The organism is Streptomyces sp. NPDC002643 (genome assembly GCF_053592555.1).
The window spans coordinates 188300-232131 of sequence record NZ_JBSFVY010000016.1 but is presented as its reverse complement, the minus strand read 5'-3'; the positions used below and the strand labels follow the sequence as shown (position 1 = coordinate 232131).

Genomic DNA, 43832 nt, shown 5'->3' with positions numbered 1-43832 from the left:
CGTACAGCCGGCTCAGCAAAGTTCACGCCATCCAACCCCCGAGCAGTACGTCCGCCTGCGACGGACTGACACACCGGCCCGGCCCCGACCCACCCCCACACCCCCACACACCCCCACCCCCCACGCACCCCCCGCCTGCCCGACAATGGCCAAGTGAGCAGCCCACCAGACCCCACCCCCCTCACCCCCCGGCTGCCCTCCCCCCTCCAGGAAGCGAACGACCCCCGCTTCGCCCGCCACGGCGTCCGCCTCCTCCTCAAGCGCGACGACCTCATCCACCCCCGCCTCATCGGCAACAAGTGGCGCAAACTCGTCCCCAACCTCCACGCGGCGGCCGGCCGCCCCCTGGTCACCTTCGGTGGCGCCTACTCCAACCACCTGAGAGCCACAGCCGCCGCAGGCCACCTCCTCGGCCTCCCCACCATCGGCATAGTCCGAGGCCAAGAACTGGCCACCCGCCCCCTCAACCCGTCCCTCACCCGCTGCGCAGCCGACGGCATGCGCCTCCACTTCATCGACAGATCGACATACCGCCAAAAATCAGACCCTCCCACCCTCGCCACCATCCTGAAAGCCGCGGATGCCGAGACCGCCCACGTTGTCCCCGAAGGCGGCAGCAACCCCCTCGCCGTACAGAGCTGCCAAGCCCTGGGCAAGGAACTCCACGACCAGGCCGACATCGTCGCCATCGCCTGCGGCACCGGCGGCACCCTCGCCGGCCTGGCAGCGGGCCTCGCCCCCGACCAGCGCGCCCTGGGCATCCCGGTCCTCAAAGGCGGCTTCCTCGAAGAGGAGATACGCCACCTACAACAACGCGCCTTCGGCGCCCCCACGGACAACTGGCACCTGGACCACCGCTTCCACTGCGGCGGCTACGCCCGCACCACCCCCGAACTGCACGCCTTCGCAACCGACTTCGAGGCCCGCCACGCCGTCCCCGTGGAACGCCTCTATGTCGCCAAGCTGCTCCATGGACTGCTCACCCTCACCGAGGAAGGCGCGTTCACCCCAGGCACCACAGTCGCCGCGGTCATCACAGGAAGCCCGTTCTCGGAGTAACCCGCATCCCTCAGAACAACCCACATCCCTGAGAACAACCCGCACCCCTGACACCCAACGCACTCCCGAGCACAACACCCACCCCCCCTTACGACGAAACCTCCCGATAGGCCGCCGCCTCCTCCAGATCCAGCCGCCGCAGCAGCGTCCGCAGCATCTCGTCGTCCATGTACTGCCCGTCCCGCAACCGCACGAACACCTCGCGCTCGGCGCCGATCATCTCCCTGGACAACCGGCTGTAGGTGTCGTCGACGCTCTCCCCGGTCACGGGGTTCACCGCCCCGTGCCGCTCCCACACGGCGTTCCGCCTCCGCTCCAGAACGGCCCGCAGCCGATCGACCAGCGGCGGCGGCAGCGCGTTGCGCTGGTCCTCCAGCAGCTCTTCGAGCCGCGCCTCGGCGGCCCGGGACGCCTGCGCCTGGGCATTCGCCTCGGCGAGGGTCTCGGCCTGCTGATCCCGCCCCGGAAGCCTCAGCACACGGATGAGCGGCGGCAGGGTCAACCCCTGGATCGGATCGTCCTCCCGCTCCCGAATCCGCGTGGACATCATCCGCGGCAGGAACGTAGCCGGATACACCCACACGAACCGCGACACGACCACCACGAGGAACACCGCGACCGCGTACCAGGTGGCCTGGCCCGCACCCCCTCGTACTCGCCGAGCCCCTCCAGCACCACCTGCGACTGCAGCCCGATGAGCGCGAAAACGGCGGACTCCAGCAGGAAGTCGACCATCTTCCAGACGGCCTCCTCCTGGAGGCGGGTCGCGAAGTCGACCTGCCAGTTGCGGTAGCCGAGATACAGCCCGACGACGACCACGGCGAGCACTCCGGAGGCGTGCACCCACTCGGCGAGGCCGTACGCGACGAACGGGATCAGCAGCGAGAGCGTGTTCTGGAGCAGCGCCTCCTTCAGATGGGTCCGCAGCCAGTGGATCGGCATCAGCAGCAGCCCCACCGCGATTCCGCCCACCGCCACCACCAGGAACTCCGCGATCCCGCCGGGCCACGGCGGTCGCCGCGACGGCGTCCGGCGGCGCCACGACGGCGCCACGACGGCGCCGAGGACGAGCGCGGCGGTCAGCGGCAGCCCGGGCACGATCATGTACGCGGCCCAGCCGACGGCGAGCGTCGCGAAGAGCACGTATCCGACCGACAGCAGTGCCACGGGCCGGAGTTGGGCGCGCAGATCGAGGTAGGAGCTGTCGGTGGCGGCGGTGCAGAGCAGCGGCGGCAGGATCGGCGGCAGCACGATCTCGGGGTCGAGCTCGTACGCCGGGACCCCGGGCAGATACGACACCACCAGCCCCACGGTGACCAGCAGCAGCGGAGCGGGACCGGCGTCCGCCGGGGTTTGGCTGCGCCCCATCAGTCAGTGGATGAGGCTGCGGTGGCGGCGTACCCGGCATGTCCGGTCCGCCGCCATCCGCCAGAAGCGGTGTCGCGACCTGGCCATCTTGGTCTCCGCTCTCCGCTTGCGGAGGACCGCCGACTCTCACGAGTCGAACGTTTCTGCTTCACAGCCCGCAGCCACCCCGAACAAACGGTGAAGGACGGTGTACCGCCCAGTGGGCTTACGCAAGCTCCGCAGACCTGACTTCCCGCCGACCCGGCGGTAGGTGCAACCAAACGCGGCGCGTAGACTGCACACAGTCACCGTAGCAGGGATCGAATGCCCCAAATACCTCGGACCGCTCCCACACCGCACGGGAACCATGTCGGCATGCGATTCGTCGAGGTAGGCGGGTGACAAGTTCGGCAGTCCGAGCCCGTACGCGAATGACAAGGTTCGGCGGTCCGGCGCCTGGGTACGTCAATCCGGCGCGTGCTCTTCCTATTTGAGGCCCGCAGACCTCTAGCCACCGAGCGTATTCATAGGCTTACTATGAGTGACAGCAGGGGGTTGGGTCCCCGGGACCTTGAGGACACGGCACTTGGGAGCGCGATAGCGTCACCGCTGAACCACGTAGCGCGTTACCCCGAGGGGCGACCCTCGGCCCCTGAAACAGCTTGTACCACCTTGGAGGTGAGGGTGTCCCAGATCGCAGGCGAGCCCGGGACCCAGGACTTCGTGGAAGTCCGGCTGCCGGCCGCGGGTGCCTACCTGTCGGTGCTGCGTACGGCGACAGCCGGCCTCGCGGCCCGTTTGGACTTCACCCTCGACGAGATCGAGGATTTGCGCATCGCGGTCGACGAGGCGTGCGCGATCCTGCTCCAGCAGGCCGTGCCCGGCTCGGTGCTCAGCTGTGTCTTCCGCCTTGTCGACGATTCGCTGGAGGTCACGGTCTCCGCCCCAACCACGGACGGCCACGCCCCCTCGCGCGACACCTTCGCCTGGACCGTGCTGTCGGCCCTGGCGGGCAAGGTCTCCTCCGCGGTCGCCGACGACAAAACCGTTTCGATCAGCCTCTACAAACAGCGCGGCGCGGGACCCGGGCCGGCGTGAGGAACGGGGACGGGCCGGTGCGGGACGAAGAACGCGGCACACGGGAACTTCCCGCGAAGGATGTCGGCGAGCCGAGCGGACATCTGGCGGACGGCGTCGACGGCATCCCCGAGCAGGCCCGGCCGCACCCGGAGGACGAGTCCTCGGCGGCGGTCGGAGCGGCTCGGTGGGCGGTGCCGGCCGACGACGCGGAGTGCGAGGCGCCCTCCGGCGGGCAACGAGATCCGGAGGGTGCCGTACGGAGCACCACGTCCTCACGAGGGCGAACTGGGGCCTCCCCCGCTCGACCCGAGTCGAGAGCTGGGGGAACGGTGACGGCGGGCGGGACTATGAGCGAGCACGAGCGACACGACGAGCTGAACGCGCTGAGCGTGCGCGGCACCCAGCACGACCTTCAGGACCGCAGCGGGGCGCGTGCCCTGTTCGTCCGGCTGCGCTCCCTGAAGGAGGGCAGCGCGGAGTACGCGGAGCTGCGCAATCAGCTGGTCAGGATGCATCTGCCGCTCGTCGAGCACCTCGCGCGCCGCTTCCGCAACCGCGGTGAGCCCCTCGACGACCTCACCCAGGTCGCCACGATCGGTCTGATCAAGTCGGTCGACCGCTTCGACCCGGACCGCGGGGTGGAGTTCTCCACGTACGCGACCCCGACGGTCGTCGGCGAGATCAAGCGTCACTTCCGCGACAAGGGCTGGGCGGTACGTGTCCCACGCCGCCTCCAGGAGCTTCGTCTCGCCCTGACCACGGCCACGGCGGAGCTGTCCCAGCAGCACGGCCGCTCCCCCACGGTCCATGAGCTGGCCGAGAAGCTGGCCATCTCGGAGGAAGAGGTCCTGGAGGGCCTGGAGTCCGCCAACGCCTACTCCACCCTGTCCCTGGACGTCCCGGACACCGACGACGAGTCCCCCGCGGTCGCCGACACCCTCGGCGCGGAGGACGAGGCCCTGGAGGGCGTCGAGTACCGCGAGTCCCTGAAGCCGCTCCTGGAGGACCTCCCCCCGCGCGAGAAGCGAATCCTGCTGCTCCGCTTCTTCGGCAACATGACCCAGTCGCAGATCGCCCAGGAGGTGGGCATCTCCCAGATGCACGTGTCACGCCTCTTGGCGAGGACCCTGGCCCAGCTCCGGGAGAAGCTCTTGGTGGAGGAGTAGGACGCACGACGGCGATTTGACGTGCCCGCTGTTCAGTGCTGTGGGCAATCGTTCCGCAGGGCAATGGGGGTACCGCCTGCGGTGGGGCCCCTCCCGCTCGAACGAAGCTGAGAGTGGGGGAGAAGCCGAGCGTGGGGGAGGGTGGGCACAGCCTGCAGCGCCGGGCGCCCACTCAACCCAGTCCAAGTACAGCTACCGCTGAGTCTCGTCCGCTCGCCCCGGCCCCGTGATCCCCAGGGCCTGGGTCGTAGCGGGATTGATCAGCAACACCAGCGCGGCCACGGCCACCACCCCCAGCGCGATCCCCGCCGGAATCGCCACACTGTCGGCCCGCAGCAGGTTGTACGCCACCGGCAGCGCCATGATCTGCGTGATCACGGCCGGCCCCCGGCTCCAACTCCGCCGCGCCAACAACCCCCGCGCGGCGATCAGCGGCAGCAGGGCGAGCGCGATCAGCGTGACGCCCCCGGTGACCCCGCTCGTCCTGTCGTCGGAGTCCCCGGTGAGCCCCAGCACGAGCATGGCCCCGCCCGCGACGACCAGGGCGACCCCTTCCAGCATGGCCAGCGCCGCCGCGGCGGTCAGCCGCCCGGGACGGGACCCGACGGCGTCGGAGGTGTCGGAGGTGCCCGGCGTGGAATTCTGCTCAGCGCTCACCCCTGAAGGGTAGCGAGCCACCCCCGCGCCCCCGACGTGCTCAGCGTCACTACACCATGTCCGCCCGGATTCGCACCTCGGTGTGGGCCGAGTACCACCCAGTAGGTACCCTGCAGTCCATGCGTGCACTTCTCGTGGTCAACCCGGCGGCAACCACCACAAGCGCACGTACGCGTGACGTGCTGATCCACGCGCTCGCGAGTGAGATGAAGCTGGAGGCGGTGACCACCGAGTACCGGGGCCACGCCAGGGACCTCGCCCGGCAGGCCGCGGAGGGCAAGGACGGCGACGACATCGACCTGGTCGTCGCACTCGGCGGCGACGGCACCGTCAACGAGGTCGTCAACGGCCTGCTGCACCACGGCCCCGACCCCGACCGCCTGCCCCGTCTCGCCGTGGTCCCCGGCGGCTCCACCAATGTCTTCGCCCGCGCCCTGGGACTGCCCAACCATCCGGTGGAGGCCACCGGCGTCCTCCTCGACGCCTTGCGCGAGAACCGCGAGCGCACGATCGGTCTGGGCAAGGCCTCGGGCACCCCGGGTACGGAGGACGAGTCGGTGCCGTCGCGCTGGTTCACGTTCTGCGCCGGCCTCGGATTCGACGCGGGTGTGATCGGCAGAGTGGAACAACATCGGGAACGCGGCCGGAAATCCACACACTCCCTTTACCTGCGTCAGGCATTCCGCCAGTTCCTGGAGGAGCCGCACCGCAGACAGGGCACGATCACTTTGGAGCGGGACGGCGAGGAGCCGATTTCCGATCTTGTGCTGTCCATAGTCTGCAACACGTCCCCGTGGACGTTTCTCGGCAATCGCCCGGTGTACGCGTCGCCTAAGGCCTCGTTCGATAAAGGTCTCGATGTACTCGGTCTCAGCCGGATGTCGACCCCCGCGCTTGCCCGTTATGCCACACAATTGCTCACTTCGTCCCCCGAGCGGGGACCCCATGGCAAGCACGCGACGACCCTGCACGATCTGAGTGACTTCACCTTGCATTCGAAGGCGCCCCTCCCCCTTCAGATGGACGGCGACCACCTCGGACTGCGTACGAGCGTGACGTTCACAGGCGTACGCCGTGCACTGCGTGTGATTGTGTGAGCGGAACGGGCAAAAGTCCTTCCACTCGAACGTTTAGGCAAGGGTCCACCCCATGGAAGTACGGCTGTGACACAGTCGACACCGAGGAATCAAAAAAAACTTTCCGGAAGGGGTTGTATCCGCCGCTGAGGTTTGCGAGTCTCTACGTGGCGCTCGGGACAGCCCGCAACACCGGCTCAAGCAAGCGCCAGAACCCCTCCTCAATCCACAGGACCACACCAGTCCGTCTGGTGATCGGCCCTTCACTTGTTGAGGGATTCGTGAAAGCGTTCACATTCACAAGCAACGTGCATGTAATACCAAGGAGAGGTAGCAGCCATGGACTGGCGTCACAACGCCGTTTGCCGCGAGGAAGACCCCGAGCTCTTCTTCCCCATCGGCAACACCGGTCCTGCGCTGCTGCAGATCGAGGAAGCCAAGGCTGTCTGCCGTCGCTGCCCGGTTATCGAGCAGTGTCTGCAGTGGGCGCTTGAGTCCGGTCAGGACTCCGGCGTCTGGGGTGGTCTCAGCGAGGACGAGCGCCGCGCCATGAAGCGCCGCGCCGCCCGCAACCGGGCCCGTCAGGCATCCGCCTGACATCCCACCCAGCAATAGCCTGAGCTTGGCGGCGCGCACAGCGAGTGCGCTTCTCCCGCCCCCGAGCCGCAGCGCGCAGTGCCCCCGGTGCGCTTAATCAGCCACGAGCCCGAGCCCCGGACCACACGATGGTCCGGGGCTCGGTGCTGTTTCCCGTACGACAGCGGTGATGCCGACGTGGGTGCACCGGCGCAGTACAGGGCTAGTTCTGGGCGCGGACCGGGATGTCGAGGATCACCTGGGTGCCGCGTTCCGGGGCCGGGACCATGTCGAAGCTGCCGCCCAACTCGCCCTCCACCAGCGTCCGTACGATCTGCAGGCCGAGGTTGCCCGAGCGATGCGGGTCGAAGCCCTCGGGCAGGCCGACCCCGTCGTCCTGGACCGTGACGAGGAGACGGGACTCCCGGGTGGTGCCACCGCGTACGGCGGAGACCTCGACGGTGCCGGTGTCGCCCTCGCGGAAGCCGTGTTCGAGGGCGTTCTGCAGAATCTCGGTGAGGACCATGGACAGCGGGGTCGCCACCTCCGCGTCGAGGATGCCGAAGCGTCCGCTGCGCCGGCCGGTGACCTTGCCCGGGGAGATCTCGGCGACCATGGCGAGCACCCGGTCGGCGATCTCGTCGAACTCCACCCGCTCGTCCAGATTCTGGGAGAGCGTCTCGTGCACGATCGCAATCGATCCGACGCGCCGTACGGCCTCCTCCAGCGCCTCCCGGCCACGCTCCGACTCGATACGCCGGGCCTGGAGCCGCAGCAGCGCGGCGACCGTCTGGAGGTTGTTCTTCACCCGGTGGTGGATCTCCCGGATGGTGGCGTCCTTGGTGATCAACTCGCGCTCGCGGCGGCGCAGTTCGGTGACGTCCCGGAGCAGCACCAGCGAACCGATGCGGGTGCCCTTGGGCTTGAGCGGGATGGCCCTGAACTGGATCACCCCGTCGTGGGCCTCGATCTCGAACTCACGGGGAGCCCAGCCGCTGGCCACCTTGGCGAGCGCCTCGTCCACCGGGCCCCGGGTCGGGGCGAGTTCGGCGGTGGTCCGGCCGAGGTTGGCGCCCACCAGGTCGGAGGCGAGGCCGAGCCGGTGGTACGCGGAGAGCGCGTTCGGCGAGGCGTACTGGACGATGCCGTCGGCGTCGAGCCGGATCAGCCCGTCACCCACACGCGGGGCGGCGTCCATGTCCATCTGCTGATTGGCGAACGGGAACGCTCCGGCCGCGATCATCTGCGCGAGATCGGATGCGCTCTGGAGATACGTCAACTCCAGCCGGCTCGGGGTGCGCACGGTGAGGAGGTTGGTGTTGCGGGCGATGACACCGAGGACGCGTCCCTCACGTCGTACGGGGATCGACTCGACCCGTACGGGAACCTCCTCACGCCACTCGGGGTCGCCCTCGCGCACGATCCGGCCCTCGTCGAGGGCGGCGTCGAGCAGGGGGCGACGGCCGCGCGGGACGAGATGGCCGACCATGTCGTCCTGGTACGAGGTGGGGCCGGTGTTGGGGCGCATCTGGGCCACCGAGACATAGCGGGTGCCGTCGTGTGTGGGCACCCACAGGACCAGGTCGGCGAAGGAGAGGTCGGAGAGGAGCTGCCACTCCGACACCAGCAGATGCAGCCACTCCAGGTCGGAGTCGCTGAGCGCGGTGTGCTGGCGTACGAGTTCGTTCATGGAGGGCACGTGTGCGAGCGTACCTGGGGGTATGTGGATGGCCTAAAGACGGTGGGCCGGAAAGGAACACCCGCGGGCCGCGGCGCCTGAGAGGGACCCTCAACCCTCCCGGCACCGCAGCCCGGAGCAACAACGGCCGTGGGGTGTGCGGTCCCGGTCGGCCGAAGGATGAGGAGCCGGAGCAGTCAGGGCAGAGAGCGCCGGTTCCTCGGTCCGCCTTCCTGTGCGGGGAAGACGGAGGTCTGTAGTGCGTGTGCCTTGCGTGCCCTGCACGGGTGCGCCCGATCGCGGACGAACATCGCGGAAAACGGCGCGGATGAACGTTGATCGATCACATGCCCGCACAGGCATTCTTGACTAGACCACTGCGCATGTCCATGCGTTGACGGATGTTGGTTGTTGTGGCTTTCTCCAACATCTCGGCTTCAGTCTCGGCTTCAGCGGGTCTCGGTCACCTTGGCGAGGGCGCGGGGGGCGTCCGGGTCCTGGCCCCGGGCGAGGGTGACCTCGTGGGCGAGCAGCTGGAGGGGGAGGATCTCCAGGACGGGCTGGACCTCCTCGGCGACGCCCTCGGTGGGGAGCACAAAGCCTGCGGACGCCTGTTCGACCTGGCTCCTGGGGCCGATGACGACCAGGTCGGCGCCCCGGCCGCGGAGTCGGTCGAGGACGGGTTGGAGGGCCTTACCGCCCTTGCCGTCGGTGACGACCGCGATCACCGGGGAGACGTTGTCGACCATGGCGAGCGGGCCGTGCAGCAGATCGGCGCCGGAGTAGGAGAGCGCGGGGATGTAGCTGGTCTCCATCAGCTTCAGCGCGGCTTCCTTGGCGGTCGGGTAGCCGTAGCCGCGCGAGGTGATGACCATGCGCTCGGCGAAGCGGTAGCGGGCGGCGAGGGCCCGGACCTCGTCCTGCCGTGCGAGGAGTTGTTCGGCGAGGTCGGGCAGGACGCGGGCCGCCGCGCCGTCGCCGCCGCGCAGGCCCTCCACGAAGAGGTAGAGCGCGAGCAGGGAGGCCGTGTAGGTCTTGGTGGCCGGGAGGGCCCGTTCCGGTCCGGCCATGATGTCGATGTGGTACTCGGACACGGCGGCCAGCGGTGAGTCCGGGCTGTTGGTCACCGCGAGCGTGAGGGCGCCGGCCTCGCGCGCGGCCCGGGTCGAGGCGACCAGGTCCGGGGAGCCGCCGGACTGGCTGACGGTGATGACGAGGACGTCCGTGAGGTCCTGGCGGGCGCCGTACGCCGTGGTCGTCGACATCGAGGTGAGCCCGCAGGGCAGACCGAGCCGGATCTCCAGGAGGTACTTGGCGTACAGCGCGGCGTTGTCGGAGGTGCCGCGCGCGGTGAGCAGCACGAAGCGGGGCCTGCGGGCCGCGATCTCCTCGGCGGCCTGCCGGATCAGGGGCGCCCCCTTGTCGAGAATCCGGCGCAGCACGGCCGGCTGCTCGGCCATCTCCCGGGCCATGACGTGGCCGGGGCGTTCGGTCGGGGGCGGCGGGTCGGTTCGGGACTCCGGTTGGCTCGGGGGCGGCAGGTCGGGAGGGGGTGCGGTCACCGGGGGCTCCTCGGGTGGTGCGCATCGTGCGGGGCGGGACGGGACGAGGGGGCGATACGGGTCTGAGTGGGGTGGGGGCGGGGTGCCCTCCGTCCGTCCATTTGACTCCCCCGGCGTCGTCGGCGCGCGGTCGGGGCGGGATTCGGGACGGCTGCCGTATCGGCCTCAGATCACACTCGTCGCCCCCTGTAGAGGTATGGACCACACTGATAGATTGGTCTAAACCACATTCTTTCCAGATCGGCGGGACCAGCGTGGAAGTTGTCATCGTTCCGGATGCCAAGGCGGGTGGCGAGCTCATAGCCGAGGCGATGGCGGAGTTGCTCCGGCGCAAGCCGGAGGCGCTGCTCGGGGTGGCGACGGGGTCGACCCCGCTGCCGATCTACGAGGCGCTGGCGGCGAAGGTGCGATCCGGTGCCGTCGACGCGTCGCGGGCGCGGATCGCGCAGCTCGACGAGTACGTGGGGCTGCCGGCCGAGCACCCCGAGTCGTACCGCTCGGTGCTGCGGCGGGAGGTGCTGGAGCCGTTGGGGCTCGGCATGGACGCCTTCATGGGTCCGGACGGCACGGCCGAGGACGTGCCGGGTGCCTGTGCGGCGTATGACAGCGCCTTGGCCGAGGCCGGGGGTGTGGATCTGCAGTTGCTCGGGATCGGGACCGACGGGCACATCGGGTTCAACGAGCCGTGCTCCTCGCTCGCCTCGCGGACGCGGATCAAGACGCTCACGCGGCAGACCCGTGTCGACAACGCGCGGTTCTTCGACGGGGACATCGAGCAGGTGCCGCATCACGTGATCACCCAGGGGATCGGCACGATCCTGGAAGCGCGCCACCTGGTGTTGCTGGCGACCGGGGAGGGCAAGGCGGAGGCTGTCGCGGCGACCGTGGAGGGGCCGGTGGCCGCCGTGTGCCCGGCCTCGGCGTTGCAGTTGCATCCACATGCGACGGTCGTCGTGGACGAGGGCGCCGCGTCCAAGCTCAAGCTCGCGGACTACTTCCGGTACACCTTCGCCAACAAGCCCGCGTGGCAGGGGATTTAGCAGTCGCATACCATCCCGCAGCGCAGGGGGTTCGACGGCGCCGCCGCGCCCTCCGTGTTGCGGATGCCCTCGGCGACGCGGGTCCTCAGTCTGGGCGGCGGATGCGCACCGTGCCGGCGTCCAGGTCCAGGTGGAAGGGCGGGTCTTCGGCCGGTCGGACGTTCTTGCGTACGCGTTCCTGCTCCATGGCGCGTTTGACGGCCTGGGCGGCGGGGTCGCCCTCCTGCACGAAGTGGGCGCCGATCGAGGACAGGTTCTTCGTCCTGCGCCAGTAGATCCAGCCCCGGGATTCCATCGCCAGCAGGGCGCGGTCCGCCAGCAACACCGCGAGGGCCAGTACGGCGATCGCTCCCCCGATCCACCACACCATGGCCATCGTCAGCGCCCCCGCCGCAGACGACCGGCCCGGCGGCCGAGGCCCACGTGGTCGTCGTCCGGCGAGGGAAGCGGTGTCTTGCGTTCCGCCTGGGCTCGGATCTCGACGTAGGACTCGTGCGCCGTGGCCCTGAACGCCTCCTCGTACGAGGCCAGGGCCGCGCTCATGGCTCCGCCCGCCAGTCCTCGACGGCGGATGCGTACTGCCAGCCGGATGAAGAGGCCGAGGACGGCGGCGAGCACTCCGGCCGAGATCAGGAACGGTAAGAAGGCATCCATGGGTGGAGGCTACTTCGCCGTTCCTCGCCGCGTCCTGCTTGCGACTCCCGGCTCCCGGCTCCCGGCCCACGACTCCCGGCAGTGCTGCCTGTTTCGTCCTACCCGGCGTCGCCCGTGATGATCTCCGCCGCCGCCCGGCCGCAGACCCGGGCCGCTCCGTGGGTCGCGATGTGGAGGGGGCCCCGGGGCGGGGACTGGGGGATGCCCATCTCGACGACGATCGTGTCGGGGCGGGTGGTGAGGAGCGCGGCGAGGGCCGCGGTCATCCAGGGGTGGCGGTGTTCGTCGCGGACGACGGCGACGATACGGCGGGGGCCGGCGGCCGCCAGGACGGAGGGGCCGGCGTCGTCTCCCGTGAACGTTCCCGTCTCGGTGCCGGGGAGGAGGCGGGAGAGTTCCGCGCCGACGCCCCAGGGGGTCTCGTCGCCGACGGCGATGTTCGCGACCGGGGTGAAGGCCGCGACGTAGACCGCCTCGGTCGGGGGCCGGTAGGCGTCCGGCCCCGCGTACGTCACCGCCAGGGCACGCCGGGCCGCGACTAGACCGATTCCGTCGCGCTCCGAGTCACCGGCGCCCACGACTCCCGTACCCGGGGCTGCCGTACCCCCACCCGCTCCCCCGCCCTCCGACCGTGTCCACCGCCCCAGTGCCCGCACCCGGTCGGCGGCGTCGGCGAGGCGTTCCTCCGGGAGTTCGCCGGAGCGTACGGCGGCGACCAGGGCGTCGCGCAGGCGGCGTACCGTCTCCTCGTCGGCGAGGCCGCCGCCCACGCAGATGGCGTCGGCGCCCGCGTTGAGGGCGAGGACGCTGCCGTGTTCGATGCCGTACGTCGCGGCGATGGCCCGCATCTCCATGCCGTCGGTGACGATGAGGCCGTTGTAGCCCAGTTCGCCCCGGAGGAGATCGGTGAGGATGCCCCGGGACAACGTTGCCGGAAGGTCGGGGTCGAGGGCCGGGACCAGGATGTGGGCGCTCATCATGGCGCGGGAACCGGCGGCGATCGCGGCGCGGAAGGGGGCCAGTTCGCGGGCGTCGATCAGGGCGCGGTCGGCGTCGATGCGGGGCAGGGCGAGGTGGGAGTCGACGGCGGTGTCGCCGTGGCCCGGGAAGTGCTTGGTGCAGGCGGCGACCCCGGCGGCCTGGAGGCCGGTGACGTACGCGGCGGTGTGACGGGCGACCAGGCCGGGGTCGGCGCCGAAGGAGCGGACGCCGATGACGGGGTTGGCCGGGTTGGAGTTGACGTCCGCCGAGGGTGCCCAGTTGAAGTTGACGCCGCACTCCGCGAGGCGGCGGCCGAGGGCGAGGGCGACCTCCCTGGTCAGGTCCACGTCGTCGACCGCGCCCAGGGCGTGGTTGCCGGGGAACGAGGAGCCCGTACGCACCTCCAGCCGGGTGACGTCGCCGCCCTCCTCGTCGATCGCGACCAGGACGTCCTCGTACTCGGCGCGCAACTGGGCGGTCAGCGCGGCCAGTTGTTCGGGCGAGGTGATGTTGCGGCCGAAGAGGCCGACGGAGGCCAGGCCCTCGCCGAGGCGGCGCAGCACCCAGTCGGGGGCGGTGGTGCCGGTGAAACCGGGCTGCAGGACCGTCAGGGCGTCCCGCGTCAGCGTGTCCGAACCGGTGGCGAAAGTCGTCATGACGTGCGGTTATCCCTTCACGGCGCCCGCGGTGAGGCCCGCGGCCATCTTGCGCTGGACGAGGAGGAAGAGCACGACGATCGGCACGGCCATCATCGTGGAGCCGGCCATCATCGGGGCGTATTCGGTGCCGTGCTTGGTGGTGAAGTTGCCGAGCCAGACGGTCGCGGTCTGGTTCTGCTGGCTCATCAGCATCAGGGCGTACAGATACTCGTTCCACGCCTGGATGAAGCCGTAGACCGAGGTCGCCACCATGCCCGGCGCGAGCAGCGGGAAGACCACGCGGAGGAAGGCGGTGGTGCGGGAGCAGCCGTCGACCATGGCCGCCTCCTCCAGCTCACGCGGGATGTTGACGATGAAGCCGCGCAGGGTCCACACCGTGAACGGCAGGATGAAGGTCAGATAGGTGATGATCAGACCGGAGAGACGGTCGTACTGGCCCAGGTCGTTCAGAAGCAGGAAGACCGGGATGATCATCGCCACCAGCGGGACCATCTGGACCGCGAGGATGCCGACGATCACGACCTTCCGGCCGCGGAACGCGAAGCGGGAGATCGCCAGGGCCGCCAGCATGCCGACGACGATGCCGATCACGACGACGGTCAGCGACACGATGAGGCTGCGGCCGACCGGGCCCCAGAAGTCGGCGATGTTCAGGGCGCGGCCGAAGTTGGAGAAGGTGACGGCGGTCGGCAGCAGACTCGGGTCCGGGTCGATGGCGTCCTTGGCCGGTTTGAACGCCGTGTTCAGCATCCAGTAGACGGGGAAGCCGGCAGTCACGAAGACGAGGAGGCCGAGCAGGTTCCAGCCGAGTTTGGACCTCCGGGGACCGGAGACAGTGGCAGTACTCATTCGACCTCTCCGATCTTCAGCATCTGGCGCATGTAGACGCCGATCACGCCCAGCAGCAACACCACGGTCAGCAGGGCGATCGCCGAGCCCTGCGCGTAGTCGTTGACCACGAACGCCTTGTCGTACGAGTAGGTGGTGAGCAACTGGAACTCGGCCTCCGGGTGGCCGCCCCGCATCACGAAGACCTGCGGGAAGACGCCCATGTCCCAGATCACCGAGAGGGTCGTCAGCATCACGACGATCGGCTTGAGGATGGGCAGCGTGACGAAGCGGAACACGCCCCACGCGCCCGCGCCGTCCAGCCGGGCCGCCTCCTCCAACTCCTTGGGCACCTGAGTGAGTCCGGCGCTGAGCGTGATGACGACGAACGGCACCGCGCCCCACACCACGAGCAGCGTGATCACGGCGAGGCCCTCGGGTCCGCTGGCGAACCAGTTGTGGCCGATCATGTCGACGCCGGGGAGCTTGCTGAGCAGGGCGTTGAAGATGCCGTAGTCGGAGTCGAACAGCCACTTGAAGACGGTAGTGGCCACGATGATCGGCATGCCCCAACTGGCCACCAGAGCGATGTTGATGAGCGTCTTCACCCAGCCGGAGACCCGCTGGAGCAGCAGGGCGATCAGCATGCCGATGACCATCGTGAAGACCACGCAGGCCGCGGCGAAGACGATGGTCCGTACGACCACGGCCCAGAACTCGCCGTCCCCGAGCACCTTGGCGAAGTTGTCGAACCCGACCGACTCGGCGGGCTTGAACCCCCACAGCTGCGACTGCCCGAACTCCTGAAAGGAGAGCGTGACCAGCCGAACGAGGGGATACCCCAGCACGAGGGCCAGAATCAACAGACAGGGCGCGAGCAACACCCAGGGAGCGACTGCGCCGCCCGATCTTTTCTTACCGGAGGCCGGTGAGGCGACAGCGGGCGGTCGCGAGGGCACCTGCCGTGGCGGCGGCACCTTGGCAGGGGCGGCGGTCGTATCTGCGGCACTCATGGCGCGCTCCTATAAGCAAGTAGAAAAGGTGGTTCCGGGCAACGCATCACAAGGGCCAGGCATCAATAGGGGCGCGGATAGCGCCCCGCGACAGGCCGCGCAGCGGCCATCAAGGGGCGCGGGGAACTGCGCGACCAGCCACAACGAACCCACAGCGACCCGACAACCCATCGAGGCAACCCCTGATGTCACCCACCAACGAACCGATGTCACCCCCAGGCGGGCCCGGCACCCCCGGCCAAGCCCGCCCGCAGGGCACCCGCACCGTCACTCGTTGTTGATCACCTCGTCGATCGCCGCGTCCGCCTCCGCGGCGGCGTCGGCGACCGACTGCTTCCCCGTCCCGATGCTCTGCAGCATGGTCTGCAGGATCTGCGCCTTCTCGACCTGCCCCCACCCGGGCGCCATCGGCACGAACCAGTTGGACTCGGCCGCCGTAGCCGGCACGGCGGTCGCCGGATCGGACTTCAGCGAAGCGAGGTCCGTCTTGTTGTTGGGCAGGTTGCCCTTCTCCATCAGCCCCTTCTGCCCGGAGGACCCGGCGAAGGCGTTGATCCACTCGGCGGCGACGGCCTGCGCGTCGGACTTCACCGGCACGGCGAGATCGGAACCGCCGAGGAAGACGGGGAGGTTCTTGCCGGACGGGCCGGGCATCACGAAGTTCTCGACGTTCCCGGCGAGCTTGCCGGTCTTGTCGTTCTCCTTGGCGGCGGCCGTGGCGCCCTCCCACGCGGGCGCGAAGATCATCCCGGACTTGCCCTGCCCGTACACGATGTAACGGTCGGACTCGTCCTTGGTCTTGTCGCCGTGCATGTACGTGTCGACGACGTTCTTGAACTCCTCCAGGCCCTTGATGGACTCGGGAGAGGAGAGGTTGGCCTTCCACGTGCCGCCGGACTCGACCGCGATGGAGCCGCCGGCGTCGTAGACGAAGGACATGGCCGCGTACCAGTCACGGGTCGGCTGGTACCAGGCGCTGAACTTGTCGCCCTGCTTCTTCTGCACCTTGTCGAGCGCGGCGGTCAGCTCGTCGTACGTCTTCGGCGCGGACTTGACGCCCACCTCGGCGAAGAGGTCCTTGCGCCAGTTGGCGACCCGGCCGCCGGCGTAGTACGGGACGCCGTAGGTCTTGCCCTCGTAGGTGACGGAGGCCTTCAGGCCGTCCAGCCAGGCGTCGGAGTTGTCGAACTGCGCCGCGTCGACGGGGGCGAAGGCGCCCTTGACCATGTAGGCGAGCATCTCGGTGTTGCCCATCTCGACCACGTCGGGCGCCTTGTCGGTGGCGAGGACGGCGTCGAGCTTGGCGTTCTTGTCCGGCCAGCCGTAGTACTCGTGCTTGATCTTGATGCCGGGGTGCTTCTTCGTGACCGCCGCGTCGGCGGCCTTCACCAGCTCGGGCCAGTTGTTCTGCGCGTCCACCGTGAGCCAGACGGTCAGCTCCTTGGTGTCCGCCGCCGACTCCGAGCTGCCGTTCCCGCCGCCCCCGCACGCCGCTATGGAGATCATCATGCCCGCGACACCGATCGCGGTCGTCAGCTTCCGCTTCACGCCACCCTCCTCAGGGATGCACAACTCCTCAGGGATGCCACCAACCCCCCTGCTCCCCGCGGTGACAGAGATACCGCCCTGGGGCCGGGTCCTGGACCAAAGGTGTAGACCAGTTGGTCGGAGCTTGGCTCAGACCATTCGGTGTGTCAAGGGTGTGCGAACCGGCTCCCACCAGCCGTTATGCGACCTACATATGCAAGAACCTTTATGTAAGAAGGCAGCGAAATCCGGTCGCTTGAGCCACACTCTTCGGGTAGACCACTGCAAGGGCGTGGAGTAGACCAACGAGTGCCCGGTCGGGTGCCCCGCCGTGGACTAGACCAGCGGCGCCTGCGAAGGTATACAGAGGGATCACGCCACGAGGAGCCGGGAAGGCGGAGCATGAGCACCGACGTCAGCAGTGCGGAGAACGAGAACGGGGCGAACGTCCGTACCGCGCGCGTGCCCAAGTACTACCGTCTGAAGAAGCATCTGCTGGAGATGACCGAGACGCTGCCGCCCGGCACCCCGGTCCCGCCGGAGCGCACGCTCGCCGCCGAGTTCGACACCTCGCGCACGACCGTGCGGCAGGCGCTCCAGGAGCTGGTCGTCGAGGGGCGCCTCGAACGCATCCAGGGCAAGGGCACGTTCGTGGCCAAGCCGAAGGTCTCCCAGGCGCTGCAACTCACCTCGTACACCGAGGACATGCGGGCCCAGGGCCTGGAGCCGACCTCGCAGCTGCTCGACATCGGGTACATCACCGCCGACGACACCCTCGCGGGGCTCCTCGACATCACCGCCGGTGGGCGAGTGCTGCGGATCGAGCGCCTCCGGATGGCGAACGGCGAGCCGATGGCCATCGAGACCACGCACCTGAGCGCCAAGCGCTTCCCGGCCCTGCGCCGCTCCCTGGTCAAGTACACCTCGCTCTACACCGCGCTCGCCGAGGTCTACGACGTCCATCTCGCCGAGGCCGAGGAGACCATCGAGACCTCCCTGGCCACCCCTCGCGAGGCCGGCCTCCTCGGCACGGACGTGGGCCTGCCGATGCTGATGCTCTCCCGCCACTCCCTGGACAAGGACGGCCAGCCGGTGGAGTGGGTGCGCTCGGTGTACCGGGGGGACAGGTACAAGTTCGTGGCGCGCCTCAAGAGGCCGCAAGACTAAGTGGGTTGGTTCCCGGTGTAGCGCAACTCCCCCTCCTGTTCTACGTTCCTTGCGTCGCCGCATGGACACGGGAGGCCCCGCTGTGCGTACCGCGAACGTCCGAACCATCGTCGTCTGGGCCCTTGTCGCCCTGGTCGCCGCGGCCGGTTGGGCCGTGCTGGCGCTGGCGCGGGGTGAGGATGTGTCGGCGGCCTGGATGGTCGCCGCCGCCCTCGGCTCGTACGCGATCGCCTACCGCTTCTACGCCCGCTTCATCGCGTACAAGGTCCTCAAGGTCGACCGGACCAGGGCCACCCCGGCCGAACGCCTGAACAACGGCATCGACTTCCACCCCACCGACCGCCGGGTCCTGCTGGGCCACCACTTCGCGGCGATCGCGGGCGCGGGCCCGCTCGTCGGCCCGGTGCTGGCCGCGCAGATGGGCTATCTGCCGGGCACGATCTGGATCATCGCCGGTGTGATCTTCGCGGGCGCGGTCCAGGACATGGTGGTGCTGTTCTTCTCGACGCGCCGGGACGGCCGTTCGCTCGGTCAGATGGCGCGCGAGGAGATAGGCCCGTTCGGCGGGGCCGCCGCGCTGCTCGCCGCCTTCGCCATCATGATCATCCTGCTGGGTGTGCTGGCCCTGGTCGTCGTCAACGCGCTGGCGGCCTCTCCCTGGGGCACGTTCTCCATCGCGATGACCATCCCGATCGCCCTGTTCATGGGCTTCTATCTGCGGATACTGCGGCCGGGCCGGGTCGCGGAGGTCTCGCTGATCGGCGTCGGTCTGCTGCTGCTCGCGCTGGTCGCGGGCCGCTGGGTCGCGGAGTCGTCGTGGGCGGACACCTTCACGCTGGCGCCCTCCACGCTGGTGATCTGGCTGGTGGCGTACGGCTTCATCGCCTCGATCCTGCCGGTGTGGATGCTCCTGGCACCCCGCGACTACCTCTCCACCTTCATGAAGATCGGCACGATCGCGCTGCTGGCGCTGGGTGTCGTCTTCACCCTGCCCACGCTGAAGATGGACGCGGTGACGGACTTCGCCTCACGCGGCGACGGCCCGGTCTTCGCGGGCTCGCTCTTCCCGTTCGTCTTCATCACCATCGCCTGCGGGGCCCTGTCCGGCTTCCACTCCCTGATCTCCTCCGGTACGACCCCGAAGATGATCCAGAAGGAGACACAGGTCCGGATGATCGGCTACGGCTCCATGCTGATGGAGTCGTCGGTGGCCGTGATGGCGCTGATCGCGGCCTCGATCATCGACCCGGGCCTGTACTTCGCGATGAACGCGCCCGCCGGGGTCATCGGCGACACCGTGCAGAACGCCTCGCAGGTGGTGGGCAGTTGGGGCTACTCGATCTCGCCGGAGGAACTGGCCGCCGCCGCGAAGAACGTCGAGGAGGCGACCCTGCTGTCGAGGACCGGTGGCGCTCCCACGCTCGCCGTCGGTGTCTCGGAGATCTTCTCGCAGGTCACGGGCGACGGACTGCGCGCCTTCTGGTATCACTTCGCGATCATGTTCGAGGCGCTGTTCATCCTGACCGCCCTCGACGCCGGCACCCGTGTGGGCCGCTTCATGCTCCAGGACACCCTCGGCAACCTCTACCGCCCGTTCAAGAACGTCAGTTGGAAGCCGGGCCTGGTCATCACCAGCGCGATCGTGTGCGGGCTGTGGGGCTACTTCCTGTGGGTGGGCGTCCACGAACCCCTAGGGGGAATCAACCAACTCTTCCCGATCTTCGGAATCTCCAACCAGCTGCTCGCGGCGGTCGCCCTGGCCGTCTGTACGACACTGCTGGTGAAGTCGGGCCGCCTCAAGTGGGCCTGGATCACCGGGATTCCGCTGGCCTGGGACGCGACGGTCACCCTGACCGCCAGCTACCAGAAGGTGTTCTCCAGCGACCCCCGCGTCGGCTTCTTCGAGCAGCGGAGTGTCTACCAGGCGGGCATCGACCGGGGCGAGGTCATCGCCCCGGCCAAGTCCATGGACGACATGCACACCATCGTCACCAACTCCACGGTCGACGGCGTCCTTTCCGCCGTCCTCGCCCTGCTGATCATCGTGGTGATCGCCGACGCGACCCGGGTGTGCGTCCGGCATGTACGCCGCCCCGCGCTCTCCACACTGAGCGAGGCCACGTACGTGGAGTCGAAGATCGTCGCCCCGGCCGGGCTGTTCCCGACCAAGGAGGAGAAGGAGGAGGCGGCACGTGAGGCGGTCGGTTCTGGGCAGGGCGGTGGGCAGGGCGGCTGACGCGGCCCGGGGCGTGCGCTGGTACGTACGGGAGCTGACCGACGAGTCGGCGTACGACCGCTACGTGGAACATCTGCGCGCACACGCCCCCGACGTGCCGGTACCGTCCCGGCGGGAGTTCGAGCGCATGCGGACGGATCGACAGGAAGCGGACCCCCGTCAGGGCTTCCGCTGCTGTTGAACGGCGCGTCGAACGCCCAGCACCCACACAAATCCGTTATGCGGACAGGGGTTCCGTAAGGCGGAAGCAGTCCCTTAGATTTCCTGCGCATTACTCAGGTGATCAGTGAAGGGACGGAGCCCAGGTATGTCAGACGCACCGGAAGTGAAGCCACCGGAGGCATCGGTGGTGACACCGGTCAGGGTCGTCATCGCCCTCTGCCTGTTCGCCCCGTTCGTGGCGATGCTCTGGGTCGGCTCGTACGCCAAGGTGGACCCGGCGTTCATCGGCATCCCGTTCTTCTACTGGTACCAGATGGCCTGGGTGCTGATCTCCACCGCGCTCACGGGCACCGCGTACGTCCTGTGGCAGCGTGACCAGCGCGCCCGTCAGGCTCAGCGGTCCCAGGGCGGGGGTGTCGCGCAGTGAAGGACGGCGTGAACGGCGTGGCACTCGCCGTCTTCATCTTCTTCTTCCTGGCCGTCACGGTCATGGGCTTCCTGGCCGCCCGCTGGCGCAAGGCCGAGAACGAGCACAGCCTCGACGAATGGGGCCTGGGCGGACGTTCGTTCGGCACCTGGATCACCTGGTTCCTGCTCGGCGGTGACCTGTACACGGCGTACACCTTCGTCGCCGTACCGGCGGCGATCTACGCGGCGGGCGCGGCCGGTTTCTTCGCGGTGCCCTACACGATCCTGATCTACCCGCTGATCTTCACGTTCCTGCCCCGTCTGTGGTCGGTCTCGCACCGGCACGGCTATGTGACGACGTCCGACTTCGTCCGCGGCCGCTTCGGCTCGAAGGGGCTGTCGCTGGCGGTCGCCCTGACCGGCATCCTGGCCACGATGCCGTACATCGCGCTCCAACTCGTCGGCATCCAGGCGGTGCTGGACGTGATGGGCGTCGGCGGCGGCGAGAACACCAGCTGGTTCATCAAGGACCTCCCGCTGCTGATCGCGTTCGGCGTACTGGCGGCCTACACGTACTCGTCCGGTCTCCGCGCCCCCGCGCTGATCGCCTTCGTCAAGGACACCCTGATCTACATCGTCATCGCGGTGGCGATCATCTACATCCCGATCAAGCTGGGCGGCTTCGACGACATCTTCGCCAAGGCGAGCGAGGCGTTCGGCCAGACCAACCCGGCGACCGGCGCCCCGCGCGGGGCGCTCGTCCCCGGTGACGCGAGCCAGTGGACGTACGCGACCCTCGCCCTCGGTTCGGCGCTGGCGCTCTTCATGTACCCGCACTCGATCACGGCGACCCTGTCGTCGAAGAGCCGCGAGGTGATCCGCCGCAACACCACGATCCTGCCGCTGTACTCCCTGATGCTGGGCCTGCTCGCGCTGCTGGGCTTCATGGCGATCGCGGCCGGAATCAAGGTGCAGAACGGCCAGTTGGCGATTCCTCAACTCTTCGAAACGATGTTCCCGGACTGGTTCGCGGGAGTCGCCTTCGCCGCCATCGGCATCGGCGCTCTCGTCCCCGCGGCCATCATGTCCATCGCGGCGGCGAACCTCTTCACCCGCAACATCTACAAGGACTTCATCCGGCCGAACGCCACACCGGAGCAGGAGACGAAGGTCTCCAAGCTGGTGTCGCTGCTGGTGAAGGTGGGAGCCCTGGTCTTCGTCCTGACGATGGACAAGACGGTCGCCATCAACTTCCAACTCCTCGGCGGCATCTGGATTCTCCAGACCTTCCCGGCCCTGGTCGGCGGCCTCTTCACCCGCTGGTTCCACCGCTGGGCGCTCCTCGCGGGCTGGGCGGTCGGCATGCTCTACGGCACGATGGCCGCGTACGGCGTGGCCTCACCGACCCAGAAGCACTTCGGCGGCTCCAACGCCGAGATCCCCGGCATCGGCGAGATGGGCTACATCGGCCTGACCGCCTTCGTCCTGAACGTCGCCGTCACCGTGGTCCTGACGTTCCTCCTCCGCGCGACCAAGGCCCCCGACGGCATCGACGAGACCAAGCCGGAGGACTACACGGCGGACGCGGGCGACAAGGACGTACAGGTGGAGCTGCCCCCGGCGACGGCGGGAGCGAGCCACTAGTTTCGGCGGGTGCGGGTGGCACTGTGGTTGCTCGCGCAGTTCCCCGCGCCCCTAAAGACGAAAAGCAAGGGGCGCAGCCCCTGCTTTTCAGGGGCGCGGGGAACTGCGCGACCAGCCCCCACGAACCCGCACCCGCCCCACAACCCCCAGACCCGAGCCACTAGGCGGGTCCAGGGGCGCAGCCCCTGGGGTAGGCGGGGTCGAAGGGGCAGCCGCCCCTGGTGACGGAACGGGTAGGGGCGGCGGGGGCGAGACCCCCCGGTTACGCTGACCGGTGTGACCCCCCGCTCCCCCATCGTCCTGGACAGCGACCCCGGCATAGACGACGCGGTGGCCCTGCAATACCTCCTGGCCACCGACCTGTGGGACCTCAAGGCATACACCTCCGTGGGCGGCAACCTCCCACCCGACGCCACCCACCACAACGCCCGCACCCTCGCAAGAGCCCTCCGTATCGACACCGACGTCCCCGTCCACCGCGGCGCGGGCCGCCCCCTCTCCCGCCTCCCCTACCGCGAGGCATCCGCCTTCCACGGCCCGGCGGGCCTCGGCAACGAGACGCTCCCCGACTCCACGGCCCCCCACCCGAGGGAATCGTCGGCGCAAGCCCTGCTCCGCCTCTCCAGGGAGTACGAGGGCGAACTGACCGTCTGCGCCACCGGCCCCCTCACCAACGTGGCCATCGCCCTGCTGGAGGACCCGGCGTTCGCGAGGCGCGTGGCGAAGTTCGTGTTCATGGGCGGCGCGCCCCGGGTGCCGGGCAACTTCACCCCGGTCGCCGAGTTCAACATCTGGGCCGACCCGGACGCCGCCGAGGTGGTCCTCTCCTCCGGTATCCCGTTCACCATGGTCGACCTGGACGCCTCGCACCGCTGGCTGTTCCGCCCCGCCGACCTCGCGGCACTGGAGGCGGCAGGCCCCGGTACGGCCCTCGCCGCCCGGCTGATGCGGACGTACATGGCCGCGTACACCCGCCACGGCGGCGACGGCACCTGCCCGTTGCACGACCCGCTGGCGGTGGGGGTGTGCGGCGACGAGGCGTTCATCGAGGCCGCCGAGGGAGCCGTCGTGGTGGAGTGCGCGAGCGAACTGACACGCGGCCAGACGGTGTTCGTCCCGGCCGACGCCAAGCGTGTCTACTACTCCGAGTCCCCCACGTTGAGCGCCCGCCTCCGCACCACCGGCCGCGTGGCCCTGGGCCCCGGCACACGGGACTTCAGCAAGCATTTCGTGACGACGCTGCCGCGGTGGCCGGCGGTGGGGTGAGGGGCTTGGCTTCGGTGGGGTGAGGGGCCTGACGGTGCCGGACGGGAGGCACATCGAGCGTCGGATCATCACATGATCAACCGTCCCTGTGGACAACCAAAGTCACGCGTCGCCGCCCCTGATGGACACTGCGACGCATGGACATCACCCTCCACGAAAGCATCCACGGAAATCCGCTGAGTCCGCCTCTGAGCCGACCGCGACACAACATGTGGGGGTGGCATCGCGCCCCGCCACTAGATGTATGCTCGTGCTCGCTGTCGCCGCAGGGGAATCCGGTGCGAATCCGGAACTGTCCCGCAACGGTGTACTCGTGCGCGCCCATGCCCATGCGCGCACGCTTGTCGAGTCCGAGGACCTGCCGACAGCGCGCCCGGCCGTCCGGTCCGGGTGCCCTGACGTCCGGGCCTCGTGGAGTGGGCCGGTGGACTCGACGCCCCCGTGCGCTCGTTGCTGCCGCCTGCCTTCCACCAGGTCCCCTGCCGAGCGAGGGAGAGCCCCACGTGACCATCGCGCCAGCCGACCCGGTTTCAGCCACCACGGCCGCCGCCGACCAGGTGTGGGAGACCGACGGCCCCGGTGCCGCACTGCTGCGGACCCTGACCGGGCTGACCGCCGACCTCCCCGACGCCGACCCCGGCCGCGTCGCCGCCGCCGCGCTGCGCGGCCGGTCCGCTCGTGGCGCCGTGGAGGAGGTCACCGCGGAGTTGCGCGAGCTGGCCACGGAGGCGTCCGCCGGTCTCATCTCCGAGGACCCCGCGTACTCGAAGCTGGCCGCCCGGCTGCTGGCGATCAGCATTCGCGCCGAGGCAGCCTCCCAGGGCGTCACCGCGTTCACGGAGTCCATCGCGGTGGGCCACCGCGAGGGGCTTGTCGCGGACCGCACGGCGGAGTTCGCCCGGGTCCACGCCGCACGCCTCGACGCCCTGGTGGACCAGGCCGCCGACGACCGCTTCGGCTACTTCGGTCTGCGCACTCTGCACAGCCGCTACCTCCTGCGGCACCCCCTCACCCGCAAGGTCATCGAGACACCCCAGCACTTCATGCTGCGCGTCGCCTCCGGTCTCGCCGAGGACGACAGCCCCCGCTCCGTCGACGAAGTCGCCGCGCTCTACGGGCTCATGAGCCGCCTCGACTACCTCCCGTCCTCCCCCACCCTCTTCAACTCCGGTACGCGGCACCCCCAGATGTCGTCCTGCTACCTCCTCGACTCCCCCCTGGACGAGCTGGACTCCCTCTACGACCGCTACCACCAGGTGGCCCGCCTCTCGAAGCACGCGGGCGGCATCGGTCTGTCGTACTCCCGTATCCGCAGCCGGGGTTCGCTGATCCGGGGCACCAACGGGCACTCCAACGGCATCGTCCCGTTCCTGAAGACCCTGGACGCCTCGGTCGCCGCCGTGAACCAGGGCGGGCGGCGCAAGGGCGCGGCGGCGGTCTACCTGGAGACCTGGCACTCCGACATCGAGGAGTTCCTGGAGCTGCGCGACAACACCGGTGAGGACGCCCGGCGTACGCACAACCTGAACCTGGCGCACTGGATTCCGGACGAGTTCATGCGCCGGGTGAACGCCGACGAGCAGTGGTCGCTGTTCTCCCCGTCCGATGTGCCCGAGCTGGTGGACCTGTGGGGTGAGGAGTTCGACACCGCGTACCGGAAGGCGGAGGCGGACGGGCTGGCGAGGAAGACCATCCCGGCCCGTGACCTGTACGGCCGCATGATGCGCACCCTCGCGCAGACCGGCAACGGCTGGATGACCTTCAAGGACGCCGCCAACCGCACCGCCAACCAGACCGCCGAGCCGGGCCACGTCGTCCACTCCTCCAATCTGTGCACGGAGATCCTGGAGGTCACCAACGACGGGGAGACGGCGGTCTGCAACCTGGGCTCGGTGAACCTGGGCGCGTTCGTCGACCGGGCGAACGGCGACCTGGACTGGGAGCGGCTGGACGACACGGTCCGCACGGCCGTGACCTTCCTCGACCGCGTCGTCGACATCAACTTCTACCCCACCGAGCAGGCGGGCCGCTCCAACACCAAGTGGCGCCCGGTCGGCCTCGGCGCGATGGGCCTCCAGGACGTCTTCTTCCAGCTCCGACTGCCCTTCGACTCCCCCGAGGCGAAGGCGCTGTCCACCCGGATCGCCGAGCGGATCATGCTCGCCGCGTACGAGGCATCCGCCGACCTCGCCGAGCGCGGCGGCCCGCTGCCGGCCTGGGAGAAGACCCGCACGGCCCGAGGTGTGCTGCACCCCGACCACTACGGCGTCGAGTTCACCTGGCCGGAGCGCTGGGCGGCCCTGCGCGAGCGCGTCGCGACGACGGGCCTGCGCAACAGCCTCCTCCTCGCCATCGCGCCCACGGCCACCATCGCGTCCATCGCCGGTGTGTACGAGTGCATCGAGCCGCAGGTGTCCAACCTGTTCAAGCGCGAGACCCTCTCCGGTGAGTTCCTCCAGGTCAACTCATATCTGGTGCGGGACCTGAAGGAGTTGGGCGTCTGGGACGCCCGCACCCGGGAGGCGCTGCGCGATTCGAACGGCTCGGTGCAGGACTTCGCGTGGATTCCGGCCGACGTACGGGCGCTGTACCGCACGGCGTGGGAGATCCCGCAGCGCGGCCTGATCGACATGGCGGCGGCGAGGACCCCCTACCTGGACCAGTCGCAGTCGCTCAACCTGTTCCTGGAGACGCCGACCATCGGCAAGCTCTCCTCGATGTACGCGTACGCCTGGAAGTCGGGGCTGAAGACGACGTACTACCTGCGTTCGCGCCCGGCGACCCGGATCGCCCGCGCGGCACAAGCCACTGTTCCCGTTCAGCAGCCGGCGCCCGAAGACGCCGTCGCCTGCTCCCTTGAGAACCCCGAGTCCTGCGAGGCCTGCCAGTGATGACCAGCACCACCCGCTCCCAGAACCTCCTCGACCCGGGCTTCGAGCTGACCCTGCGCCCCATGCGCTACCCGGACTTCTACGAGCGCTACCGGGACGCCATCAAGAACACCTGGACCGTGGAGGAGGTCGACCTCCACTCGGACGTCGCCGACCTCGCCAAGCTCTCCCCCGCCGAGCAGCATCTGATCGGCCGGCTGGTCGCGTTCTTCGCCACGGGCGACTCGATCGTCGCGAACAATCTCGTGCTGACGCTCTACAAGCACATCAACTCCCCCGAGGCGCGGCTCTACTTGAGCCGTCAGCTCTTCGAGGAGGCCGTGCACGTCCAGTTCTACTTGACGCTGCTGGACACCTATCTCCCCGACCCGGAGGACCGCGCGGCGGCCTTCGCGGCCGTGGAGAACATCCCGTCCATCCGGGAGAAGGCCGAGTTCTGCTTCAACTGGATGGACTCCGTGGAGAAGCTGGACCGCCTGGAGTCGCGGGCCGACCGCCGCCGCTTCCTCCTCAATCTGATCTGCTTCGCCGCGTGCATCGAGGGCCTGTTCTTCTACGGGGCCTTCGCGTACGTCTACTGGTTCCGCAGCCGGGGTCTGCTGCACGGTCTGGCCACCGGCACCAACTGGGTGTTCCGGGACGAGACGATGCACATGAGCTTCGCGTTCGACGTGGTCGACACCGTCCGCAAGGAGGAGCCGGACCTCTTCGACGACCAGCTCCAGCAGCAGGTGACGGACATGCTGCTGGAGGCCGTCGAGGCCGAGCTGCAGTTCGCGCGCGACCTGTGCGGTGACGGACTGCCGGGTATGAACACCGACTCCATGCGGCAGTACCTGGAGTGCGTCGCCGACCAGCGTCTCACCCGCCTCGGCTTCGCCCCGGTGTACGGCTCGGAGAACCCGTTCTCCTTCATGGAGTTGCAGGGCGTCCAGGAGCTGACCAACTTCTTCGAGCGGCGCCCGTCGGCGTACCAGGTCGCGGTGGAGGGCACCGTCGACCTGGACGAGGACTTCTAGGACGCCGAGGTCACTTGAGGGTGACCGTGTCCCCGGCCGACGCGACCCTCGCGGTCGTCGTCAGGCCGGGGAAGTACCAGCGCCAACTGCCCGCCGAGTTGACGGTCGCCTTGGTGCTGAGCTTCCCTCCGCTGCCCGCCTTCACCGTCTTGACGGTGGTGTAGCTCGCGGCGCCCTTCTTCTTGAACTGCAGCTGGACCGACTGCCCGCCGAATCCGTTGTACTTCAGCGTCTCCCAGTTGGCCCGGGTCAGCTTGCCGGTGACGGTGACCTTCGCGCCCTTGGTGACCTTCTCCGGCTTGATGTAGGCGGTGAGGGCCGTGGCGCGTTTGACCTTGTAGCGGGCGATGTCGTCGGAGATCCAGTAGTCGCCGTCGTTCGCCCTGACCGTGGCATTGACCTGCCAGAGCCCGGCGATCCGGTTGCTGTCGATGTCATCGCCCTGCGCGATCCCGGCCGGGTCGACCGTCACGGTGGCCGTGCAGAGCGAAGTCGTCGAGGACTTCTTGGCGCACGTCAACCGGGTCTCGTCCGAAAGACCGTAGCCATTGGACCGGTTGAAGGTGCTGATGCGATCGAGCTTCTTCACCCCCGAGTCGTCCCTGACGGTGAGGGCGATCCGGTACGTCACGGTCTTCGACGTCCCGATGATGACGTTCTTGCCGCCGTTGACGACCGTCTTCGTGACCCGGACGTCACCCCGGCCCTCCGCCTGCGCCCCGGTCGCCGTCAGCAGTACCAGGGCCGCCGCCCCGCCCGCCACGGCCAGGGTCCGGCCGTGTGCGGGGCGTGTTCTGTGATTCATGATCCTCCCCTTGTGGTCGGGGAGAGGCTACACAGAAGGCGGACCGGCGTCGTACAGACAAGCGATCAGGCCGCGCGGGCGATGTGGTGCGAGGAGGCCGGCCGGGACTCGGCCTGCGGGCGGGTGGCACGGTGCCGCCGGATGTCCTGGTGACGGACCGTGTCCCCGGCGGCGGCCCGCAGCTCCGCCTCCCTGAGCTGGCGGTCGATGCGCCGGTCCCGTACGACACCGATGGCAGCGGGCAGGATGACCAGGGCGAACATCCCGAGGACGACCAGAGTTCCGATGAGTGCCTGTATCTGTGTCTCGTTCATGGACACCACTCTCCCGCCGGACACTCCTTACGGACAGTGGCAGGACTGCCGCACACCCTCGAATTACTGCCATATCCGAGGCACACTGGAGCCATGCTGAAAAACGTGGCCGCCATCCTCCTCGACGGAGTGCATCCCTTCGAGCTGGGCGTCGCCTGCGAGGTGTTCGGCCTGGACCGCAGCGACGAGGGCCTGCCGGTGTACGACTTCGCGGTGGCCTCGGCCGAGGGCCCGACCCTGAGCACGCACGCCGGGTTCACGGTCTCCACGACCCATGGTCTCGACCGGCTGGAAGAGGCCGACCTCGTCATCGTCCCCGCAGGTGACAGCTATGTGGACCGGACCTACCCGCCCGAGCTGCTGGACGCGCTGCGCCGGGCCGCGGACCGGGGCGCCCGTGTGCTCAGCGTGTGCTCGGGGGTCTTCGTGCTCGGCGCGGCCGGACTGCTGGACGGACGGCCCTGCGCGGTGCACTGGCGGCACGCCGAGACCCTGGCCCGACGCTATCCACGGGCGATCGTCGAGCCCGACGTGCTGTATGTGGACGCGGACCCGGTGATCACCTCGGCGGGCACGGCGGCCGGTATCGACGCCTGTCTGCATATCGTCCGCAAGGAACAGGGCCCGGAGGTCGCCAACAGGATCGCCCGGCGGATGGTCGTACCGCCGCACCGGGACGGCGGTCAGGCCCAGTACATCGAACGGCCCCTGCCGCGCTCGCAGTGCGACACGGTCGGCGAGGTGCTGGCCTGGATGGAGCGCCATCTCGACGAGGAGGTCACCGTCGAGCAGCTCGCCGCCCGCGCCCATATGTCCCCGCGGACCTTCGCCCGCCGCTTCCAGCAGGAGACCGGGACCACGCCGTACCGCTGGCTCCTGCGCCAACGGGTGCTGCTGGCCCAGCGGTTGCTGGAGGCGACGGACGAGACGATGGACGCGATCGCCTGGCGCACCGGCTTCGGCACGGCGGCCGCCCTGCGCCATCAGTTCGTACGGTCGCTGGGGACGACCCCGCAGGCCTACCGCCGGACCTTCCGGGGCCCTCAGGCGCCCGGCGCGCCCGACGAAGCTCAGTCGTTGGCGACCACGGGGTAGCGCGGCTCGTTCTCGGCCATCTGCCGCAGCGCGTCCTTGCGGTCACGCTTGGAGAGGCGGTCGATGTAGAGGTAGCCGTACAGGTGGTCGGTCTCGTGCTGGAGGCAGCGCGCGAAGTACCCGGTGCCGCGCACCTTGATCGGGTTGCCCTTCTCGTCCTGCCCGGTGACCTCGGCGTAGTCGGGGCGGGCGAGCGGCATGTACGCGGTCGGCACCGACAGGCACCCCTCGTTGCTGTCGTCCAACCGGCGCTTGTCGGCGGGCAGTTCGACCAGCTTGGGGTTGCAGACGACACCGACGTGCCGCTTGCCCTCGTCGTCCGGGCAGTCGTACACGAACACCTTCAGATCCACACCGATCTGGTTGGCGGCCAGCCCCACGCCCTCGGCGGTCCGCTGGCTGGCGAACATGTCGTCCACCAGCTTCGCCAACTCGTCGCCGAACTCGGTGACGTCCTTGCACTCCTTGTGCAGCACCGGGTGCCCCACGACGGTGATGGGCCGAGACGTCCCGCGCTCCCGGTACGCCGCCTCACGCTCCTCGCAGTCCTCCGTGTCGACGACGAACCCCTCGCCATCGACGGGGAGCACGCCCACGTGCTGCTGTTCGGTGTCCTGCTGAGCCATGACAGACGTACGCCTTCCGCAAAAACAAGGGGAGAGTTGCTGATACAGGGTACGGGGGCCGCGCCCCTCAAGGGGCGCGGGACGTTGTCCATATGCGGCTCCGCCGCGTGGGCGCGACAAGCCCCCACCCGCCAGCAGCCGACAAACGACCGAACGCCCCCTAACAAACCTCTTCCAAATCCCGCCAATCACGAGAATCCGGGCTATCGGCGACCCACCCGTCGAGCAACCCCCGAACCAACGAAGCCGGCGCAGCCACGCCGCACTCCCGCTCAGGCGCCCACAGCTGCCCATCCGTGACATGCCCGAGCGGCCCGGGATGCCCCGGCTCGCTGTGGTCGTGCGGGTCCATATGGTCCCCGTCGCCCTCATCGGACGGCATCCGCGACTCGGAACACAGCCGGCACAGCAGCCGCACCGACGACGACCAGTCCTCCGCCGCGAACCCGGCGTCGGCCGCGAGCCGCTCCAGCGCGTCCCGGTCCGCCTCGGTGGCCGCCTCCAGCAGCACCACCCAGGTCGGTACGGGCGACGGCGCCCATAGTTCGATCTCGTCGAACACGGGGTACGCGTGCCCGGCGGCCGTGGTCCGCTCACCATGCGGAACCCCGTCGTGGAGCACGACCTCGCCCCAGCGCCGCCCCGACGACGGCAGCGGAATCGACAGCACCTCGATACGGGCGGGGTCGAGCCGCCGCCCCCACACCACCTCGGCCTCGCCCTCCGGGGAGAGCCGTACGGCGGCGCTGCCGAGATCCATGCCCACCGGTTCCCCGGTGTCCGCGAAGCCCCCGCCCGACTTGGGCCGGGCGGCGCCTCCGGGCACCCGGAGCCCGTACGCCTGCCAGGCGCGGCGGGCCAGCGGCCAGTCCTGGAGGGCGGTCGCGGCGATGCCGACGTTCCACCAGTCGGGCGCTCCGGTCTCGCGGTCGAGCAGGGCGACGGCGCGGAGCCCGGCGGCGCGCGCCTGCTCCCAGTCGTGCCGGAACTTGTGGAGCAGGGCGAGGTTGAACCAGGACTCCGACAGCCACGGCTCCAGGTCCGCGGCACGTGTCAGCAGCGCGCCCGCGTCCTCGTACCGACCATCGCCGATCAGCGTGAACGCACGATCGGTGGCCTGCCGCCAAGAGGCGGAGGGCCGATGCCGTCCCTTGCCGAAGATCCTCACGATTCCCGCCTGCCAGTTACGGTTCCCGCCTGCCAGTTCCGTGGAGTGGGCCGGCCGCCGCCCCCGGTACACACACCCTCTCCCTCGCATCCAACCATGGACAGAAGGACAGCCGCTCATTACCCATGGGTTACCCAGCCACCGCCACGGTAGGCGCCCTCGCGGCAGCACTTTGGCGAACCGCCGGGGCCGGGGGTTCCGAAGCACGTCGACGCGTACGGGGACGGCCCTGACCGCGCACACCGCGTGCCGGGTACGGCCCCTCGTGGGCGCCGCCCCGTCCAACCCCTTCGGGTGAAGTGGTCGCCCCTACCGGCGCTCACCCCGCGACATCGGCGGCCAATGCCTTGTTGAGCTGCTCCACGGTCGCCGGGGACTCCCTCTGGAACGCGGCGATGTCCAGCCCGTCGTCGCCCACGACCGTGAGCAGCGTGCGTTCACCGACGGCGACCACGATGATGTGCCCGGCGCCGCAGCGGACGACGACCTCGCGGAGGGAGCCGGCGCCGGACTGGTCGGCCATACGGCGGCCGACGCCGAGGGTCGCGGCGGCGAGGGCCGCGACGGACTCGGGGTGGATCGTGTCGACATCGGCGACGACGAGCAGCCCGTCCACGGTGGACAGGACGCTCTCGGAGACGCCCAGCACCCGGTCACGCAGCGAGGCCAGGATGCCGGTGAGCGATTCGGTCGTTGCGTGTGCGGTCATGCGACGGTGCTCCTTGATCAAGAACTCTGCGGTGAGTGGGGCGTCCGGGCCGTTCAGTCGGGCAGGTGCTGGTCGGACTCGGGGAGAGCCTTCAGCCCGCGGCGGACGCGTCGCAGCATTTCGAGGGAGGGCTGTTCGGCGAGCAGTTCCTCGCGCGACAGCAAGGTCATCGGTGGGAAGGGGGACGGCTCGGCCGGATGGTCCGAGGCACCGCCCGAGGCCGGGCCGCGGCCCCGCACGGGTAGGAGGGGCCGCTCCGGGGAGGGGGGTTGTTCCGGCGAGGGCGGTTCCGGGGAGGGTGGTCGTTCCCTGGAGGGTGGGTCCGGGGGGCTCGGTTGTTCCGGGGCGTTCGGTTGTTCCGCGGTAGGTGGCTGCTCCGGGGAGGTGGGCTGTTTCGGCGAGGTCTGCTGTTCCGGGCACGTGGATTCGGCTCGGCCGGGAGGTGGCCGTTCAGCGGTCGTGGAGTCGGTTCCGGTGGACCGCGAGTCGGTTCCGGTGGACGGCGACCGTTCGGCGTGCGTGGCGTCGGTTCCGGTGGACCGCGAGTCGGTTCCGGCGGACCGCGACCGCTCCCCGGCCACGCCCCCGGCACCGGCTTCGCCGCCGACGGCCTCGCCCCGCCGCAGTCGGGCCGCCTCGGCCTGTCTGCGCCGAAGACGTGCCGCCGCCTCGCGCCGCCGGAGGCGACCGGCGGCCCTGCGGCGGCCGTTCCGGGTCGGCTCTTCGTCTGGGCTCACTACTCGCCCTTCGCTCCGAGGTCCCCGGCGGGGAACGGTGTTCCGACGTCCCCGACGGGGAACCGGGTGCCGAGATCCCCGCCCGGGAACTGCGCTCCGAAGTCCCCGGCGGGCGGTACCCCGGGCCTGCGCCTGGGCAGGGGCCCCGCCCTGGGCGACGGCTCCTCGACCGTGGGGCGCCCCTCGGGGAGCCGGGGCGCGGTGCTGGGCCGGCCGTCGGGTGTGGTCCGGTTCTCCCACTGGACGACCCCGAGCGACCGCAGCCGTATCAGGTCCAGCATCACGGCGTAGAGTCCGCGTCCCCGTGCGAAGGCCAGGTCCCTAGGGGTGCGGCGCCCGTTGGCGTGTGCGGCCAGCTCCCGGTGACGTGGGGGCAACCGGGGGTCGGACTCGGGGTTCTCCCGGCCGGGGACCCGTACGGGCCGCACCCGGGCGAGGGTGCCCGCGGCGCCCGACAGCCGGGTCAGCAGCGTCATGCGCCGGGTGGTCTCCTCGGCCAGCGGCCGGGGTGCGACACCGGGCCTGGCGAGGAGCGTGGGCTCACGCTCGGTCAACTCCCAGCCGCCGGGCGGGCTGAGCGACATCGCGAAGGCGCCGTCGTAGACGGCCGCCGTGCAGACGACCTCCAGTTCGGCGGCGCCGATGAGCCCGGCGGCCACCAGATGGAGGTCGAGCCGGTCGGCGTCGGGCTCGGCCGCGCAGGCCGCCAGCCAGGTCTCGTCGTCGATCCGGCCGGAGGAGAGCAGGGTGGACGTCGCGGTGGGCGCCCCCGGGGTCTCGATGGCGCCGATCAAGCCGTGACGCAGATGAATCGTGCCACCCGGTTGTCCGGAGACCCGTACCGTGCCGGTGTATCCCTCCTGGTGGAGCGCCTGGAGCAGGGCCGGCACATTGCGCGCCGAGGGTGTCTTCACGCCAGCACCTCTCGGGCCCGGTCGCCGAGGCTGCGCAGGGCGAGCGCCACATTGGCCCGGTCCCGGTCGAGACCGGCGGACAGCAGCAGCGGGTCGCCGGCCGGCCGGTCCACGGAGAGCAGCACCTGGTGGCGTCTCCTGCTGGTCATGACCACGCTTTCCAACTCCCCCACGGCTCCCGCCCCGCCGAGCCGCTCGGTGATGAGCGCGGCGAGTTCGGATGCCTCGGTCCCGGTGCCCGTCTCGGCGACTTCGCCCGCCACCGCGTAGGTGAGTCCGGTGACCGCGTCGATCAGTGCGACGCCGGTGACGCCGGGAGAGTCGAGTAGCCGGTCCAGGGACGCCTGGAGCGCCGTAGCCCGTTCCCCCATTCGCCCTCCACTTACACGCGCCGCGCAGTAGCTTGAGCATCAACTTCCGCAACACACAAAAAAGTTGATGTTTGTGACCGCTGAGTCACTCGCGTTCGATCGTAGTTGGCCGGACAGTGACCGGTCAGCAGCACTGAGGAATTGGGGCTCCAAGATGAACATCGAGACCGCGCTCAAGGAAGCCATGGCGATCGACGGCGCGATCGGCGTCGCGCTGGTCGACTACGAGAGCGGCATGTCACTCGGCACGCTCGGCGGCGGACCGCAACTCGACCTCGAACTCGCCGCGGCCGGGAACACCGAGGTGGTGCGCTCCAAGATGCGCACCCTGGCCTCGCTCGACATGAACGACACGATCGAGGACATCCTGATCACGCTGGGCCGGCAGTACCACCTGCTCCGCCCACTGACCAGCAGCAAGGGCTCGCTCTTCCTCTATCTGGCCCTCGACCGCGGCCGCAGCAACCTGGCGCTCGCCCGGCACAGCCTGAAGCGCATCGAGAACGGCCTGGAGGTCTGAACGACCCCGCGCGGCACCAGGCCACCAGGCCACCAAGCCACCAGGCCACCAGGCCACCAGGCCACCAGGCCACAACGACCTGAGCCCGTTCCCCGACGGCCGAACAGCCGCCCCGGAACGGGCTCAGAGATCGTGGCGTCATACGGAACACGGGATTCCTCCCGCCGTACGGGCCTCAGGATTCCTGCGGTGACGGTGTCGGCGGACCCGCCGCCGTCACATCATGCTCGGGAACGGTCTGTCCCGATCGGATCAGATCGATCCGCCCCATCACCTTGGCCCGCAGATCGCTGGGCACGTCGTCCTGCCCGCAGCACCGCTTGACCAGCTTCTTGACGGCCTGTTCGAGCCCGTACTTCTCCAGACAGGGCGAGCACTCCTCGAAGTGGTGCTCGAACTTGGTGCAGTCGGCGTCGGGCATCTCCCGGTCGAGGAACTCATAGAGATGATCGAGGATTTCGCTGCAATCCGTCTCGTGCGGCTCTCCGCAGCTCATGAGCCCGAGCCTTTCGCTTCGTTCGACTCCCCGGCGCCGGCCGGGACCAGCCCACGGTCACGGGCGTAGTCCTCCAACATGCCGCGCAGTTGACGACGGCCCCGGTGCAGCCGGGACATCACCGTACCGATGGGTGTCCCCATGATGTCGGCGATCTCCTTGTACGCAAAGCCCTCTACATCGGCGAGGTAGACGGCGATGCGGAACTCCTCGGGAATCGCCTGCAGCGCTTCCTTCACATCCGAGTCGGGCAGATGGTCGAGCGCCTGCGACTCGGCGGAGCGCAGCCCCGTCGACATATGCGACTCGGCGCGGGCCAGCTGCCAGTCCTCGATCTCCTCGGCCGCGCTGCGCTGGGGTTCGCGCTGCTTCTTGCGGTACGAGTTGATGAACGTGTTCGTGAGGATGCGGTACAGCCAGGCCTTCAGGTTGGTGCCCTCACGGAACTGGTGGAAGGACGCGTACGCCTTGGCATACGTCTCCTGCACCAGGTCCTCGGCGTCGGCCGGATTGCGTGTCATGCGCAGCGCGGCCGAATACATCTGATCGAGGAATTCCAGCGCGTCCCGCTCGAATCGGGCGCTGCGCTCCACGGCGGTCTCCGTGCCCTCGGGCTGCTCCGCCTGGCCCCGTTCGGTCCCTGCGTCGGTCCCAGTGACCGGACCCACCTCCTCCAGCGTCTGTGCGATACCGAGACCGGTACCACCAGAATCGGAGGATAGACGACGATCCACGCCCGCCGCCGCCCGAATAGGCGCGCCCTTGGCCGCGCTCAGCACCGTCCAGTCCAGGTCGGCGCGGGTGCTGCGGGCCGGGCATATGGTCGAACCCATGCGGCGGACTTCCTCTCCACGAACGGTTTCAGCGCGCTCTCGCGGGCGTCTGATCCGCACAACAGAGGACCGTCACGCAACATTCCCGCCTTCCCACCGACTCCTTACCGAGTGACGCACTCCACGTTCCGCGCGCCGACGAAGAGCCACCGAGGTGACACGCCCCACCCCTCGAACCACCTCGCACCGGCTACCCGAGTGACGCGATCCACTCCACGACCCCGTCGGTGATCACCTTCAGCGCCTCGTCCTCCCCGATCGGCGCCCGCTTCGGCACGGCGAGCCCATGGTCCCCGTACGGCACCTCCACGAGCCCGTACGCACCCTCCGGGAACTCCTCGGGCCTGCCGAACGGGTCGTTCCCGCCCTGTACGACGAGCGTGGGCACCCCGGCCCCGAGCAGTTCCCCGGCCCGCGACTTCTCCGGCTTGCCCGGTGGATGCAGCGGAAAGCTCAGCGCCAGTACGGCCGCCGCGCCCAGCTCCGTCGCCGTACGGCAGGCCACCCGGGCCCCGGCGCTCCGCCCGCCCGCGATCACCGGCAGACCGGGCTTCGCCAGCGCGGGCCACACCCCCCGCCATCCCACGTCCAGCGTCTTCGGCGCGGGCGCCACCTTCTTCCCGGCCACCCGCCACGGCTGCTCCACAAGCGCGACACTCACCCCGCGCTCGGGCAGCACACGGGCGAGGGCCTGAAGATCCCGCGCCTCGATCCCGCCCCCGGCGCCATGGCTGACGGCGAGGACCCGGGTGGCCCGCCGAGCGGCACACCACGTGACACGGGCCGTACCGGCGTCGGTGTCGATCTCTTCGCTGACAGCGTTTCCTGAGGTCACAGCGCTTCCGGTAGTCACAGCGCTTCCGGTGGTCACGTCGTTTCTGGAGGTCACGTCAGAAGAGTGTGCCCTCCTCGGGCCCTTCCAGCTCCTTCAGCAGCTCCGGGGAGTTGTTGCGGACGTTGCTGACGGCCGTGGCGACGGGGTAGGCGCGCATCAGCCCGGCGGGCGGCGGTTCGAGCAGCCCGCGCAGATCGTCGGGGTCGGTGCGGGCCGGGTCGAGCCAGCTGTCCCAGCGGTCGGGCGTGAGCATCAGCGGCATCCGGGGATGGATCTCGGCCAGGCTGTGCGGACCGTCCGCCGGGGCGACCGCCAGCGGGGTCGTCTCCGCCTCCGTCGTGATCACCGAGCAGGTCACCCACCATGCCTGCGGATGGTCGTCCGGCAGCGTCCGGTCCCGCCAGAACTCGTACAGCCCGGCCATGGCGAACACGGACCCGTCGGCGGGGAGCACGAAGTACGGCTGCTTGCGGGGCCGCTTCTTCTTGCCCTCGACCTCCAGATCGCGCTCCCCCTTGCCGGTGACCCACTCGTAATAGCCGTCGGCGGGCAGGATGCAGCGCCGGGTGGTGAAGGCGCGTCGGTACGACGGCTTCTCGTGCACGGTCTCGGCGCGGGCGTTGATCATCCGGGCGGCGCCCTCGGGCGACTTGGACCAGGAAGGGACGAGCCCCCACTTCAGCTTGCGCAGTTGGCGAACCGGCCGTTTGTCGTCGGCGTCCTTGAGAGGGCGGTCGAGAACCGCGTAGACCTCCTTGGTGGGAGCCACGTTGTAATCGGGCTCCAGGGTCTCCTCCGGCTCCCACTTCTCGATCTCAAAGACTCCTGCGAGATCCTCGGGCCTACGACTCGCCGCATACCGTCCGCACATGAGTGCCACACTGCCAGATCCGAAGCGACCGGGTAGGAGCCACCACCCACAATGGAAAGCACCGCAGCCACCTCCCTGGCCTCCCTCTGGGACGAGTTGGTCGGCGCCCAGCCCGACCCCGACACCTGGGTGGTCATGGCCACGGCCGCCGCAGCGCTCGCGGCCATCGTCCCGCACGGCGTCTGGCGGCTCTCCCGCAACGCCATCACCATCGCGCACGAGGGCGGCCACGGCCTGATCGCGCTGCTGACCGGCCGCACCCTGACCGGTATCCGCCTCCACTCCGACACCAGTGGCCTCACCGTCAGCCGGGGCAAGCCCACGGGGTTGGGCATGATCCTCACGGCCGCCGCCGGCTATACGGCACCCCCGCTCCTGGGCCTGGGCGGAGCGGCCCTCCTCGGCGCCGGCCGCATCACCCTCCTCCTCTGGCTGGCCACGCTCCTCCTGATAGCCATGCTGATCATGATCCGCAACGCCTACGGCGCCCTGACGGTCATCCTCACGGGCGCCACCTTCGTCACGGTCTCCTGGCTGGCCACCCCCCAGGTGCAGGCGGCCTTCGCGTACACGGTCGTCTGGTTCCTCCTCCTGGGCGGCGTACGCCCGGCCTTCGAGCTCCAGGCGAAGCGCCGCAGGGGCGGAGCAGGCGACTCGGACGCCGACCAGCTGTCCCGCCTGACCCACGTACCGCCGACGATCTGGCTCCTGATGTTCCACGTGGTGAGCCTGTGCGCGTTGCTGGGCGGAGGAAGGTGGCTGCTGAACCTGTGACCGCCGGTCACCTACTAGGGGCGCGGGGAACTGCGCGACCAGCCCCCACTCACCCGCACCCGCCAACGGCACTCAAGAGGCACCCCATAAGGCGCCCGACCCCATCCCCCGCGGGCCGCCCACGGCGATCACAAGGCACCCCCCTTCTACGAACCCCCACTAAGGTTGGGGCATGGCCCCGAAAGACGCCCACACCACCCCTTGGCCCGCGCCGCAGGCAACCGCCCCCGTCGACGCGACGGTCCACGTCCCGGGGTCCAAGTCCGTCACCAACCGCGCCCTGGTCCTCGCCGCCCTCGCCTCCGAACCCGGCTGGCTGCGCCGCCCCCTCCGCTCACGCGACACCCTGCTGATGGCGGCGGCCCTGCGCGCGATGGGCGTGGAGATCGAGGAGGGGGTCGGCCCGGACGGCACGGGCGAGGCCTGGCGCGTCCTGCCCACCGGCCTGCACGGCCCGGCGACGGTGGACGTCGGCAACGCCGGCACGGTCATGCGGTTCCTCCCCCCGGTCGCGGCCCTCGCCGACGGCGCCATCCGCTTCGACGGCGACCCCCGCTCGTACGAGCGCCCCCTGACCGGCGTGATCGACGCCCTGCGCACGCTCGGCGCGCGCATCGACGACGACGGCCGGGGCGCACTCCCGCTCACGGTGCACGGCAGCGGCGCACTGGACGGCGGCCTGGTGGCGATCGACGCCTCGTCGTCCTCACAGTTCGTGTCGGCGCTCCTGCTCTCCGCCCCCCGTTTCAACCAGGGCGTCGAGGTCCGCCACACCGGCGCCACCCTCCCCTCGCTCCCCCACATCCGGATGACCGTCGACATGCTGCGCTCGGTCGGCGCGCAGGTGGACTCCCCGGAGTCGGGCGGTGAGCCGAATGTCTGGCGGGTCACGCCGGGCGCGCTGCTCGGCCGGGACCTGACGATCGAGCCGGATCTGTCGAACGCCCAGCCGTTCCTGGCGGCGGCCCTGGTGACCGGCGGCAAGGTGATCATCCCCGACTGGCCCGCACGCACCACCCAGCCGGGCGACCAGCTCCGCGAGATCTTCACCGAGATGGGCGGCATCTGCGAACTCACGGAGTACGGGCTGGTGTTCACCGGTTCGGGTGCCGTCCACGGCATCGACGTGGACCTGAGCGAGGTCGGCGAGCTGACCCCGGGCATCGCGGCGGTCGCCGCCCTCGCCGACTCCCCGTCCACCCTGCGCGGCGTCGCCCATCTCCGCCTCCACGAGACGGACCGCCTGGCCGCGCTCACCAAGGAGATCAACGAACTCGGCGGCGACGTCACCGAGACCGCCGACGGCCTCCACATCCGCCCGCGCCCACTGCACGACGGCGTCTTCCACACCTACGACGACCACCGCATGGCCACGGCCGGCGCGGTCATCGGCCTGGCTGTGGACGGCGTACACATCGAGAACGTGGCGACGACGGCAAAGACCCTGCCGGACTTCCCCGACATGTGGACCGGGATGCTCGGGACGGACTCCGGAACGCTCGGGACGGACTCCGGAACGCTCGGGAAGAACTCCGGGATGCCCGGGAAGAACTGACGGGCGGACGGGATCATGCGCCGTTACGGCAAGCACACCGACGAGGACGACATCCGGACCCGCCCGAACCGCAAGGGCAACCGTCCCCGTACGAACATCCGCCCGAAGCACGAAGACGCGGCCGAGGGCATGGTCCTCACCGTCGACCGGGGCCGGCTGACCTGTCTGGTCGAGGACCGGATCGTACTCGCGATGAAGGCCCGCGAACTGGGCCGCAAGGCCGCGGTCGTCGGCGACACCGTCGCCCTCGTCGGCGATCTCTCCGGCAAGAAGGACACCCTCGCCCGGATCGTCCGCATCGCCGACCGTACGTCGGTTCTGCGCCGCACGGCCGACGACGACGATCCCTACGAGCGCGTCGTCGTCGCCAACGCCGACCAGCTCGCCATCGTCACCGCCCTCGCCGACCCCGAGCCCCGCCCCCGGCTGATCGACCGCTGTCTGGTCGCGGCCTACGACGGCGGCCTCACCCCCCTGCTGGTCCTGACCAAGTCGGACCTCGCCTCCCCCGACAAACTCCTGGAGCTCTACGGCGACCTGGACATCCCCTACGTGGTGACCAGCCGCGAGGAACTGGAGACGGCCGGCGCCGCCGACCGCGTACGCGAACACCTCGACGGCAAGGTCACGGCGTTCGTCGGCCACTCCGGCGTCGGCAAGACGACCCTGGTCAATGCCCTGGTCCCCGAGGACCGGCGCCGTACGACGGGCCACGTCAACGCGGTGACGGGCCGGGGCCGGCACACCACGACCTCGGCGCTGGCGCTGCCGCTCGCGGACTCGGACGGCGGCTGGGTCGTGGACACCCCGGGCGTACGGTCGTTCGGTCTCGCGCACATCGACCCGTCCCGGGTGATTCACGCCTTCCCCGACCTGGAGGAGGGCACCGAGGGCTGTCCGCGCGCGTGCAGCCATGACGAGCCGGACTGCGCGCTGGACCAGTGGGTGACCGACGGCCACGCGGACCCCGCCCGCCTCTACTCGCTGCGCCGGCTCCTCGCCACACGCGAACGACGGGAAGGCGACTGACCTCCGCGTTGTTTGCGCCCCTCTCCACCCGGTAAGTGCATAATCGCACGAAGCGGTCACGAAACGCCGGTATGTAGAACGCGGTGGCATGGAACGCGGGTACATGAAACGCGGGGACGCGGGAGGACGAGACATGGCGTGGCTGCTGGTTGTCGTGGCGGGGCTTCTGGAGACCGGCTTCGCCGTCTGTCTGAAGCTCTCCCACGGATTCACCAGACTCTGGCCCACGGTCGCGTTCTGCGTCTTCGCGCTCGGCAGCTTCGGTCTGCTCACCCTGTCGCTGAGAAAACTCGACGTGGGCCCCGCGTACGCGGTCTGGACGGGCATCGGCGCGGCCGGTACCGCGGTCTACGGAATGATCTTCCTGGGCGATGTCGTCTCCACCCTCAAGATCGTCTCGATCACCCTGGTCATCGTGGGCGTGGTGGGCCTCCAACTGTCGGGCTCGGCCCACTAGTTACAAGCCACCAGTTGTGAACCGCCTGGCGGACACGGGGAACGTCGGCTAGGCGAGGGGCCGGCTCAGCTGTCTGGGCAGCGCGGTGCGTACGAGATCGGTGACGCCGCCCTCGCCGGGAGGCGCCGCCACACAGGACAGGGCGAGCCGGACGGCGAGTTCGCAGAAACGGGCCAGCTCGACCGTGTCCGACTTGGGGGTGCCCGGCGGCGACAGCAGGGTGACGGCACGGTCGCGGACGAGGGCCACGAAGTCGGAGGGCGCGGGCAGCGGTCCGTCGGCGCGGCGCTGCGCGGGCACGGTGGTGGAGGAGGGCACCGCGGAGAGGGTGAGCGAGGGCAGGCGCTCGCTCCAGCAGCCGGTGAGCATGGCGCGAACCAGTGCGTTGTTGCGGGAGGCCGCGACGATCCACTCGGCGGTCGCGGCCAGCCGGTCCCGGGTGTCCACCGAGGTGGCCAACGCCCGGTCGACGCCCGCGAGATAGCCGTCCGCCTCCCTGCGCACCAGGGCCCGGGCGAGCCCCTCCTTGCTGCCGAACTCGTTGTACAGCGTCTGCCTCGACACTCCGGCCACCGCGGCCACATCCACCATCCGCACAGCGGACCAAGGCCGGCGCACCAGCGCCGTGTAAGCGGCGTCCAACAAGGATTCCCGCGCTGCAGGCATCATCGCCTCCCTCACCCGACCGGGCGGCCCTGGCCCTCACATTTGACGCGCACAATCCCCCTGTCAAGGGCCCACGACATCCCCAAGGGGCGCACATCAGCCAACACACGCGGGCCGAGAACACCGCGCAACCACACCCGGCCACCGCCGTCGCACGCAGCAGCGTGCAACCGTCCCGCTCACCCAGCCGCGGGCAATCGCGCCGCCGAGGCAGCCCACCCTGACACCGAGGCTGCGGGCAGTCGTGCCGCTGAAGCAGCAGCCCACCCCCTCGCCGCAACTGCGGGCAACCACGCCGCTGGACGACGCCCACCCGGCAGCCGTCATAGCTACGTGCAACCGTGCCGCCGGGCGGCGTCCACCTGGCAGCCGTCGCAACTCGTCAAAGCTGCCGGCAACCGCGCCGCCGGGCCAACGCCCACCCGACAGCCGTCGCAACTCGTCAAAGCTGCCGGCAACCGCGCCGCCGGGCCAACGCCCACCCGGCAGCCGTCGCAACTCGTCATAGCTGCGGGCAATCGTGCCGCTGGGGCGGCACGGGTGGGCGCAGCGGCACCCTGCGCGCGCCGGCAAGCGAAACCCCGGCCCGGCCCACCCCCACCCCGGGCGCCCCACAACCAGGCCCCGCCCGACACCACCACCGAGCACGCCCCCACCCCCGAGCACAGCCACCCGTACCCACCCCGCGCCCCCTATGGCCCCGCACCGACCTCGGCAGATAGCGTTCGCCACATGCCCGACTACCTCGACGACCTCCGCTTCGCCCACGTCCTCGCGGACGCCGCCGACGCGACCACCATGTCCCGCTTCAAGGCCCTCGACCTCAAGGTGGAGACGAAGCCCGACATGACCCCGGTGAGCGAGGCCGACAAGGCCGCCGAGGAACTCATCCGCGGCCACCTCCAACGCTCCCGCCCCCGAGACGCGATCCTCGGCGAGGAGTACGGCGTGGAGGGCACGGGCCCCCGCCGCTGGGTCATCGACCCGATCGACGGCACCAAGAACTACGTCCGGGGCGTCCCCGTCTGGGCCACCCTGATCTCCCTGACGGAGGCGGCCGAGGGCGGCTACCAGCCCGTCGTAGGCGTGGTCTCCGCCCCCGCGCTGGGCCGCCGCTGGTGGGCCGCCAAGGGCCATGGCGCCTTCACCGGCCGCAGCCTCAGCTCGTCCTCCCGCCTCCACGTCTCCCGCGTGGCGAAGCTGTCGGACGCCTCCTTCGCGTACTCCTCCCTCAGCGGCTGGGAGGACCGCGGCCACCTCAACGGCTTCCTGGACCTGACCCGCAGCGTGTGGCGCACGCGCGCGTACGGCGACTTCTGGCCGTACATGATGGTCGCCGAGGGCTCGGTCGACATCTGCGC

Annotated in this window: 42 protein-coding genes, 1 pseudogene and 1 riboswitch (1 of these 44 cut by a window edge); of the genes and pseudogenes, 21 read left to right on the top strand and 22 right to left on the bottom strand. The window is 69.7% G+C overall.

Annotated features, from left to right (window positions below):
• Positions 1-153 precede the first annotated feature (153 nt).
• Positions 154-1059, top strand: a complete 906-nt coding sequence (locus ACWD4G_RS25230) for a 1-aminocyclopropane-1-carboxylate deaminase/D-cysteine desulfhydrase (protein ID WP_451297041.1) — start codon at positions 154-156, stop codon at positions 1057-1059.
• Positions 1060-1147: 88 nt separating this feature from the next.
• On the opposite strand, the pseudogene ACWD4G_RS25225 reads toward ACWD4G_RS25230, so the two are convergent.
• A pseudogene (locus tag ACWD4G_RS25225) lies at positions 1148-2420 on the bottom strand (cation:proton antiporter domain-containing protein); the annotation flags it as partial.
• A gap of 670 nt (positions 2421-3090) precedes the next feature.
• Between ACWD4G_RS25225 and ACWD4G_RS25220 the strand changes: the two are divergent.
• Together ACWD4G_RS25220 and ACWD4G_RS25215 are read left to right on the top strand one after the other, a co-directional pair.
• Positions 3091-3504: an ATP-binding protein gene (locus tag ACWD4G_RS25220; RefSeq protein ID WP_033525425.1), complete on the top strand. Its 414-nt coding sequence runs from the start codon at positions 3091-3093 to the stop codon at positions 3502-3504.
• A 17-nt stretch (positions 3505-3521) separates the two neighbouring features.
• Positions 3522-4652: an RNA polymerase sigma factor SigF gene (locus ACWD4G_RS25215; RefSeq protein WP_451297039.1), complete on the top strand. Its 1131-nt coding sequence runs from the start codon at positions 3522-3524 to the stop codon at positions 4650-4652.
• A 192-nt stretch (positions 4653-4844) separates the two neighbouring features.
• Here the strand turns inward: ACWD4G_RS25215 and ACWD4G_RS25210 are convergent, their stop codons facing one another.
• The gene (locus tag ACWD4G_RS25210) at positions 4845-5309 is read right to left on the bottom strand and encodes a hypothetical protein (protein ID WP_451297037.1); all 465 of its coding nucleotides are present in this window, start codon (positions 5307-5309) and stop codon (positions 4845-4847) included.
• A gap of 119 nt (positions 5310-5428) precedes the next feature.
• Here ACWD4G_RS25210 and ACWD4G_RS25205 point away from each other — a divergent pair, with 119 nt between their 5' ends.
• Positions 5429-6406: a diacylglycerol/lipid kinase family protein gene (locus tag ACWD4G_RS25205; RefSeq protein ID WP_451297035.1), complete on the top strand. Its 978-nt coding sequence runs from the start codon at positions 5429-5431 to the stop codon at positions 6404-6406.
• 318 nt (positions 6407-6724) lie between these two features.
• Positions 6725-6982 (top strand): WhiB family transcriptional regulator, encoded by a 258-nt coding sequence (locus ACWD4G_RS25200; protein ID WP_003992873.1) that lies wholly within the window; start codon positions 6725-6727, stop codon positions 6980-6982.
• Positions 6983-7184: 202 nt separating this feature from the next.
• Here ACWD4G_RS25200 and ACWD4G_RS25195 read toward each other — a convergent pair whose 3' ends face one another.
• Together ACWD4G_RS25195 and ACWD4G_RS25190 are read right to left on the bottom strand one after the other, a co-directional pair.
• Positions 7185-8651: a sensor histidine kinase gene (locus ACWD4G_RS25195; protein WP_451297065.1), complete on the bottom strand. Its 1467-nt coding sequence runs from the start codon at positions 8649-8651 to the stop codon at positions 7185-7187.
• A 437-nt stretch (positions 8652-9088) separates the two neighbouring features.
• On the bottom strand, positions 9089-10111 hold the full coding sequence (locus ACWD4G_RS25190; RefSeq protein WP_451297063.1) for an SIS domain-containing protein: 1023 nt from the start codon (positions 10109-10111) through the stop codon (positions 9089-9091).
• 344 nt (positions 10112-10455) lie between these two features.
• On the opposite strand from ACWD4G_RS25190, the gene nagB reads away from it, so the two are divergent.
• Positions 10456-11241, top strand: coding sequence for a glucosamine-6-phosphate deaminase (gene nagB, locus ACWD4G_RS25185; protein WP_451297033.1), 786 nt, complete (start codon positions 10456-10458; stop codon positions 11239-11241).
• Between the two features lie 85 nt (positions 11242-11326).
• On the opposite strand, the gene ACWD4G_RS25180 is transcribed toward nagB, so the two are convergent.
• The 6 genes from ACWD4G_RS25180 to ACWD4G_RS25155 all read right to left on the bottom strand — a co-directional run bounded on the left by ACWD4G_RS25180 (position 11327) and on the right by ACWD4G_RS25155 (position 16924).
• Positions 11327-11617: a hypothetical protein gene (locus tag ACWD4G_RS25180; protein WP_451297031.1), complete on the bottom strand. Its 291-nt coding sequence runs from the start codon at positions 11615-11617 to the stop codon at positions 11327-11329.
• A 2-nt stretch (positions 11618-11619) separates the two neighbouring features.
• Positions 11620-11895, bottom strand: a complete 276-nt coding sequence (locus tag ACWD4G_RS25175; RefSeq protein WP_451297029.1) for a hypothetical protein — start codon at positions 11893-11895, stop codon at positions 11620-11622.
• A gap of 98 nt (positions 11896-11993) precedes the next feature.
• On the bottom strand, positions 11994-13532 hold the full coding sequence (locus ACWD4G_RS25170) for a glycoside hydrolase family 3 protein (RefSeq protein WP_451297027.1): 1539 nt from the start codon (positions 13530-13532) through the stop codon (positions 11994-11996).
• Between the two features lie 9 nt (positions 13533-13541).
• Positions 13542-14384 (bottom strand): carbohydrate ABC transporter permease, encoded by an 843-nt coding sequence (locus tag ACWD4G_RS25165; protein WP_451297025.1) that lies wholly within the window; start codon positions 14382-14384, stop codon positions 13542-13544.
• On the bottom strand, positions 14381-15376 hold the full coding sequence (locus tag ACWD4G_RS25160) for a carbohydrate ABC transporter permease (protein WP_451297023.1): 996 nt from the start codon (positions 15374-15376) through the stop codon (positions 14381-14383). The genes ACWD4G_RS25165 and ACWD4G_RS25160 overlap by 4 nt, the downstream gene beginning before the upstream one ends.
• A gap of 267 nt (positions 15377-15643) precedes the next feature.
• Positions 15644-16924 (bottom strand): extracellular solute-binding protein, encoded by a 1281-nt coding sequence (locus ACWD4G_RS25155; RefSeq protein WP_451297021.1) that lies wholly within the window; start codon positions 16922-16924, stop codon positions 15644-15646.
• A gap of 381 nt (positions 16925-17305) precedes the next feature.
• Here ACWD4G_RS25155 and ACWD4G_RS25150 point away from each other — a divergent pair, with 381 nt between their 5' ends.
• The 8 genes from ACWD4G_RS25150 (at position 17306) to ACWD4G_RS25115 (ending at position 27696) form a co-directional block, all read left to right on the top strand.
• The gene (locus ACWD4G_RS25150; protein ID WP_451297019.1) at positions 17306-18070 is read left to right on the top strand and encodes a GntR family transcriptional regulator; all 765 of its coding nucleotides are present in this window, start codon (positions 17306-17308) and stop codon (positions 18068-18070) included.
• 82 nt (positions 18071-18152) lie between these two features.
• Positions 18153-20306 (top strand): carbon starvation CstA family protein, encoded by a 2154-nt coding sequence (locus ACWD4G_RS25145; protein ID WP_451297017.1) that lies wholly within the window; start codon positions 18153-18155, stop codon positions 20304-20306.
• The gene (locus tag ACWD4G_RS25140) at positions 20263-20487 is read left to right on the top strand and encodes a YbdD/YjiX family protein (protein WP_451297015.1); all 225 of its coding nucleotides are present in this window, start codon (positions 20263-20265) and stop codon (positions 20485-20487) included. Before ACWD4G_RS25145 ends, ACWD4G_RS25140 begins: the two co-directional genes overlap by 44 nt.
• A 126-nt stretch (positions 20488-20613) precedes the next feature.
• Positions 20614-20895, top strand: a complete 282-nt coding sequence (locus tag ACWD4G_RS25135) for a DUF3311 domain-containing protein (protein WP_451297013.1) — start codon at positions 20614-20616, stop codon at positions 20893-20895.
• Positions 20892-22520: a monocarboxylate uptake permease MctP gene (gene mctP, locus ACWD4G_RS25130; protein WP_451297011.1), complete on the top strand. Its 1629-nt coding sequence runs from the start codon at positions 20892-20894 to the stop codon at positions 22518-22520. Before ACWD4G_RS25135 ends, mctP begins: the two co-directional genes overlap by 4 nt.
• 276 nt (positions 22521-22796) lie before the next feature.
• Positions 22797-23786 carry a nucleoside hydrolase gene (locus ACWD4G_RS25125; RefSeq protein ID WP_451297009.1) on the top strand — a complete coding sequence of 330 codons (990 nt, stop codon included), beginning with the start codon at positions 22797-22799 and terminating at the stop codon, positions 23784-23786.
• A 244-nt stretch (positions 23787-24030) separates the two neighbouring features.
• Positions 24031-24166: riboswitch (cobalamin riboswitch) on the top strand.
• Between the two features lie 123 nt (positions 24167-24289).
• The gene (locus tag ACWD4G_RS25120) at positions 24290-26677 is read left to right on the top strand and encodes a ribonucleoside-diphosphate reductase subunit alpha (RefSeq protein WP_451297007.1); all 2388 of its coding nucleotides are present in this window, start codon (positions 24290-24292) and stop codon (positions 26675-26677) included.
• The gene (locus ACWD4G_RS25115) at positions 26677-27696 is read left to right on the top strand and encodes a ribonucleotide-diphosphate reductase subunit beta (protein ID WP_451297005.1); all 1020 of its coding nucleotides are present in this window, start codon (positions 26677-26679) and stop codon (positions 27694-27696) included. The genes ACWD4G_RS25120 and ACWD4G_RS25115 overlap by 1 nt, the downstream gene beginning before the upstream one ends.
• Before the next feature lie 10 nt (positions 27697-27706).
• Here the strand turns inward: ACWD4G_RS25115 and ACWD4G_RS25110 are convergent, their stop codons facing one another.
• Complete coding sequence (locus ACWD4G_RS25110; RefSeq protein WP_451297003.1) at positions 27707-28501, bottom strand: hypothetical protein; 795 nt, start codon at positions 28499-28501, stop codon at positions 27707-27709.
• Positions 28502-28566: 65 nt separating this feature from the next.
• Complete coding sequence (locus ACWD4G_RS25105) at positions 28567-28815, bottom strand: hypothetical protein (protein ID WP_451297001.1); 249 nt, start codon at positions 28813-28815, stop codon at positions 28567-28569.
• A 93-nt stretch (positions 28816-28908) separates the two neighbouring features.
• Between ACWD4G_RS25105 and ACWD4G_RS25100 the strand changes: the two genes are divergently transcribed.
• Positions 28909-29910 (top strand): GlxA family transcriptional regulator, encoded by a 1002-nt coding sequence (locus tag ACWD4G_RS25100; RefSeq protein ID WP_451296999.1) that lies wholly within the window; start codon positions 28909-28911, stop codon positions 29908-29910.
• Here ACWD4G_RS25100 and def read toward each other — a convergent pair.
• The 5 genes from def to ACWD4G_RS25075 all read right to left on the bottom strand — a co-directional run bounded on the left by def (position 29886) and on the right by ACWD4G_RS25075 (position 34435).
• Positions 29886-30536: a peptide deformylase gene (gene def / locus ACWD4G_RS25095; RefSeq protein ID WP_451296997.1), complete on the bottom strand. Its 651-nt coding sequence runs from the start codon at positions 30534-30536 to the stop codon at positions 29886-29888. The genes ACWD4G_RS25100 and def overlap by 25 nt on opposite strands.
• Before the next feature lie 160 nt (positions 30537-30696).
• Entirely contained in the window at positions 30697-31704 is a 1008-nt protein-coding gene (locus ACWD4G_RS25090; protein ID WP_451296995.1) for a tetratricopeptide repeat protein, read from the bottom strand.
• A 319-nt stretch (positions 31705-32023) separates the two neighbouring features.
• Positions 32024-32413 (bottom strand): roadblock/LC7 domain-containing protein, encoded by a 390-nt coding sequence (locus ACWD4G_RS25085; protein WP_451296993.1) that lies wholly within the window; start codon positions 32411-32413, stop codon positions 32024-32026.
• Positions 32414-33149: 736 nt separating this feature from the next.
• On the bottom strand, positions 33150-34064 hold the full coding sequence (locus tag ACWD4G_RS25080; protein ID WP_451296991.1) for a hypothetical protein: 915 nt from the start codon (positions 34062-34064) through the stop codon (positions 33150-33152).
• Positions 34061-34435 carry a hypothetical protein gene (locus ACWD4G_RS25075; protein WP_451296989.1) on the bottom strand — a complete coding sequence of 125 codons (375 nt, stop codon included), beginning with the start codon at positions 34433-34435 and terminating at the stop codon, positions 34061-34063. The genes ACWD4G_RS25080 and ACWD4G_RS25075 overlap by 4 nt, the downstream gene beginning before the upstream one ends.
• Before the next feature lie 154 nt (positions 34436-34589).
• Here ACWD4G_RS25075 and ACWD4G_RS25070 point away from each other — a divergent pair, with 154 nt between their 5' ends.
• On the top strand, positions 34590-34955 hold the full coding sequence (locus tag ACWD4G_RS25070; RefSeq protein ID WP_451296987.1) for a hypothetical protein: 366 nt from the start codon (positions 34590-34592) through the stop codon (positions 34953-34955).
• Positions 34956-35130: 175 nt separating this feature from the next.
• Here ACWD4G_RS25070 and rsrA read toward each other — a convergent pair whose 3' ends face one another.
• The 4 genes from rsrA to ACWD4G_RS25050 all read right to left on the bottom strand — a co-directional run bounded on the left by rsrA (position 35131) and on the right by ACWD4G_RS25050 (position 37990).
• Positions 35131-35451: a mycothiol system anti-sigma-R factor gene (gene rsrA, locus ACWD4G_RS25065; protein WP_451296985.1), complete on the bottom strand. Its 321-nt coding sequence runs from the start codon at positions 35449-35451 to the stop codon at positions 35131-35133.
• Entirely contained in the window at positions 35448-36119 is a 672-nt protein-coding gene (gene sigR / locus ACWD4G_RS25060) for an RNA polymerase sigma factor SigR (RefSeq protein ID WP_451297061.1), read from the bottom strand. Before sigR ends, rsrA begins: the two co-directional genes overlap by 4 nt.
• 355 nt (positions 36120-36474) lie before the next feature.
• Positions 36475-37119 carry an alpha/beta hydrolase family protein gene (locus tag ACWD4G_RS25055; RefSeq protein ID WP_451296983.1) on the bottom strand — a complete coding sequence of 215 codons (645 nt, stop codon included), beginning with the start codon at positions 37117-37119 and terminating at the stop codon, positions 36475-36477.
• A gap of 55 nt (positions 37120-37174) precedes the next feature.
• Positions 37175-37990: an SOS response-associated peptidase gene (locus tag ACWD4G_RS25050; RefSeq protein WP_451296981.1), complete on the bottom strand. Its 816-nt coding sequence runs from the start codon at positions 37988-37990 to the stop codon at positions 37175-37177.
• A gap of 51 nt (positions 37991-38041) precedes the next feature.
• Between ACWD4G_RS25050 and ACWD4G_RS25045 the strand changes: the two genes are divergently transcribed.
• From ACWD4G_RS25045 to ACWD4G_RS25030, 4 genes are all read left to right on the top strand, one after another.
• Positions 38042-38764, top strand: a complete 723-nt coding sequence (locus ACWD4G_RS25045; RefSeq protein WP_451296979.1) for a M50 family metallopeptidase — start codon at positions 38042-38044, stop codon at positions 38762-38764.
• A gap of 172 nt (positions 38765-38936) precedes the next feature.
• The gene (gene aroA, locus ACWD4G_RS25040) at positions 38937-40319 is read left to right on the top strand and encodes a 3-phosphoshikimate 1-carboxyvinyltransferase (protein WP_451296977.1); all 1383 of its coding nucleotides are present in this window, start codon (positions 38937-38939) and stop codon (positions 40317-40319) included.
• A 15-nt stretch (positions 40320-40334) separates the two neighbouring features.
• Entirely contained in the window at positions 40335-41348 is a 1014-nt protein-coding gene (gene rsgA / locus ACWD4G_RS25035; protein ID WP_451296975.1) for a ribosome small subunit-dependent GTPase A, read from the top strand.
• A 133-nt stretch (positions 41349-41481) separates the two neighbouring features.
• Complete coding sequence (locus ACWD4G_RS25030; protein ID WP_451296973.1) at positions 41482-41805, top strand: DMT family transporter; 324 nt, start codon at positions 41482-41484, stop codon at positions 41803-41805.
• A 48-nt stretch (positions 41806-41853) separates the two neighbouring features.
• On the opposite strand, the gene ACWD4G_RS25025 is transcribed toward ACWD4G_RS25030, so the two are convergent.
• Positions 41854-42474, bottom strand: a complete 621-nt coding sequence (locus ACWD4G_RS25025) for a TetR/AcrR family transcriptional regulator (protein WP_451296971.1) — start codon at positions 42472-42474, stop codon at positions 41854-41856.
• A gap of 729 nt (positions 42475-43203) precedes the next feature.
• Between ACWD4G_RS25025 and hisN the strand changes: the two genes are divergently transcribed.
• Positions 43204-43832 carry the 5' portion of a histidinol-phosphatase gene (gene hisN, locus ACWD4G_RS25020; RefSeq protein WP_451296969.1) on the top strand. 172 nt of this gene lie beyond the right edge of the window, so 629 of the gene's 801 nt are visible here — the first part of the coding sequence; it begins with the start codon at positions 43204-43206; its stop codon lies off the right edge, out of view.

Bases quoted from the DNA above. Each gene is read 5' to 3' on its own strand.
- ACWD4G_RS25115 (WP_451297005.1), top strand. From the start codon at position 26,677: ATGACCAGCACCACCCGCTCCCAGAACCTCCTCGACCCGGGCTTCGAG.
- ACWD4G_RS25100 (WP_451296999.1), top strand. From the start codon at position 28,909: ATGCTGAAAAACGTGGCCGCCATCCTCCTCGACGGAGTGCATCCCTTC.
- ACWD4G_RS25030 (WP_451296973.1), top strand. From the start codon at position 41,482: ATGGCGTGGCTGCTGGTTGTCGTGGCGGGGCTTCTGGAGACCGGCTTC.
- ACWD4G_RS25165 (WP_451297025.1), bottom strand. From the start codon at position 14,384: ATGAGTACTGCCACTGTCTCCGGTCCCCGGAGGTCCAAACTCGGCTGG.
- ACWD4G_RS25070 (WP_451296987.1), top strand. From the start codon at position 34,590: ATGAACATCGAGACCGCGCTCAAGGAAGCCATGGCGATCGACGGCGCG.
- ACWD4G_RS25180 (WP_451297031.1), bottom strand. From the start codon at position 11,617: ATGGCCATGGTGTGGTGGATCGGGGGAGCGATCGCCGTACTGGCCCTC.
- ACWD4G_RS25085 (WP_451296993.1), bottom strand. From the start codon at position 32,413: ATGACCGCACACGCAACGACCGAATCGCTCACCGGCATCCTGGCCTCG.
- aroA (WP_451296977.1), top strand. From the start codon at position 38,937: ATGGCCCCGAAAGACGCCCACACCACCCCTTGGCCCGCGCCGCAGGCA.
- ACWD4G_RS25200 (WP_003992873.1), top strand. From the start codon at position 6,725: ATGGACTGGCGTCACAACGCCGTTTGCCGCGAGGAAGACCCCGAGCTC.
- rsgA (WP_451296975.1), top strand. From the start codon at position 40,335: ATGCGCCGTTACGGCAAGCACACCGACGAGGACGACATCCGGACCCGC.
- ACWD4G_RS25110 (WP_451297003.1), bottom strand. From the start codon at position 28,501: ATGAATCACAGAACACGCCCCGCACACGGCCGGACCCTGGCCGTGGCG.
- ACWD4G_RS25135 (WP_451297013.1), top strand. From the start codon at position 20,614: ATGTCAGACGCACCGGAAGTGAAGCCACCGGAGGCATCGGTGGTGACA.
- ACWD4G_RS25190 (WP_451297063.1), bottom strand. From the start codon at position 10,111: ATGGCCCGGGAGATGGCCGAGCAGCCGGCCGTGCTGCGCCGGATTCTC.
- ACWD4G_RS25105 (WP_451297001.1), bottom strand. From the start codon at position 28,815: ATGAACGAGACACAGATACAGGCACTCATCGGAACTCTGGTCGTCCTC.
- ACWD4G_RS25045 (WP_451296979.1), top strand. From the start codon at position 38,042: ATGGAAAGCACCGCAGCCACCTCCCTGGCCTCCCTCTGGGACGAGTTG.
- ACWD4G_RS25025 (WP_451296971.1), bottom strand. From the start codon at position 42,474: ATGATGCCTGCAGCGCGGGAATCCTTGTTGGACGCCGCTTACACGGCG.
- ACWD4G_RS25150 (WP_451297019.1), top strand. From the start codon at position 17,306: ATGAGCACCGACGTCAGCAGTGCGGAGAACGAGAACGGGGCGAACGTC.
- ACWD4G_RS25170 (WP_451297027.1), bottom strand. From the start codon at position 13,532: ATGACGACTTTCGCCACCGGTTCGGACACGCTGACGCGGGACGCCCTG.
- ACWD4G_RS25160 (WP_451297023.1), bottom strand. From the start codon at position 15,376: ATGAGTGCCGCAGATACGACCGCCGCCCCTGCCAAGGTGCCGCCGCCA.
- rsrA (WP_451296985.1), bottom strand. From the start codon at position 35,451: ATGAGCTGCGGAGAGCCGCACGAGACGGATTGCAGCGAAATCCTCGAT.
- ACWD4G_RS25205 (WP_451297035.1), top strand. From the start codon at position 5,429: ATGCGTGCACTTCTCGTGGTCAACCCGGCGGCAACCACCACAAGCGCA.
- ACWD4G_RS25075 (WP_451296989.1), bottom strand. From the start codon at position 34,435: ATGGGGGAACGGGCTACGGCGCTCCAGGCGTCCCTGGACCGGCTACTC.
- ACWD4G_RS25195 (WP_451297065.1), bottom strand. From the start codon at position 8,651: ATGAACGAACTCGTACGCCAGCACACCGCGCTCAGCGACTCCGACCTG.
- ACWD4G_RS25050 (WP_451296981.1), bottom strand. From the start codon at position 37,990: ATGTGCGGACGGTATGCGGCGAGTCGTAGGCCCGAGGATCTCGCAGGA.
- def (WP_451296997.1), bottom strand. From the start codon at position 30,536: ATGGCTCAGCAGGACACCGAACAGCAGCACGTGGGCGTGCTCCCCGTC.
- ACWD4G_RS25175 (WP_451297029.1), bottom strand. From the start codon at position 11,895: ATGGATGCCTTCTTACCGTTCCTGATCTCGGCCGGAGTGCTCGCCGCC.